At 57.8% G+C, this 57671-nt stretch carries 42 protein-coding genes (1 of these 42 only partly in view); 24 read left to right on the top strand and 18 right to left on the bottom strand.

The features are described 5' to 3' along the window. Window positions 1–47: 47 nt before the first annotated feature. The 9 genes from JFU47_RS04880 to JFU47_RS04840 form a co-directional block, all read right to left on the bottom strand. Window positions 48–878 carry a carbohydrate ABC transporter permease gene (locus tag JFU47_RS04880; protein WP_111450004.1) on the bottom strand — a complete coding sequence of 277 codons (831 nt, stop codon included), beginning with the start codon at window positions 876–878 and terminating at the stop codon, window positions 48–50. 10 nt (window positions 879–888) lie between these two features. Continuing rightward, complete coding sequence (locus JFU47_RS04875; protein ID WP_024164558.1) at window positions 889–1815, bottom strand: carbohydrate ABC transporter permease; 927 nt, start codon at window positions 1813–1815, stop codon at window positions 889–891. Window positions 1816–1967: 152 nt separating this feature from the next. Beyond that, window positions 1968–3278 carry an ABC transporter substrate-binding protein gene (locus tag JFU47_RS04870; RefSeq protein WP_201181467.1) on the bottom strand — a complete coding sequence of 437 codons (1311 nt, stop codon included), beginning with the start codon at window positions 3276–3278 and terminating at the stop codon, window positions 1968–1970. A gap of 228 nt (window positions 3279–3506) precedes the next feature. Continuing rightward, window positions 3507–4412 (bottom strand): AraC family transcriptional regulator, encoded by a 906-nt coding sequence (locus tag JFU47_RS04865; RefSeq protein WP_201181458.1) that lies wholly within the window; start codon window positions 4410–4412, stop codon window positions 3507–3509. A 126-nt stretch (window positions 4413–4538) separates the two neighbouring features. Continuing rightward, window positions 4539–5402 carry a phospholipase gene (locus JFU47_RS04860; protein WP_201181456.1) on the bottom strand — a complete coding sequence of 288 codons (864 nt, stop codon included), beginning with the start codon at window positions 5400–5402 and terminating at the stop codon, window positions 4539–4541. A gap of 148 nt (window positions 5403–5550) precedes the next feature. Next, entirely contained in the window at window positions 5551–6846 is a 1296-nt protein-coding gene (locus tag JFU47_RS04855; protein WP_201181454.1) for a glycosyltransferase, read from the bottom strand. 108 nt (window positions 6847–6954) lie between these two features. Continuing rightward, window positions 6955–10728 carry a hypothetical protein gene (locus JFU47_RS04850; RefSeq protein WP_201181452.1) on the bottom strand — a complete coding sequence of 1258 codons (3774 nt, stop codon included), beginning with the start codon at window positions 10726–10728 and terminating at the stop codon, window positions 6955–6957. A gap of 338 nt (window positions 10729–11066) precedes the next feature. Next, window positions 11067–12572 carry a PhoPQ-activated protein PqaA family protein gene (locus tag JFU47_RS04845; protein ID WP_201181450.1) on the bottom strand — a complete coding sequence of 502 codons (1506 nt, stop codon included), beginning with the start codon at window positions 12570–12572 and terminating at the stop codon, window positions 11067–11069. A 165-nt stretch (window positions 12573–12737) separates the two neighbouring features. Then, window positions 12738–13097 carry a response regulator gene (locus tag JFU47_RS04840; RefSeq protein ID WP_201181448.1) on the bottom strand — a complete coding sequence of 120 codons (360 nt, stop codon included), beginning with the start codon at window positions 13095–13097 and terminating at the stop codon, window positions 12738–12740. A gap of 261 nt (window positions 13098–13358) precedes the next feature. Here JFU47_RS04840 and JFU47_RS04835 point away from each other — a divergent pair, with 261 nt between their 5' ends. The 5 genes from JFU47_RS04835 to JFU47_RS04815 all read left to right on the top strand — a co-directional run bounded on the left by JFU47_RS04835 (window position 13359) and on the right by JFU47_RS04815 (window position 19903). Further along, on the top strand, window positions 13359–16850 hold the full coding sequence (locus JFU47_RS04835) for a response regulator (RefSeq protein ID WP_201181447.1): 3492 nt from the start codon (window positions 13359–13361) through the stop codon (window positions 16848–16850). Next, window positions 16850–17683: a CheR family methyltransferase gene (locus tag JFU47_RS04830; protein ID WP_201181444.1), complete on the top strand. Its 834-nt coding sequence runs from the start codon at window positions 16850–16852 to the stop codon at window positions 17681–17683. Before JFU47_RS04835 ends, JFU47_RS04830 begins: the two co-directional genes overlap by 1 nt. Then, a complete protein-coding gene (locus JFU47_RS04825; RefSeq protein ID WP_140683944.1) occupies window positions 17680–18273 on the top strand; it encodes a chemotaxis protein CheB in 594 nt (197 codons plus the stop codon). The genes JFU47_RS04830 and JFU47_RS04825 overlap by 4 nt, the downstream gene beginning before the upstream one ends. Continuing rightward, on the top strand, window positions 18267–19448 hold the full coding sequence (locus JFU47_RS04820; RefSeq protein WP_201181442.1) for a hybrid sensor histidine kinase/response regulator: 1182 nt from the start codon (window positions 18267–18269) through the stop codon (window positions 19446–19448). The genes JFU47_RS04825 and JFU47_RS04820 overlap by 7 nt, the downstream gene beginning before the upstream one ends. Window positions 19449–19525: 77 nt before the next feature. Continuing rightward, window positions 19526–19903 carry a response regulator gene (locus JFU47_RS04815; protein ID WP_008146959.1) on the top strand — a complete coding sequence of 126 codons (378 nt, stop codon included), beginning with the start codon at window positions 19526–19528 and terminating at the stop codon, window positions 19901–19903. A 146-nt stretch (window positions 19904–20049) separates the two neighbouring features. Here the strand turns inward: JFU47_RS04815 and JFU47_RS04810 are convergent, their stop codons facing one another. The 3 genes from JFU47_RS04810 to JFU47_RS04800 form a co-directional block, all read right to left on the bottom strand. Beyond that, on the bottom strand, window positions 20050–21702 hold the full coding sequence (locus tag JFU47_RS04810; RefSeq protein WP_207202866.1) for an ATP-binding protein: 1653 nt from the start codon (window positions 21700–21702) through the stop codon (window positions 20050–20052). A gap of 14 nt (window positions 21703–21716) precedes the next feature. Then, a complete protein-coding gene (locus JFU47_RS04805; RefSeq protein WP_201181439.1) occupies window positions 21717–23219 on the bottom strand; it encodes an ATPase domain-containing protein in 1503 nt (500 codons plus the stop codon). A gap of 115 nt (window positions 23220–23334) precedes the next feature. Further along, on the bottom strand, window positions 23335–24390 hold the full coding sequence (locus JFU47_RS04800; protein ID WP_201181437.1) for a tetratricopeptide repeat protein: 1056 nt from the start codon (window positions 24388–24390) through the stop codon (window positions 23335–23337). 204 nt (window positions 24391–24594) lie between these two features. Here JFU47_RS04800 and JFU47_RS04795 point away from each other — a divergent pair, with 204 nt between their 5' ends. Genes JFU47_RS04795 through JFU47_RS04785 form a run of 3 tightly spaced genes read left to right on the top strand, consistent with a single transcriptional unit; the run spans window position 24595 to window position 27902 of the window. Beyond that, window positions 24595–26742 (top strand): FUSC family protein, encoded by a 2148-nt coding sequence (locus tag JFU47_RS04795; protein WP_201181435.1) that lies wholly within the window; start codon window positions 24595–24597, stop codon window positions 26740–26742. Next, window positions 26732–26932 carry a DUF1656 domain-containing protein gene (locus tag JFU47_RS04790; protein WP_201181433.1) on the top strand — a complete coding sequence of 67 codons (201 nt, stop codon included), beginning with the start codon at window positions 26732–26734 and terminating at the stop codon, window positions 26930–26932. The genes JFU47_RS04795 and JFU47_RS04790 overlap by 11 nt, the downstream gene beginning before the upstream one ends. A gap of 4 nt (window positions 26933–26936) precedes the next feature. Beyond that, window positions 26937–27902 carry an HlyD family efflux transporter periplasmic adaptor subunit gene (locus JFU47_RS04785; RefSeq protein ID WP_201181431.1) on the top strand — a complete coding sequence of 322 codons (966 nt, stop codon included), beginning with the start codon at window positions 26937–26939 and terminating at the stop codon, window positions 27900–27902. Window positions 27903–28046: 144 nt separating this feature from the next. On the opposite strand, the gene JFU47_RS04780 is transcribed toward JFU47_RS04785, so the two are convergent. The 4 genes from JFU47_RS04780 to JFU47_RS04765 form a co-directional block, all read right to left on the bottom strand. Continuing rightward, window positions 28047–29468 carry an efflux transporter outer membrane subunit gene (locus JFU47_RS04780; RefSeq protein ID WP_129444247.1) on the bottom strand — a complete coding sequence of 474 codons (1422 nt, stop codon included), beginning with the start codon at window positions 29466–29468 and terminating at the stop codon, window positions 28047–28049. After that, a complete protein-coding gene (locus JFU47_RS04775) occupies window positions 29465–32647 on the bottom strand; it encodes an efflux RND transporter permease subunit (protein WP_201181429.1) in 3183 nt (1060 codons plus the stop codon). The genes JFU47_RS04780 and JFU47_RS04775 overlap by 4 nt, the downstream gene beginning before the upstream one ends. A gap of 12 nt (window positions 32648–32659) precedes the next feature. Next, window positions 32660–33913 (bottom strand): multidrug efflux RND transporter periplasmic adaptor subunit MexE, encoded by a 1254-nt coding sequence (mexE, locus tag JFU47_RS04770; protein ID WP_033054979.1) that lies wholly within the window; start codon window positions 33911–33913, stop codon window positions 32660–32662. A 311-nt stretch (window positions 33914–34224) separates the two neighbouring features. Further along, window positions 34225–35142 (bottom strand): LysR family transcriptional regulator, encoded by a 918-nt coding sequence (locus tag JFU47_RS04765; protein WP_008156370.1) that lies wholly within the window; start codon window positions 35140–35142, stop codon window positions 34225–34227. 267 nt (window positions 35143–35409) lie between these two features. On the opposite strand from JFU47_RS04765, the gene JFU47_RS04760 reads away from it, so the two are divergent. The 4 genes from JFU47_RS04760 (at window position 35410) to pgm (ending at window position 41725) form a co-directional block, all read left to right on the top strand. Then, complete coding sequence (locus JFU47_RS04760; RefSeq protein WP_201181427.1) at window positions 35410–36432, top strand: zinc-dependent alcohol dehydrogenase family protein; 1023 nt, start codon at window positions 35410–35412, stop codon at window positions 36430–36432. Window positions 36433–37008: 576 nt separating this feature from the next. Further along, on the top strand, window positions 37009–38499 hold the full coding sequence (locus JFU47_RS04755; protein ID WP_201181425.1) for a hypothetical protein: 1491 nt from the start codon (window positions 37009–37011) through the stop codon (window positions 38497–38499). Between the two features lie 67 nt (window positions 38500–38566). Further along, window positions 38567–39967, top strand: coding sequence for an aminotransferase-like domain-containing protein (locus JFU47_RS04750; protein ID WP_201181423.1), 1401 nt, complete (start codon window positions 38567–38569; stop codon window positions 39965–39967). Between the two features lie 111 nt (window positions 39968–40078). Next, window positions 40079–41725, top strand: a complete 1647-nt coding sequence (gene pgm / locus JFU47_RS04745; RefSeq protein ID WP_140682763.1) for a phosphoglucomutase (alpha-D-glucose-1,6-bisphosphate-dependent) — start codon at window positions 40079–40081, stop codon at window positions 41723–41725. A gap of 63 nt (window positions 41726–41788) precedes the next feature. Here the strand turns inward: pgm and JFU47_RS04740 are convergent, their stop codons facing one another. Then, window positions 41789–42484: a pirin family protein gene (locus JFU47_RS04740; protein WP_123364433.1), complete on the bottom strand. Its 696-nt coding sequence runs from the start codon at window positions 42482–42484 to the stop codon at window positions 41789–41791. A 280-nt stretch (window positions 42485–42764) separates the two neighbouring features. Here JFU47_RS04740 and JFU47_RS04735 point away from each other — a divergent pair, with 280 nt between their 5' ends. Beyond that, entirely contained in the window at window positions 42765–45239 is a 2475-nt protein-coding gene (locus JFU47_RS04735; RefSeq protein ID WP_201181421.1) for a UvrD-helicase domain-containing protein, read from the top strand. Between the two features lie 56 nt (window positions 45240–45295). Here JFU47_RS04735 and JFU47_RS04730 read toward each other — a convergent pair whose 3' ends face one another. Continuing rightward, entirely contained in the window at window positions 45296–45568 is a 273-nt protein-coding gene (locus JFU47_RS04730) for a DUF1652 domain-containing protein (protein WP_201181411.1), read from the bottom strand. 263 nt (window positions 45569–45831) lie between these two features. On the opposite strand from JFU47_RS04730, the gene JFU47_RS04725 reads away from it, so the two are divergent. The 11 genes from JFU47_RS04725 to eprS all read left to right on the top strand — a co-directional run. Further along, window positions 45832–46647 (top strand): helix-turn-helix domain-containing protein, encoded by an 816-nt coding sequence (locus JFU47_RS04725; RefSeq protein WP_201181409.1) that lies wholly within the window; start codon window positions 45832–45834, stop codon window positions 46645–46647. 50 nt (window positions 46648–46697) lie between these two features. Then, a complete protein-coding gene (locus JFU47_RS04720; RefSeq protein WP_201181408.1) occupies window positions 46698–48101 on the top strand; it encodes an NAD(P)/FAD-dependent oxidoreductase in 1404 nt (467 codons plus the stop codon). Window positions 48102–48144: 43 nt separating this feature from the next. Next, complete coding sequence (locus JFU47_RS04715) at window positions 48145–48486, top strand: cupin domain-containing protein (protein ID WP_140893940.1); 342 nt, start codon at window positions 48145–48147, stop codon at window positions 48484–48486. A gap of 47 nt (window positions 48487–48533) precedes the next feature. Further along, entirely contained in the window at window positions 48534–49619 is a 1086-nt protein-coding gene (locus JFU47_RS04710; RefSeq protein WP_201181406.1) for a polyamine ABC transporter substrate-binding protein, read from the top strand. 91 nt (window positions 49620–49710) lie between these two features. Next, a complete protein-coding gene (locus JFU47_RS04705) occupies window positions 49711–50169 on the top strand; it encodes an REP-associated tyrosine transposase (protein WP_201181404.1) in 459 nt (152 codons plus the stop codon). A 477-nt stretch (window positions 50170–50646) separates the two neighbouring features. After that, complete coding sequence (locus JFU47_RS04700) at window positions 50647–52104, top strand: serralysin family metalloprotease (RefSeq protein WP_201181395.1); 1458 nt, start codon at window positions 50647–50649, stop codon at window positions 52102–52104. A 67-nt stretch (window positions 52105–52171) separates the two neighbouring features. Then, window positions 52172–52597, top strand: a complete 426-nt coding sequence (locus tag JFU47_RS04695; protein WP_201181393.1) for an AprI/Inh family metalloprotease inhibitor — start codon at window positions 52172–52174, stop codon at window positions 52595–52597. A gap of 187 nt (window positions 52598–52784) precedes the next feature. Further along, window positions 52785–54560: a type I secretion system permease/ATPase gene (locus tag JFU47_RS04690; RefSeq protein WP_201181391.1), complete on the top strand. Its 1776-nt coding sequence runs from the start codon at window positions 52785–52787 to the stop codon at window positions 54558–54560. Continuing rightward, window positions 54557–55891 carry an HlyD family type I secretion periplasmic adaptor subunit gene (locus JFU47_RS04685; protein ID WP_201181389.1) on the top strand — a complete coding sequence of 445 codons (1335 nt, stop codon included), beginning with the start codon at window positions 54557–54559 and terminating at the stop codon, window positions 55889–55891. The genes JFU47_RS04690 and JFU47_RS04685 overlap by 4 nt, the downstream gene beginning before the upstream one ends. A 2-nt stretch (window positions 55892–55893) precedes the next feature. Then, on the top strand, window positions 55894–57258 hold the full coding sequence (locus JFU47_RS04680; RefSeq protein ID WP_201181387.1) for a TolC family outer membrane protein: 1365 nt from the start codon (window positions 55894–55896) through the stop codon (window positions 57256–57258). Between the two features lie 134 nt (window positions 57259–57392). Then, on the top strand, window positions 57393–57671 hold the 5' portion of the coding sequence (eprS, locus tag JFU47_RS04675) for an autotransporter serine peptidase EprS (RefSeq protein ID WP_201181385.1). It continues 2679 nt past the right edge of the window; 279 of the gene's 2958 nt are visible here — the first part of the coding sequence; the start codon lies at window positions 57393–57395; its stop codon lies beyond the right edge, outside the window.

Here is a 57671-nt window from a genome sequence, read left to right as displayed (position 1 = left end):
CGCGAGCAGGCTCGCTCCCACAGTGGATCGCGTTGAGTCGGCGATCTTCATTTCACGGCGCCGAACGACAGGCCGCGGACCAACTGTTTCTGGCTGATCCAGCCGAAGATCAGGATGGGCGCGCAGGCCAGCGTCGACACCGCCGATAACTTGGCCCAGAACAGACCTTCGGGACTGGAGTAGGAGGCGATCAACGCGGTCAACGGCGCGGCTTTCGACGAAGTCAGGTTCAAAGACCAGAACGCCTCGTTCCAGCACAGGATCAGCGACAACAGCACCGTGGACGCCAGGCCGCCCTTGGCGATCGGCAGCAGCACCCGGACCATTTCCTGCCACAGCGTGGCACCGTCGAGGCGCGCGGCTTCGAGGATGTCCTTGGGGATGTCTTTGAAGTAGGTGTAAATCATCCAGACCACGATCGGCAGGTTGATCAGCGTGTAGATCACGATCAGCGCGATGCGCGTGTCCAGCAGGCCGAAACTCTTGGCCAGCAGGTAGATCGGCATCAGTACGCCCACCGGCGGCAGCATCTTGGTCGAGAGCATCCACAGCAGCGTGCCTTTGGTGCGCTTGGTTTCGTAGAACGCCATCGAGTAGGCCGCCGGCACCGCGATGAGCAGGCACAGGGCCGTGGCGCTGAACGAAATCACCACCGAGTTCCAGGCGAAACTGAAGTAATCGCTGCGCTCGTTGATGTGCAGGTAGTTCTCCAGCGTCGGCGTGAAGAGGAACTGTGGCGGCGTGGCGAAGGCGTCGATTTCGGTTTTGAAACTGGTCATCACCATCCAGAAGATCGGGAAGAAGATCAGGATTGCGATGGCCCAGGCCAGGGTGCCGAGCAGCAGGCTTTGCAGACGGCGGGATTGTTGAAGGGTCATGGCGCAGGCCTCAGGCTTTGTCTGTCAGGTTTTTGCCGATCATGCGCACCAGCACGATGGCCGCGATGTTGGCGATCACCACCGCGATCAAACCACCGGCGGACGCCATGCCGACGTCGAACTGCACCAGCGCCTGGTTGTAGATCAGGTAGGCAAGGTTGGTCGAGGCGTAGCCGGGGCCGCCGTTGGTGGTGGTGAAGATTTCGGCGAACACCGAAAGCAGGAAGATGGTTTCGATCATCACCACGACGGCAATCGGCCGTGCCAGGTGCGGCAAGGTCAGGTGCCAGAAAATCGCGATCGGCCCGGCACCGTCGAGGCGCGCGGCTTCTTTCTGTTCCTGGTCGAGGGACTGCATGGCGGTCATCAGGATCAGGATGGCGAACGGCAGCCATTGCCAGGACACAATGATGATGATCGACAGCAGCGGGTAGTGCGCCAGCCAGTCCACCGGCTGCGCGCCGAACAGCTTCCAGACGTAGGCGAGAATCCCCGACACCGGGTGGAAAATCAGGTTCTTCCAGATCAGCGCACCGACGGTAGGCATGATGAAAAACGGCGAGATCAGCATCACCCGCACGATACCGCGACCGAGAAACTCACTGGCCTCCAGCAGCGCACTGATCAACACGCCGAACACCACGCTGATCAGCAGCACGCTGCCAACCAGCAACAAGGTGTTGGTGGCGCCGGGCAGGAAACCCGAGTCGCTGAGGAAGTAGCTGAAGTTCTCCAGCCCCACGAACGCGTTCTCGCCGGGGTAGAGCAGGTTGTAGCGGATCAGCGAGAAGTACACGGTCATGCCCAGCGGTACGATCATCCACAGCAGCAACAACGCCACCGAGGGGCTGACCAGAAACCAGCCGGGGTTGGCCAACCGGCTTTTACGCACCGGTTGGGGAATGTCCATGTGAGCTTTGGCAGTTGAAATATTCATGGCGATAGAACCGATTCATGCAGACCAATGAAGATCTAATGTGGGAGCGAGCCTGCTCGCGATGGCGGTGTATCAGTCACCCGCAATGTCGAATGGGAGGTCGTCATCGCGAGCAGGCTCGCTCCCACAGAAGGCGGGAGCAGGTTGCGGGGTTACTTGGGGTAACCGGCGCGCTTCATTTCACGTTCGGTGGTTGACTGAGCAGCGGTCAGGGCCTGGTCGACCGTGGTCTGGCCGATCAGTGCTGCCGAGAACAGCTTGCCGACCTGGGTACCCACGGCCTGGAACTCAGGAATGGTCACCAGCTGGATGCCGATATAGGGCACGGGTTTGAGGGTCGGCTTGCTCGGGTCCGCGGCTTTCAGCGACTCGAGGGTCACCTTGGCGAACGGCGCAGCTTTCATGTACTCATCGCTGTACGTCGAGGCGCGGGTACCTGGCGGCACGTTGGCAATGCCGTCTTTCTCTGCAACCAAAGCACCGTATTCCTTGGAAGTAGCCCAGGCGCTGAAGGTTTTCGCGGCGTCCTTGGCCTTGGAACTGGTCGGAATCGCCAGCGCCCAGGAATACAACCAGGCCGAGCCCTTGTCGGTGGTCTCGTGCGGTGCGTAGGTGAAGCCGACGTGGTCGCTGACCTTGCTTTGGGTCTTGTCGGTGACGAACGAGCCGGCAACACTGGCATCGACCCAGATCGCGCATTTGCCGCTGTTGAACAGCGCGAGGTTTTCGTTGAAACCGTTACTCGACGCGCCAGGCGGGCCGGATTTCTTCATGGTATCAACGTAGAAGTTGAGCGCGTTTTTCCACTCGGGGCCGGTGAATTCCGGCTTCCACTGCTCATCGAACCAGCGCGCACCGTAGGCGTTGGCGACGGTGGTGATCAGCGCCATGTTCTCGCCCCAGCCGGCCTTGCCGCGCAGGCAGATGCCGTACTGTTCTTTATCCTTATTCGTGAGTTTGCTGGCGAATTCGCTGATCTGGGTCCAGGTCGGGCGCTCGGGCATGGTCAGCCCGGCTTCCTTGAACAGATCGGTGCGGTAATAGGTGATGGAGCTTTCGGCATAGAACGGCAGGGCATACAGCGAACCCTTGACCGACAAGCCTTCACGCACCGATGGGAACACGTCGTCGAGGGCGTAACTGGCCGGCAAGTCCTTCATCGGCTCCAGCCAACCTTTGGCGCCCCAGAGTGCGGCTTCGTACATGCCGATGGTCAACACATCGAACTGCCCGCCCTGAGTAGCGATGTCGGTGGTCAGGCGTTGGCGCAGCACATTTTCTTCCAGCACCACCCAATTGAGCTTGATGTCCGGATGCTCGGCCTCGAAGGTTTTCGAGAGTTTTTGCATGCGGATCATGTCGCTGTTGTTGACGGTGGCGATGGTCAGGGTCTGGGCGCCGAGGCTGACGCAGCTGAGGGTCATGCAGGTGAGGGCAAGCAGAGCTTTTACAGAAGGTTGCATCGTGCACTCCTTTTCTGCACCCGGCGGGTTACAGAAGGACAGTTATTGTTTTTGTGTCTTCCGACGGCAGGAAGAATGTGCACTGATTACAGCCTTCTATTGATGACGTGACAAATCATCCATCGCACTTAGATCGATACTATTTTGCACTGGTGTTTGGAGGGAGAGGTGCAGGGAACGGCTTTTTAGCGGTTAGACCCTATAGATTCTGTACAGGTTTTCAGGCGTTTAACCGGGATTTTGCTCAGTTAACCGTTGCACGGCCAACCGACGGTAATGCGACGGCGTCATGCCCTTGAGTTGCTGAAAGCGCCGATTGAAATTGGAAATATTGTTGAAACCCGATTCGAAACACACATCGGTTACCGGTTTGTCACCGTCGGCCAACAGCTCACAGGATTTGCTGATGCGCAGCCGATTGACGAACTCGATGAAGCACCGGCCGGTGGCTTGCTTGAACACTCGGCTGAAATAGGTCGGCTTCATGCCCAAGTGCTCGGCGACTTCTTCCAGCGGCAGTTCCCGAGCGTAATGCGCGAAGATGTAATCCACCGCCCGGTTAGTGCGATCGATATTGTGCTCGTCGGCCAATTGCGGCGTCGTGGCCCCAGACAGCAACTGAAAGTCGTCAGAGGCGGCCAGCAACTCCAGCAGAATGAAAAAGTGCCCGAGGCGTGTCACACCTTTGGTGTCGGCGATGCGCTGCATCAAGGTCATGGCCTGGCGGATGGTGCGCTTGCAGCGAAACTCGATGCCGTACTGGGCGCGCTCCAACAGCGGTGCCAGCGTTTTGAGCTCGGCAAACACCAAGTGGCCGCTGTCGAATAACTCATCCGTGAAGTTGACCAGCATGTCGCGCTTGGGCACCACTTCGTCTTCGGCCACCTGGCTGATCCAGTTGTGGGGCAGGTTGGGGCCGGTGAGGAACAGCGATTCCGGATAGAAGTTACCGATGTAGTCGCCGATGAACACTTTGCCGGAGCTGGCGACGATCAGGTGCAGTTCGTATTCCTTGTGAAAATGCCAACGCACCAAAGGGCAGGGAAATCCGTGCTGGCGATAGATGATGGACAACCCGTTATGGTCGTCCATCAGTTCGTAGGAGGGGTCTGTCACGCGGGCTGTTCGGGTCATGTCAGGGTGCTTTTCTTGTTATCGCTATTCGATCATGCCTCTTTTGGCGCCTGCTGTGCCAGCCTGCCACGACTTTCGCTTAGGCCTGCTCGTGCAGCCTGTCTCCGTAAACGGGCGCGAAAATTGTTAATTTCGCTTGCTCGCTTTCGTCAGGTTTACAGTTCGGCAATAAGAGACAATGTTGGACTCTTCAATAAAATCGACGTTGATGATGTTGCACTTTGACGCCCAGTCGCTTTTCTTCGGATCGAACCAGGAATTAAGCTTGTCATGAATATCCACGGGGCCACCGAGAGCGCTGTAACTGGTGGCGGAAAGCGACCACGGCGTCCATGTGCCCGGCGGGTATTTCAGCACATTAATAATGTGCTTTTCCAAGTTCGCGGTACTGGTAATACCGCTGCCAGACCATTTGTGCCCGATCTGCTCGTGAAATACATTTCGATCAAGCGCACTGTGCCATGGGGCCGCGACCAAAATTCTTTGTTCAGAGCTAATTTGTTTGAGTTGACGAAGACTCAGAGACCGGTTTTGGGTAGGGATTATGCGATGGCCGAGAAAGTGCATCATCATTCTGTTGAAGTAAGCGAAATCAAACTGATCCCCCTTCAGGTCATGAAAGTCCAGGATGATGAATTCGTTGGGGTTCTCCTGAAGAAAGTCTTCCACGTCGGTTACAAGGTGCCCCAAGGTACGACCATTGCGGTAACTGTTGTGATGAATGCAGAATTTCCCGAGTCCCGGCGCGCCAGCGTCATACATTAAACGGATATCGAGTGCTCGAGAGCCGTGCTTCAGCTGGGCATAAAACGATTGGTGCTGACAGGCGAGCCAGTGGGCGCCTGGAATCAGCGGCCAGGATGCTTTCCAGTCGCTGCCCGCGTTATGGGTGCCTGGCAGCGTCAATTCGCTGAGCGACAATGTATCAATTGCCGGAGTAGCGGCCATCCAGTTGTTAAGTGTGTGGTTGTTCTGAACAAAGTTGTCCATTTGATGCGTCCTTGCATTGATTTATTATAGTAGGTCGTTGTGCCGAACTTAACTAAACAAGTTAAAGTTCGGTCGGGTATTTATAGGAGGGGTATTAAGCTTGGTCAATAATAGTGGTAATGCAAAATGTTTGTTGTTGGAGTAAGAGCTATGACGGATTTCGATTCTTTGCCTCAATCCATTGCGCCATGTATTGCGTACTTTTGTGATGGTGATGACGCAACATGCTACCCGTAAAATTATCACTTCTAAGTTGCGTCAGGTGTTGTTGGCAGTACACCAGCTTTTCGATCAATGCCGGGCCATGTTCGGACTGCCGATAACGATCGGCCAGCAATGTCTTCCCTTGGGATTGGGCGTTCGTCCACAGAGCCTCGTCCTTGTACAGCTGAACCGCGCAATCGGCGAACGCCTGTGCTGTTCGGGTCACAGCCCCCGGCCAGAGATGTTCGCCATGCATCGCTTCTGCGCCGATTGGTGTTGTGATCGTGGGCGTGCCACACAACATGGCGTCGACAATCTTGCCTTTGATGCCGGCACCGAAGCGTAAAGGTGCCAGGCAAATCCGTGCACCAGACATGACTTCTAACGCGTCTTCCGCCCAGTTCATCACATGAAAACCCTGGCTGGCGTTGTGCAGCGCAGTCGCCTTGGGCGGCGTGTAAGCACCGTAAATGTGCAATTGAGCCTTTGGCAGTTGTTGGCGGATCAGCGGCCAGATCGTGGTTTTCATCCAGAGCACCGCATCCCAGTTGGGCGCATGACGGAAGTTGCCGATGCTGAGAAAGTGCGCGCGGTCTTCAAAAGAAACCGGTGGCACGCTCGGTAGATCGACCATCAGCGGGCACCAGTGCAGCAAGTGGCGCGGCATCTTGAATTGCTCGACCAGCAACTCGATCTCTATTTCGGAAATCATCAGATTCAAGTCGCAACGATAAATCGCTGCGATTTCCCGTTTGGCCAGATCGGTCTCGGCCATGAGCTCAAACTCTTCACGTAACGCCGGCGCGAACAGTTCATTGAAGTCATTGGCGTCGTCACTAGCCTTCAAACGCTCCTTGAGGCGTTGATGGCGGGCATCTCGCAGGCTTTGCAGGTCGGAGGTCTCAAGCACGCGCAAGGCATCGGGGCAGTGTTTCTCGACGCGCCAGCCGAACTGTTCTTCCATCATGAACCGATCGAACAGAACGATATCCGGGTCCAGTTCGCTGATGAACGTGTCGAAACTGCTGTTGTTCAATTCGATCGGGACTTCGCGAATGCCCAAGACCGTCAGGTCTGCCCGGTGTTCGCCGGTGCCGGCCGGGCTACTGAACGTAATGTCCCAGCCTTGCTGCAAGAAGGTCTCGAGAATTTGCATCATGTGCCCACCGGCCGCTGAAGAGCGGGGCTCGGGCCAGACATAACCAATGACCAGGACTTTGGTTGCGTGGGGCTGGGTCATGAACAGTGATCCTTTGCAGCAAGCGAGGGGGCAAAAAAGGGCGCAATTAAACCACAGTACAGTAGTGGTCGCATGCGCCTGGTTTCAGTAACTCGGTATGTCTGGAACTCAGAGAATGTTGATTTTTACCAGTGTCTGCCCACTGATGTATCCATGGTTGGCATTTTTGAGTGCCGCTTTCATGGTCGCTATATTCTGCTGATACGCTTGCTTGTTGGTCTTTAATTGGCTTAGCAGCGATGTCGTCAATGCAAACGAGTCGGCATTTTTAAACGCCGTGCCGCGGTTGTAGTTAGTATTTGGAAAACTCGGCAGGCCCATGGATGTCTTGCCGTTGGCGAGATTCAGGAGTGGACTTACGTCCAATTGCTGAGAACCACGCTGAAATATTCCGCTGTCTTCAGCGTAGGCGAAATCTTTGGTTTTCGGCGTGCCGTGGAAAATTTCATGAACGAAAGTATCGGCAGTGACGCCCGGGTTGAAATGATCCCTGCGATAAGCCTCGTTGAAGTTGTTGCTGTGGACCCGGAAGAATTCGTTATTGGCATTTTGCGCCTTGTTGCCGGTCTTCCAATCGTTGTAGAGCCCCCAATGCAGCTCGGCTACTGCGTCGCTTTCTTTACCGCTGTCGAAGATGAAGTTGCCGGGTTTGATAGTTGAAAGATCCTCTTTGACTGCAATCAGGTAGTCGCGGTAAGTACTTCGGGCAGCAGAAGAGTCATTCGCAAGCAGAAGGTCAAGAGCCGCATTCGATTCCTGAACCAGCGTTGGGTCATTCAATACGTTGATGGCATCGTCTACTTTTCTGCTGGCGAGTGGTAAACCTTCTTTGATCACTGTACGAGCGTAGCTATTAGGCATGACTTTATGCCAGCGTGGGGTGGGCAGTTTAAGTTTGAAATCAAAACCCTTCAGTTTGGCACCCCAAGGTTCGCCAAATCGGTTCAGAGCGTACCATTCGTCATTGTGGCGTATACCCCATACCTGGAAGGTATCCAGGGAAGTTTGCGCGGGGCGCCAGGTTCCCAGACGAATGATGTCTGGATCGACGGCTTTGGCCAATTGCTTGAATGGAGGCTGACCCGTCAACTGGCGAAGATCGGAAATGGCGTTTTCCAAGGCCGCAACACTCCCGTTAAAACCTTTGCGCAACAGTTTTGCGCCACCTATAAGCAAATCCGTGACGCCATCCAGCGGATTTAGCAAGCTGCTCACCAGGCCCAGGCCAGTCTTGGCCATGGCGCTGGCTTTCGTTGCAAGGGTCATGCTCCTGACGGCAAGACTGGCTACCTTAGCGATGACCCCGACCACCAACAGAAGTGTCATCGCCGCTTCCAGGGTGCAGGCAGCTACTCCTTGGAACTGTCGATCCGGATCGTCTGAACTGATGTCTTCAATGCATGATTTGAACGGTACGATAATATTGAGAAACGTGTTCAACCCTTGTTCGCGTTCTGCGCGCAATGCTTCCAGCCGGGTTTGTCCCCAACATTCTTTTACCAACTCATCGTAGATTGCGATTGGCCGGTGCTTGAGCACGAAGTTCACGAGCGGGTCGAATTCACTTGAATAGAAACTTTGGTAATAGCCTTTGCTTTCAATGTTCGAAGGCAGGGGTGTCGCTGATAGCTCACCGATTTTTTCAATAACGCCACGACTGGTATTGACGAGGCCAGGTGTAACTCCATGGGTGTAGCACTCGATGTCCGTGGGCAGTTGATGCACCGGTGCCGGGTGGAAGTGGTTTTCTTTAATGGTGCGGGGGCTTGTATGTAACAGGTTCTCCCTTTCGATCAGCTCAGTCAGTTTCGTGTTTTCACGGCAGACTCCGTGCAAGGTGAACAGCTCATAACAACTCAGTCGTCCTTCGAATAAGGTACACATCACCACACCGTAACGACCGGTGGCCTGCTCTTTGTCTTTCTGACTCTCCATGGGAACCCGATTCGGCACTTTCAGTATGACATCAAGGGTTGACGATATTGGATTCATGGGGGGGCGGGTGATTGGATGAAGAGTGGCGACTGAAGGCCTTATAGAGAATATCGTCACCTGTCCGTGCAGCAGCCGAGCCCGATCAGGAAGTGGCAAGGATGTAAGGGCCAGTTTCAAATGCGTGCTCATGGCCTGTGTATGCGGCACATAGTTTCGATTGAATTGGCGGTAAAACTCTCCATCCGGAGAAATCAGATTGGGGAGCATCTTTGGAAACGCTTTATAAATACTCTCTCCATGCTTCAAGTCCCAATCACCTGTCTGCAGGTCGTTGGACATGAGCAGGTCTACAGGGGATATGAGGAACGGTTTGGCATAGGCGTCTTCCAGCGTTCGATTGCGCTTTTGGTGAAGGACGTCATCTTCAAGATAGGTGCATCCCTTGGCGACTTGCTGGAGGATGTCCAGGGCGACGCTCTTGCGGGTCGGCAAGGGGCGAGACAACGTTTCAGCCGTTTCAGCAAAGGTTTTCGCATGGCGGGCGTAAGCGGCCACTGCCACTTCAAGCGAATCCTTGACCGACCGGTTCACTTCATCATGGGTGACGATACCGTTGAGCAACGCCCAGTCGATCACTGGATCTACAGCAGCCAAGGCATTGAGTGCCTGTTGCGACTCGGTGACTGGGTCGGACTTCATCAGGTGTTGTATTTGCGCATGGGTCATTGAGCGCGACGATCCCGGTGAAATGATTTCCTGCACCGCGATGGTCCGGCAGTAATCAACCCATTGCGGGGTGCCTAATAGCAGAGTAGGCGGCAAGTCCTCGACCAGGAACTCCGGCGCGGTGCCGGCCAGCAATAAATGCGAGGCCAGTGCCGCGTTATGTTCAGTGATCCCGTGGTTATCGATCAGGTGTCTTTCGAATTCCGTTTGAACACTGGCGAAAGACTTCTCTATGTGTTGGGCTGCATAGAGATCGAAACCGGCCACTTGATTGCGCGGCTCTTGCTCCCCGACCATCGGATGGAGGTCCAACAGTAGCGCGGTCAAAAGTATTTGCTGGAGAGACTCATCCGATAAGGACTGATGATCTTGCGCACCATACCAATCCAGGTCCCGTACAAAACTTTTTGCCCAGATTAGAGCAATGGAGCTGGAAACAAGTGTTTTCAGATAATACTCCGCACCCGCTCGTTTGAAGGGAGTGGATCGTCCACCCAGAATAGTGTCTGACAGATGCTCCAGTAATGACTTGCCTTTGGTGTGTTCCTTGATAAGTGCTCGAAGTCGGCTGCACTGTGCTGATGACATAGTGAGCGAATTGTTTTCCCCGACCTGTATCATTTCCCAATAGTTACCGAATGGCGGACTGACGGGATGTTGCTGTTCCAGGAATGCAATCAGGTTCTGGGCATCGATGAGCGTCCGAGGGAGGAGGTAACGATGGAATCTCAACCATTGTGTCATGCTGACTTGATCATCAAGGGTGACGACGCCACCGGTCAATTGCGCCATTTCAACCAATACAACAAAGTCATCGTTCAGATCCGGAGCCAGTTTGAATGCACTCTCGAAACTCAGGGTTCTGCCTGCGTAGTGTGCCTGAACCTGACCATTAGCGGTGACTTCAATCAGTGAATGTTCAGACAGCTGGAGTTTCATCAAAAGATTTTTGAAAGAGGATTTTTCGACCATGTTTCGCAACATGACTCTTGCGGGCTGGAGAGCTTCTTCTAGCGATGAACCAGACTCCAGGGAGATGGAAGCACCCTCCAGACTGACTTCCTTGGAATCACTGTAGTCTTGCGCGCGACGCTTTAATTTGCTGAGAAGCTCCAGGCGTTCGATATTGTCTTTTTGACTGTTGTGATCTTGTGGCGGGATATAAGATGAAGGTCGTGATAAGTGTCGTTGAAAGGTATTGGTTGTGTTTCTATTGGTCATGGTAAATCCATTTATCTCTGGGTGGTATGTTTGAGGCATCCTCTTTTAATGTTTGAGTGATGGCAAGTTGGCGTATGTAAGTGTGTGTTGCATTTGTCTGAAAATAATTATGGCTTTAGTTGGTTTTCATGTTGTCAGTGTGCAAAATTTTTCGCTGTAACTGGCAATAGCTCAGGTGATTTTAAATAATGCTTTCCACTTTATTCCGCAGTGATCAATGGAAAACGGCTTGCCGATCACGTGCATGCCGTCAGGCGCAAGAAAATGGATGACCGAGAACAGTCTAGGAAACACGACAACCCCACAGAGCAAAAGGGTTGAGATTGTCGTGTCTTGATTTACTGACCCGGGGTGGCAGGTAGCGTTCTGCAAAACGCCTCATCGGCGGGTGGTGCCTGATTCGGATACGTATCCGGAAGAACCTTGACCATCGTCGTTTCGACAACGCCGTCCGCGTACTCAGCTTCGAAGAACTCTGCGCTCCAACCCACCTTCGGAGCACGGAGAGTCGTCTGGACGTCCGTTGAGGCCGGCAATTGTGCTGCGGTGTAGCGCACGCCGCAGTTGTACCGGAAGTCCCGAGCCTTCGGGTTGTGGGCTGTCCACCGGGTCATCCTGATCGGTATTTCGGACAAGGTCAGGTGCAACTGGGTCGATGCGGCGTCCAGGCGCTGTTCCTGTGTCTTTAACCTTGGTGCGGTATTGCCGGTCTGCCGCCGCTTGATATAAGGAATCAGGTTCGCTTCAACAAACGCCCGCACATCGTGGGCGGAATTGGGAATGACCCGAAGTGTATTGTCACCCGGCAGGTCCACAAGATACTGGCGTGAAGCATCCGGGATGAAGAAGTCATCGCCACTGGCGTTGACGATGTATTTCGGGATCTTCAAGCGGTCGGTGTAGCCGGACAGATTCCGATAGGTCATCGGATCTTCGACCTGCATCAGCTTCTTGAACGGCTCGGTCTCGCGTTGGGCGATCACACCTTGCATGTAGTAGTCGATGTACGCCAGTGGCCAGTTACGGCCGTAGGCCAGAAACGTCTGCTCGAACACTTTTTCCGTGTTCAAGACGTCGATGACAAACGGCACGATGCTATCGACGCGTGAGTCCGCAAGGGCGGACAGCCATACCGCCCAACCGCGTTTCGACGCGCCGGTGGCCAGAAAACTCACCACCTGGCCTGGCTGCGTTTCCTTTTGCGTCAGGTCCATGGCCTTGACCAGCGCTTCCATCATCGGCACATGCAGCGACATAAAGGGCTGTTGTTCCGGGGCCTGCATGAACAGTTTCCAGCTGTGGGCAACACTGCCATCTTCTGTGCGCGGCACGCCGTCATCGCTGTAGGTCAAATACTGGTTAGGGACATTGCTGACAGCCACGACGATCAAACCGGTTTGCCGGGCAATGTTGAGCAGTGTTTGCTGTGAAAAGTTGTTGGGTGCTCCTGGAGACTCTCCGGGCAAAGGATTGTTGACGCCGTCGTTGGCGACCAGCACAGCGCGCGTCCCCTTGACGTTGTCGGGAATGTACAGGTCGACGCCATGAATCCAGTCTGCGGGGGCGACTTGACCGCCCTGGCCCCAGGACTGTGACGTCAGCTCGAAGCGTCGGATGTTGACGCCGGGCTGTTGCTCTTGTCCTTTACTGATGTAGCGCAGCGGTTGCGTCGCTTCGGCTTTGCGATAGCAGCTCAATACCTCGCTGAACGCCTGTCCGCTCTGTTCAAAGCAGTGCTGGGGATTGTCGGAAGAGGCTGACTGGCAACCATATCCGGCGACGAGCATCAGCAATAATCCGCTGATTTTCAAATAACGTGCGTAGCGTTCGGTTCGATTCGGCATGGACTCGGTTCCTTATGAGTGGGATCACCGGTCCAATCAAACGCGAGGCGGGCGGCCTTTTCTACTGTCAGAGTTGACAGGTCAGCGCCCAAAAACGCCGAAAAATGCAGCCTTACGTCGGTTTATGCAGAAACGTGGAGGGGCCAGGAGCCCCAGCAAGCTGCCTCAGGTCAGCATGCCTTTGACCTTGTCGCGCAACTGATCAATGGAAAACGGTTTACCAATCACGTGCATACCTTCGGGCACATCAATACTTTCGGCATAACCGCTAGCAAACAGGATGGGCAGCTCGGGGCGCAGCATCCGGGCCTGGGTGGCCAGTTCACGGCCGTCCATCACCGGCAGCCCCACATCGGTCATCATCAAGTCGATGTACTGATCTTCATCGTTGAGAAACTCCAGCGCCTGTTCGCTGCCATCAGCCTCGAGCACCTTGAACTCGAGTTCCTCCAGCACATCGACAATCAGCATGCGCACGATGGCGTCGTCTTCGACGACAAGGATGATGGACGCGGTGGCGGACATAGTGGGGTTCTCAGAGGTTGAGTTCGCGGTTGTCGGTCGATCGAAATCGCCGGGCTCTTGCTTGAGTAAGTGACGGAACGCGACAAGTTCCCACGCGGTAGAAAAAAGAATAGCCGCACAAGTGCTGGCAAGGATAACCGCTCCTTTGCGGTGGAGCAGTGGAATGTAGGATTTTGCGCGAAAAGGTTTCAGAAAAATGGATCAAACCGGCGCTTTTGGGGCAAACTCCTTGGTTTTCAACAGTTCGACAAGGTTTCCCCCATGACCTCCGCGTCTTCGGTTGATGAGCAACGATTTCGTAAACTCCTGAGCCGCAACGTTAGCCTGCCGTTGGGTGTCGGCATACTCAGTGCAGTGTTCTTTGTCTTGCTGATCACTTACCTGCTGTCGGTGATCCAGTGGGTCGAGCACACCGACCGGGTGATCAATAACGCCAATGAATCGATCAAGCTGACTATCGATCTGGAAACCGGTATGCGCGGCTTCCTGCTCACTGGCGACGAGCACTTCCTTGAACCCTACGAAACGGCCAAGCCGCGAATCGCTGTCGCCCTCAATACCTTGCTCGAACTGACTGCGGACAACCCGGTGCAGACCGACCGCCTGCACCGGCTCCAGGCCTTGCAGAATGAGTGGACCACTTACGCGCAGACAATGATCGATTTGCAGCGCGCCAGCGGCGATTACCGCAGCGCGGTCAAGGCCGGGCGCGGCAAGCGGCTGACCGATGAGATCCGCAAGCAATTCGAAGACGTGATCGACATGGAGCAACAGTTGCGCACCACGCGCAACGAGCAAGTGCGCCGCACCACGATCTGGAGCATCAGCCTTTATCTGTTGTTCATCGCCGGGATCAGCGCCTTGCTGGCCTACATTGGCCGTCGGGACTTGCTCAACCTTTCACAAAGTTACAGCGCCAACCTCGCCAAGCAACAGGCCAGCGCCCAGCGTCTGGAACAGCAGGCCTGGCTGCGCAATGGCCAGACCGAACTGGCCGAGCAAGTGCTGGGGCAACTGTCGCTTAACCTGCTGGGGCGCAACATTCTGCAGTTCTGTGCGCAGTACCTGGGCACCGCCGTAGCAGCCATTTATGTCCGTGAAGAGCACGGTGGACTCAAGCGCATTGCCACTTATGGTTTCTCCCGCGAGCAGGAAGCGCGCGAACAACAGATTTACAGCGATGAAGGTATCGTCGGCCAGGTGGCGAACCAGGCTCGCTTGATTCGTCTCGATGACGTACCGAGCGATTACTTCAAAGTCAGCTCCGGCCTGGGCGAAGGCCTGCCGCATAGCGTGCTGGTCGTGCCGACCAGTGACGATGATAGGGTCAACGGTGTGATCGAACTGGGCTTCCTGCGCCCGCTGACGGACCGCGATGTCGAATTGCTTGAACTGATTGCCGGCAACATTGGCACGTCCATCGAGGCTGCTCGCTATCGCCACCGTCTGCAGGAAGTGCTGGCCGAAACCCAGCAGCTCAATGAAGAGCTGCAAGTCCAGCAGGAAGAACTCAAGACCGCCAACGAAGAGCTGGAAGAGCAGTCGCGGATTCTCAAGGAATCTCAGGCGCATCTGGAGACCCAGCAGGTCGAGCTTGAACAAACCAATGAGCAGCTCGCCGAACAGGCGCAGATCCTGGCCGAGCAGCGCGACGCCTTGGACCTGAAGAACACCGAGCTCAATCAGGCCCAGACCCAGCTCGAAGAACGCGCCGAAGAGTTGCAGCGCTCGAGCAAGTACAAGTCTGAATTCCTTGCCAACATGTCCCACGAGTTGCGCACGCCGCTGAACAGCTCGCTGATCCTGGCCAAGTTGCTGGCGGAAAACCCTCAGGAAAACCTCAGCGCCGAGCAGGTCAAGTTTGCCGAGTCAATCTACTCTGCCGGCAATGATTTGCTTAACTTGATCAACGACATTCTCGACATTTCCAAGGTCGAGGCCGGCAAGCTTGAGATGCGACCGGAGAACACCAGCGTCGCGCGTCTGGTGGATGGCTTGCGCGGGATCTTCCAGCCCTTGGCGACTGACAAGAAACTGGATTTCCAGGTCGAGGTGCAGGCCGGTGCGCCGATGATGATCTTCACCGACCGCCAGCGTCTGGAGCAGGTGATCAAGAACCTGCTGTCCAATGCGGTGAAATTCACCGAGAAAGGCACGGTCAGCCTGACGGTCGCCAGCCAGCCAGGCGACGGTATCGCCTTTATCATTCGCGATTCGGGGATTGGCATTGCCGCGGATCAGCAGGAAAGCATTTTCGAAGCCTTCCGCCAGGCCGATGGCACCACCAATCGCCGTTACGGCGGAACCGGCCTGGGCTTGTCGATTTCCCGTGATCTGGCGGCCTTGCTCGGCGGTTCCATCAGTGTCACCAGCGAGCCGGGGCAGGGCAGTGTGTTCACCCTGGTTTTACCGCAGCAATACGTTGAACCAGGCGAAGAGCCTGTCGAACCGATGAGAGCCACGCCAGTCGCCATTACACCGAGAGTGACGACCGCCCCGCTGGTGCCGTTGATTGCCGAAGTCGATATTCCGCGTTTCGACGACGATCGCACCAAGGTGCCATTCGCCACTCGCTGCATTCTGGTGGTAGAAGACGAACCCAACTTCGCCAATATCCTTTACGACCTGGCGCATGAACTGGGTTATCAGTGCCTGGTGGCGCACGGGGCGGACGAGGGTTACGACCTGGCCAGGGAGTTCATCCCGGACGCCATTCTGCTGGACATGCGTCTGCCGGATCATTCCGGGCTGACCGTGTTGCAACGTCTGAAAGAGCACGCTGGAACCCGGCACATTCCGGTTCATGTGATCTCCGTCGAAGACCGGGTAGAAGCCGCGATGCACATGGGCGCGATTGGTTACGCGGTCAAACCGACCACCCGCGAAGAGCTGAAGGACGTGTTTGCCCGACTTGAAGCCAAGCTGACCCAGAAGGTCAAACGCGTGCTTCTGGTCGAAGACGACGATGTGCAGCGCGACAGCATTGCCCGATTGATCGGCGATGATGACATTGAAATCACTGCCGTTGGCCTGGCGCAGGATGCGCTGGATCTGCTGCGCACGACGATTTTCGACTGCATGATCATCGACCTGAAGCTGCCGGACATGCTCGGCAACGACCTGCTCAAGCGCATGTCCACGGAAGATATCTGCTCGTTCCCGCCAGTGATCGTCTACACCGGGCGCAACCTGACCCGGGACGAAGAGGCCGAGCTGCGCAAGTATTCGCGCTCGATCATCATCAAGGGCGCGCGCTCGCCAGAGCGTTTGCTGGATGAGGTGACACTCTTTTTGCACAAAGTCGAATCCAGGTTGTCCCATGAACGCCAGAGGATGCTCAAGACCGCGCGCAGTCGCGACAAGGTTTTCGAGGGTCGCAAAGTGCTGCTGGTGGACGACGATGTACGCAATATCTTCGCCCTCACCAGTGCCCTGGAGCAAAAGGGGGCAGTCGTGGTCATCGGCCGGAACGGCCGTGAAGCGATTGAAAGACTGAATGAAGTCGAGGACATCGATCTGGTGTTGATGGACGTGATGATGCCGGAGATGGACGGTTACGAAGCCACTATCGAGATCCGCAAGGACCCGCGCTGGCGCAAGCTGCCGATCATTGCGGTGACGGCCAAGGCCATGAAGGACGATCAGGAGCGCTGCTTGCAAGCCGGTTCCAATGATTACCTGGCCAAGCCCATCGACCTGGATCGCCTGTTCTCGTTGATTCGCGTGTGGTTACCGAAAATGGAACGCATTTAGTGGAACGCAATTTTTCAGTGGAGCGAAATAGCGAAATCGAAATTCGCTTGTTGATCGAAGCGATCTACCTCAAATACAGCTATGACTTTCGCGACTACTCCGGCGCTTCGATCAAGCGCCGGGTCAATCACGCGTTGAGCCAGTTCGAGTGCACGACCATTTCAGCGTTGCAGGAAAAGGTCCTGCACGACCCGACGGCGTTCATGCAGTTGCTGCAACTGCTGACGATCCCGGTCAGCGAAATGTTCCGCGACCCTTCGCATTTCCTGGCGATCCGCAAGGAAGTGGTGCCGCTGCTCAAGACTTACCCCTCGATCAAGATCTGGATCGCCGGTTGCAGCACCGGTGAAGAGGTCTATTCGATGGCCATTCTGCTGCGCGAAGAAGGCTTGCTCGATCGCACCATCATCTACGCCACCGACATCAATCCGCGCTCGCTGGACAAGGCCAAGCAAGGGATTTTCTCCATGGAGAATGTCCGCGCCTACACTCATAACTACCAGCAGGCAGGTGGCCAGCGTTCGTTCGCCGACTACTACACGGCGGCCTACGGTTACGCCATTTTCGACAAAACGCTGTGTGAGAACGTGACCTTCGCCGATCACAGTCTGGCGACTGACAGTGTCTTTTCAGAAACTCAATTAATTTCGTGTCGTAATGTTTTGATTTACTTCAATAAAAAGCTTCAGGATCGTGCTTTCGGTTTGTTCCATGAATCCCTTTGTCATCGAGGATTTCTGGTGCTGGGCAGCAAGGAAACCCTGGATTTTTCGGCGTACGGCAACCAGTTCGAACCGTTGGTCAAACAAGAACGGATTTACCGCAAATCATGAACAGTGCAGCGGATTTGCCTTCTATAGAGGCTATCGTGATCGGCGCCTCGGCCGGCGGTGTGGAGGCGTTGCTGAATATCCTCAGCCCATTGCGAGAAGGCTTCAAACTGCCGATCATCGTGGTTTTGCATTTGCCGGACGAACGTCGCAGTCTTCTGGCCGAGGTGTTCGCACGGCGAGTAGCCATGCCTGTACTGGAAGCACGCGACAAGACGCTGGTTCAAGCGGGAACGCTGTATTTCGCGACTCCGGGTTATCACTTGTCGGTGGAGCAGGACCGCAGTTTTTCCTTGAGCCTGGAAGCCCGCGTGAATTATTCGCGACCGGCCATCGACTACCTGTTCGAGTCGGCCGCCGATGCCTACGGTTGCGCCCTGGCCGCGGTGTTGTTGACCGGCGCCAACCGTGATGGCGCCCGCGGCCTGGCCCAGGTCAAGCGCCGTGGTGGCATGACCATCGTTCAGGACCCGGACGAAGCCCAGGTCGCGACCATGCCTCAGGCGGCGCTTGATATACACCAGCCGGACCATATTCTCCCTATTCGCGGCATCGGCCGTCTGCTTGTCGAGCTGGAACGAATCGCATGCTAAGTACTATCCAGGCCAAATTGCTGATCGTCGACGATCTACCGGAGAACTTGTTGGCGCTCGAAGCGTTGATCAGGCGCGAAGACCGTATCGTCTACAAAGCCTTGTCCGCCGACGAAGCCTTGTCGCTGTTGCTGCAACACGAGTTCGCCATGGCCATTCTCGACGTGCAGATGCCCGGCATGAACGGCTTCGAACTGGCCGAGCTGATGCGCGGCACGGAAAAGACCAAGAACATTCCGATCGTGTTCGTCAGTGCGGCCGGTCGTGAGCTGAACTACGCGTTCAAGGGCTATGAAAGCGGCGCGGTGGACTTCCTCTACAAGCCGCTGGATATCCACGCGGTCAAGAGCAAGGTCAACGTGTTTGTCGAACTGTATCGCCAACGCAAGGCGATGAAACAGCAGGTCGAAGAGCTGGAGCAGAGTCGCCGTGAGCAGGAAGCGCTACTCAAGCAGTTACAGAGTACCCAGCTGGAACTGGAGCAAGCGGTGCGCATGCGCGATGACTTCATGTCCATCGTTGCCCATGAAGTCCGCACGCCGCTCAATGGCCTGATCCTCGAAACACAGTTGCGCAAGATGCACCTGGCCCGGGACAACGCTGCGGCGTTCACCCTGGACAAAATGCACGCGATGGTCGATCGCGACGAGCGGCAGATCAAAAGCCTGATCCGACTGATCGAAGACATGCTGGATGTGTCGCGCATTCGCACCGGCAAGTTGTCGATCCGAACAACGCGCTTTGATCTGTCGGCGCTGGTTCGCGGTTTGTTGCAGAACTTTGCACCGCAGATCGATGCTGCCGAGTCCTCGGTCACCCTGGAGGCCGAGCAACCGGTGGTGGGCAGCTGGGACGAATTTCGTATTGAGCAGGTGATTTCCAATCTGCTGACCAATGCTTTGCGCTACGGCGCCAAGAGTCCGATCACCGTTAAGGTGTACAGTGAGAGCGGTCAGGCTCGGGTGGAAGTGCGCGATCTAGGGATTGGCATCAGCGAGGAGAACCAGAGGCGTATTTTTCAGCAGTTCGAACGCGTCACGGCCAAACACGCTGTCGCGGGGTTGGGCCTGGGATTGTTTATTTCCGAGCAGATTGTGGCCGCCCATGGCGGTTCCATTACCGTCGAAAGCCGGATTGGCGAAGGCGCCTTGTTTCGCGTTTGTCTGCCGCTGTAGGAAAATAGCCAGATAAACGCAACCTCTGATCGACCCCACGGTCGTATCAGCAGCTATTGACCGAACAAAGGCTTCCCATGAGTGAAGATGCACAAGACGTCGTATTGATCGTCGAAGATGACCCCTCGATTTTGATGGTGCTGTCGGCCTATCTGTCGGGTGAGGGCTACCGGGTGCTGCAGGCCGAAAACGGCGAGCAGGCCTTCGAAATTCTGTCGAGCAAGCCTCACCTAGATATGATGATCACCGATTTCCGTCTGCCGGGCGGGATCTCTGGTGTCCAGATCGCCGAACCTGCGGTGAAGCTGCGACCGGAACTCAAAGTGATCTTTATCAGCGGTTATCCGCAGGAGATCCGCGAGACGGACAGCCCGATCACCCGTAAAGCACCGATTCTGGCCAAGCCGTTTGATCTGGATGTACTGCAAGAGCTTATGCAGGAAATGCTCTCCTGAAAGCCACAAGTTCTGTGTAGCAGCTGCCGAAGGCTCGGGCCGCGTTCGGACGTTCGAGGACGAAGTCCTCGCCAAGGGATTGTGTTGCCCCCATAAGCGGCCGCTGCGCGCCCGAACGCAGCCTTCGGCAGCTGCTACAGGGGACGTCAGATCCTGATCATCTCCCGCACCTTCGCCGTCAACAGGTCGAAGGTAAACGGTTTGGTGATCATCTGCATGCCAGGATCAAGGAAGCCACCGCGCACCGCCGCGTGTTCGGCATAGCCGGTGATGAACAACACCTTCAGATCAGGCCGGTATTGCCGGCCGATTTCCGCCAGTTGCCGGCCATTCATGCCGGGCAATCCCACGTCGCTGATCAATAGATCGATACGCTGCCCGGAATCGAGAATCGGCACTGCGCTGTCCGCATCGCCAGCCTCGACGTAGGCATAACCCAGATCACTCAACACCGTACTGACCAACACCCGTACCGCCGGATCGTCCTCGACGATCAGTACCGTTTCGCCATTTTGCGCGAACGGAGCGTGCTGGACGTCCACCGGACTGTCCTGAGGCACGTCACCGGCGAATCGCGGGAGAAACAGACTCACCGTGGTGCCTTTGCCCACTTCACTGTGAATGGCGACGTGGCCGTGTGATTGTTTGCTGAAACCATAAATCATTGACAGTCCAAGGCCTGTGCCTTGGCCGATGGGTTTGGTGGTAAAGAACGGATCAAAGGCCCGGTTGATGATGCTTTGCGGCATCCCACACCCGGTGTCGGTGACGCTCAGCACCACGTAATCACCCGGTTGAAGGTTGCTTTGGGCTTCGGTTAAGCCAATGTCCAGATGCTGATTGCTGGTTTTCACCACCAGTCTGCCGCCATCGGGCATCGCATCCCGAGCATTGATCACCAGATTGAGCAGGGCGCTTTCCAGTTGATTGGGATCGGCCTCGGCCACCCAGAGTTGCTCGTTCAGCTGCATGTCCAGCTGAATGGTTTCGTTGATGCTGCGCTGAAGCAATTCGCCCATGGAGACCACCAGGGTATTCATCTCCACGGGTTTGGAGTCCAGCGACTGACGCCGGGAGAACGCCAGCAGGCGGTGGGTCAGGCCTGCCGCGCGGTTGGCTGAGGTCACGCCCAGGTCGATAAGGCTGTCCAGGTCGTCGGTGCGTCCACGGGCCAGACGTCGGCGCAGCAGCTCCAGGCTGCCGATGATGCCGGTCAGCATGTTGTTGAAGTCGTGGGCAATACCGCCGGTGAGCTGGCCGACCGCTTCCATCTTCTGCGATTGGCGCAGGGCTTCTTCATTGTGTCGCAGCTGGGCGGTGCGTTCCTCGACCTGTTGTTCGAGGGTTTCGAGGGTGTTTTGCAACCGCAGTTCGCTTTGACTCAGATCGATCAGCCGGTCCCTGGCTTCGTACTGTCGTCGACGGCCGCGCAACGCGGTGGTCACCAGGCTGATCAACGTGACAGGGTGAAAAGGACGCTCAAGGAAGGTCACGTTCCCCAGCTGTGGACCGTAGCGCGACGCCGGGTTTTGTTCCGGGCCGCCATGGTAGGTCATCAATACAATCGGAAGGTCCGACCAGGCCGGTTGTTGCTCGATCAGATCGAGCAGCGGTTCAAGATCACCGCCCAACAAAGCCTCGGAAGAGATCAGCAGCAATCCTGCCCCTTGCTGCAGTTCGCTGCACAACGCCACCAGGTCCCGCGTAATCACCCCGTCGTAACCCGCTTCATTGAGCATCATCAACGCAATCTGGCTGTCGCGACCCAGCGGCGCGAGAATGATCGCGCGCTCGGACATCGCTTCCTGGGCAATCACGGGCTTTCTTCCTCAAGCAAGGGGGTGCTGGCACCCAGATAGGTCGGGACGCCGCGCAATACACCTTGAAATGCATCCAGCGGTTCACCAATGGTCATGCCCTGAGCGCTGATGCGGTACTCACGAATGGTTGACTCATGGCTGCCCGTGCGTTTCTTGATGATCGAGATTGCCCGGCGCACCTTGCCCACTGCCTCGAAGTAGCGCAGCAGAATGACTGTATCGGCCAGATAAGTGATGTCCACGGGGGCCTGCATGTCACCGACCAGTCCATGCTGGGCGACGGTCATGAAGGTCGCAGCCCCCTGGCGATTGAGGTACAGCAGCAACTCGTGCATGTGCAGTACCAGCGCGTTCTCCTCGGGCATCGCCGCTTGATAGCCGTTGATGCTGTCGATCACCACGGTCTTGATATTGCCCTCATCGACACAGCGACGAACCCGGTAGGAAAACTCTCCGGGAGACAACTCGGCCGCGTCCACTTGCTCGATCAGCAGGTTGCCGGTGTCTTGCAGCGCCTTGAGGTCGATGCCGATGTTCTTCATGCGCTCGAACAGCAACCCGAGCTCTTCATCGAAAATGAACAGCGCGGCTTTTTCGCCACGGGCCACGGCGGCAGCGGCGAAGATCATCGAGATCAGCGATTTGCCGGTACCGGCCGGGCCGAGGATCAACGTGCTGGACCCGGTCTCGATCCCGCCACCGAGCAAGGCGTCCATAGCCTTGATGCCGCTGGACAGTTGCTGACGGATATAGCGACCGCGATGCTCGGCGGCCACCAGGCGCGGAAACACATGAACGCCATCGCCCATGATGGTGAAGTCGTGAAAACCGCCTCGGTACTTCTGGCCACGGTATTTCACCACACGGATCCGCCGACGCTCTGCGCCATAGTTGGGGGTCAGCTCCTCAAGGCGAATGACGCCGTGGGCCACACTGTGCACGGTTTTGTCGAGGGATTCGGTGGTCAGGTCGTCCAGCAACACTACCGTGGCGTCATAGCGCACGAAGTAATGTTTGATCGCGAGGATCTGGCGACGGTAGCGCAATGAGCTTTGGGCCAGCAGACGGATCTCGGAAAGACTGTCGAGCACCACGCGGGTCGGCTTTACCCGTTCGACCACTTCGAAAATCTGCTTGGTGGCTTCGCCCAGTTCAAGGTCCGAGGAATATAACAAGCTCTGCTGATGCTCGGCATTGAGCAGGCTTTCCGGGGGCGTCAGCTCGAAGATGTGGATGTTCTCATCCAGTTCCCAGCCGTGGGACAACGCTCCCTGTCGCAACTCTCGCTCGGTTTCCGACAGCGTGATGTACAACGAGCGCTCGCCGGCTCGGGCGCCGGCCAACAGGAAATGCAAAGCGACGGTGGTTTTGCCAGTACCGGGTTCACCCTCCAGTAAAAACACATGCCCGCGGGACAATCCACCGGCCAGGATGTCATCCAGACCTTCGATGCCGGTGGCGGCTTTTGCACTGATCAACTCGTTAGATGTAGACAAAAAATGCCCTCTCTTGACTAGGGGAACGAGGCAGCAGGCCGTAAGTGCCTGAATGGACTGCCTGTTCTCTTGACCCTTGGCCGAGACGACGAGTTCAACGAAATTTTTACTGTTGTTAAAGCCCTTGCTGCAAGGCAGGGTCGTCGGGATTGAGTTGTTCAAGTTGCGCCAACAGAATCTGTACGTTCTGCAACTGGCCGCTTTCTTTCCAGTAGTTGATCAACAATACCCGGGCTCTTCGGTCAGCCGGGTGGCGCTGGACGATCTCCTGCAACTGTTTCTGCGCCGCTTCCAGCTCCTGCTCATCGTGAAGTGTGGTGGCCAGGTCGTAGCGGTAATCCTTGTTGTCCGGCTCCAGCTCCACGGCTTTGGAAAGGCCGAGCAGGGCGAACTCACTTTGCCCGTGATGCAGCAGCCAGAGTCCCAGGGCATGTTGCAGGTAGGCCGAGTCGGGCTGAGCCTTCAGCTGCTTGGCCAACAGTTGCCGGGCAGCATCGTTTTGGCCCAGGCGATCCAGCACGTCGATTTGCATCACCAGCGCGGGCAGGTTGCCGGGCGCAAGACGCAAAGTGTTCTCCAACGCCTGCTGCGCCTGTTTCAATTCGGCGTTGTGCAGATGCAGTCGAGCGAGTTGATATTGGTTGTCGGCGCTTTCCGGTTGACTCTTCAGGTCCTGTTCCCAGGCATCGATGGCTTGCTCCAGAGGCCCAAAGTACAAACCGAGATCGTCCGGCGATAGCCCCAGCAAGGCGTTCACGGCGGTATAGCGAACGCGCTGTTCGCTGTCATCGAGCAACGGGCCCAGCAGCAGGCTGCGCTGACCGTTGGGCACCAGACCGCTGATGCTTTTGATCGCCGCGATGCGCACGTCTGGCGATTCATGCTGCAAGTCCGCATCCGCCAGTTTCAGGGCCACGGAGCTGGGGTAGTTGGGCAGTTCGGCATGCAGCCAGACGCGGCGTTTGGCCGATATATCAGAGCGGCCCAGTTGCTGGTAGAGGACCCGCGCCGCGCCCGGTTGGCCTGCGCGAGCCTGGTTCAGCGCTTCGCTGTAGCCGCGCTTGATCGCCTCCGGCACGGCAGGGGTTGTACTGCGCAGGAAAAGCCAGGCAACGCCGATGGCAAACAGGACGCAGAGGCTGATGAGCAGGAAGCGGCGGGACTGGGGCATGCAGGAATCCGGGAGCTGGCAAGCTGTTGCAAAGCTGCCAGCTTCGGTCAGGCAAGGCTGTGAGTCAAACCCAGAGTCAGTTCAATTCGTTAGTCAGTCAATTCGAGGCAGGCTGGCCTTTCAATGATTTTGCCTACAGGTTGCGTCGACATTGAAACCCATCGAGGCGCCGTAGCAGTGACTACGCTTGCTGGAGATGACTCGATGAGCGCTCCCATGCAACCGCTGCTTCAGTACTTCAAAGCGATACTCAACCCCGGGCCCGGAGTGGCGTTGTTCGCCCTGCGGACTATCACGGCCGGGCTGCTGACGTTGTATCTGGCGTTCCTGTTCGACCTTGAGCAGCCCAAGTGGTCGATCATGGCGGTGGTCATCGTCAGCCAGCCATTGGGCGGCATGGCCCTGGCCCGGAGTTTCGGCCAGGTCATCGGCACCACGCTCGGGGCGGTCGTGGCAGTGTTGATCATGGCGATATTTCCCCAGGCGCCCCTGCCTTTCATCCTCACCCTGGCCTTGTGGCTGGCGCTGTGTACCGCCGGCGGCACCTTGTTGCGCTACACCAGTTCCCAGGCGTTTGTTTTGAGCGGGTACACGGCGGTGGTCGTGGCACTGCTGGCGGTGCCCGATCAGGACGGCACGTTCCTTCTCGCCGTCACCCGCGTGACCGAGACGCTATTGGCGGTGGCTTGCGTGTGCGTGGTCAGCCTGCTCACCGCGCGACCGGAAGCTGTGGCCCGGGATTACTTCACCAAGATCGATCAGGTCATCAAGCTGCTCGCGACCCACGCTGCTGCCGTCATTCGAACCGAGGAAAGCGAGGCCGATTTCCATCGGCGGCAGATGCAACTGCTCGGCGCGATCAGCGCCCTGGAAGGCGTAAGGCGGCATTTGTATTTCGATGCACCCCGGTTGCGCAGCGCCAATGGTTTGGTGCAATTGCTGGGCAATCAGCTGGTGCTGCTGACCTCGCGGCTGACGGCGCTACGCCACCAGCGGCAACTGCTGGCCGAGCGCTGGAAAGGAGCGTTGCCTGAAGAGATACAACGTTTGCGTGGCGAAGAACTGGCGTTTCTCGATGAATTGGCCCTGCAAGGGCGCTCACTGTCGACCGAAGCGCGGCACCATTTTGTGGCGCTGCAACAGCGTTTCGATGATCAAGCCTATAAGGCAGAACAACTGACGGAGACGATGCCTGCCACGCTGCGTTCACTGGCCTGGGCACTGCGCTGGGAGCAGGCTCGGATGCTGGAGCAACTGGGGCAGATTCTGGAACTGAGCGATGCGATCCAGGAAGGCCGTGAAGCCAGTTGCGTGTTCCGCGGCCAGGACAATCCGCTCCATCTGGATTTCACGTTGGCGGCAATGAACGCGATCCGCGCATTTACCGCGTTGCTGGTGGCCGGTCTGATCTGGATCGAGACCGGTTGGGACGGGGCGCGTGGCGGGATGATCGTGGCGGGGATTCTCTGTTCGCTGATGGCGACTTTTCCCCGACCGTTGCTGGCCAGCCAAAGCTTTGCCAGGGGGCTGGGTCTGGCTTTGGTGGTATCGGCGCTGTATCTGTTCCTGCTGATTCCGATGATCAGTGACTTCGAGTTGCTCGCCTTGTTGTTAACCCCATTGCTATATGCCGTCGCGGTGGGGTTGTCCAGTCCGCCAACCACGGGCACAGGCATTGGTCTTGGACTAACGACAATGCTGTTGTTGGGCCCGCAAAACACGGAAATCGGCCAAAACAGTGCCATTCAGTGGTTCGAGTTTGCCGGTTCCTATATCTGCGCAGCCGCGCTGGCGCTCAGTGTCTACGCCTTGATCTTCCCATTCAGGCCCGTTTTGCGAATACGCCGGCTGTTCAATGAAAACTGTGAGCAGGTCTACGCTTTGCTGAAGACACCGGCCACCGATGAGCAGCAATTTGCGTTTGAAAGCCGCATGGTCGATCGCCTGACCATGATGTTGGGATTGTTGCCGGCTACCAACGACAAGCAATCCAGCGAGCTGTTCGAAGTCAGTCTCGGGTGCATGGCACTGGGTGTGGCGTTGAACCAGCTCAGGCAACAGGGGCAAAGCAACACGCTGCTCAGTACTGAACAGCAAAACCGTTTGCTCGCTGCTGTCCGTCAGACAGGACGATTGATCGCAGGGCGGCCCGGAATTGACCTTGAGCAGCTACTAGGAGACTTGCGTGTCTTGGGCGATGAAATGGACGACCTCCATCTAGACGTTCATGAACACCTGTGGTCGGTCTTCAGGATGCGCGTGGCGCTGTTGATCGTGGTGTCGTTTCTGGAGCGACATCGCAAACACTTTCAACCCGCAGAAACGGAAGGAGTGCAGGCCCTTGCCCATTGATTTTGAATTGGGTGGCGTCTACTTGCCGCCGATTGCCCAGGCGTTACTGTTGGCGCTACCGATTTACCTGTTGCTGGACTGGGTCTTGCGCCGCGTTGGCGTGCTGCGGTTCGTCTGGCATGAAGCCTTGTTCGAAGGTGCGCTGTACGCCTGCGTTTGCGCAACGCTGATTCTGGTGATGGGAGCTTGATGCTTTGAAGAAGATCCTTGCCCGACTTGCGACGGTGGCGGTGGTGTTGCTGGCCTTTGTTCTCGGCTGGTTTGCCTGGGAACATTACACTCGCGCTCCCTGGACCCGCGATGCACGGGTGCGTGCCGACGTGGTGACTTTGTCCGCCGATGTCTCGGGGCGCATCGTTGGGCTGGGCGTGCAGGACAACCAGCATGTGGAGAAAGGCCAGTTGCTGCTGGAGATCGACCCGGCGCGCTATGTCCTGGCAGTTGAGCATGCCAAGCGCTCGGTGGAAGTGGCGAAAGCCACCCTTGGTCAGTCCGAGGCAACGATTGTCGCCAGTGAAGCGCTGCTTCATCAGCGTCAGAGTGAAGAGCGCCGACGGCGCACGCTCAAGCAGCGGCTCGCCATTTCTGGCGAAGAATGGGAAAAGTCCAGTACGGAAGTGGCGGTGGCGCAGGCCGAGTTGCTGCGCAACCAGGCCAACCTCGGTTTGGCCCAGGCCAACGTGCAATTGGCCATCGCCGCATTGACCCAGGCCGAACTGGACTTGCAACGCACGCGGGTCGAAGCGCCCGTCAGTGGTTACGTCACCAACCTGTTGACCCGTCAGGGTGACTATGCCGCGGCCGGTGGCGCGCTGTTGGCGCTGGTGGACAGCGACTCGTTTTATGTCAGCGGCTACTTTGAAGAAACCAAGCTGCCGCGAATCGAGGAGGGCGACCGGGTCAGGATCGAATTGATGAGCGGCGAAACCTTCGGCGGCACGGTGCAAAGCATTGCCTTCGCCATTTCCGACCGGGAGAACCTGCCCGGCGGTCGCCTGCTGGCCAACATCAACCCCAGTTACACCTGGGTCAAACTGGCGCAGCGGGTGCCGGTGCGGATACAGATCGACGCCGATTACGCGGCCAAAAACCGACTGCGTGCCGGGACTACAGCCACCGTAACCATCATGGAAACCCGCGAGACTCAAGAACACCGCTAACCCCTTGTGGGAGCGGCGGTGCGGCGATCCCACAAGGGGATATGCGTTGAACTCGGGATCGGCAAAAAAAAGCCCCGCGACCGAATGAGGCGCAGGGCAAAGGAATTGGTTGGTTGCGGCCAACCAAAGGAGCTCGTTAAAACTTTACTTGCTGGCGACCGTCTCTGGTTGCCAGCCACCGCCCAGGGCTTTGTAAATCGCGACAATGCCGCGATACAGATCGACTTCGGCCTGGGCCTGAGTGTCTTCGGCCGCCAGGCGCTCACGTTGGGCGTCGAGCAGGACGAGGAAGTCCGCAGTGCCTTCTCGGTAGCGAATTTGGGCGAGGTCGGCCGCGGCGCGGCTGGATTCGCTCTGACGGATCAGCGAGATCAAGCGTTGTTGACGTTTGCCGTAGTCGCTAAAGGCGTTTTCCGATTCTTCCAACGCCAACAGTACTTGCTGCTCGTAGGTCGCCAGGGCGCCTTCGGCATCAGCATCGGCACCACGTAGACGGGCGCGCACGCTGCCAAGGTCGAACGCCGCCCAGGTAATGCTTGGACCCAGTGCCCAGGCGTTGGCCGCCGAGGAACCGATTTGCGAACCGCGCCCGGCGGTGAAGCCAAGGAACCCGCTGAGGCTGACCCGTGGGAACAAATCAGCCTTGGCCACGCCGATACGGGCGGTGGCGGAGGCCAGTTTGCGCTCCGCGCTGAGAATGTCCGGGCGACGTTGCAGCAGTTCACCCGGATCGCCGATCGGCAGGGCCTTGGCGATCGCCGGCAAGTCTTTTGGACTCAGGTCGACGGTCAGCTTATCCGGCCGCTCACCCAACAGGGTGGCGATGCGGTTTTTCTGCCGAACCTGTTCGGCCTGCAATTGCGGCACGCTGGCTTCGACAGATGCCAGGCGCGCATCGGCACGGACCACATCGAGCTGATCGCCGACGCCGGCATCACGCAGGCTGACGGTGATCTTGCTCGATTCCTGCTGGTTGTTCAGGTTGGCCAGGGCGATCTTTTCCCGCAGCTGCGCACCGCGCAGTTGACCGTAGGCATCTACCAGTTCAGCAATCATCGAGACTTGCAGTTGGTACAGATCGGCTTCAAGCGCTTGCTGTTCGGCGTCGGCGGACTCCAGGTTGCGCTGGATACGGCCAAACAGGTCGATCTCCCACGCCATGTCCAGGCCCAGGTCGTAGCGTTCGCTATTGACTCGCTTGGTGGTCTGGCCCGGGATCTGACCCTTGGCCAGGTCACTGCTGACCCGGCTGGTGATGGTTGGCATGGCGTCATTGCTGACGTCATCGCGAATTGCCCGGGCTGCTTTCCAGCGAGCGAAAGCTACGCGCAAATCACGGTTGCCTTGCAGCGATTGAGTCACCAACTGGTTGAGGGTCGGGTCTTCGAACTGCTGCCACCAGATGCCTTCGAAACGCGAGCGGTCGTAGTTTTTCTGACCGGCGCTGCCATCGGTGGCGGTGGTGATGTTGGCCGGCTCAGTGGCTGGGGTCTTGTAGTCCGGGCCGACGGCACAGGCACTCAGGGCCAGTACCAGAAGGCTCGGCAGGAAGGCTTTCAGGCTCATTGTTGCGCCTCCAGTTTCAGGGCCTTGGCCGCTTTGCGCTTTTCACCGCGCTCCACAAAGTTACGAATCAATACGTAGAACACTGGTGTTAGCAACAGACCGAAGAAGGTCACCCCGAGCATCCCCGAGAACACCGCCACACCCATGGCATGACGCATTTCGGCACCAGCACCGCTGGAGAAGACCAGAGGCACAACACCCATGATGAACGCGAAGGAGGTCATCAGGATCGGCCGCAGACGCAGGCGGCAGGCTTCCAGTACCGCGGCGAGCGGGCTGAGGCCTTCGTCCTGCTGTTTGTCCTTGGCGAACTCGACGATCAGGATCGCGTTCTTACACGCAAGCCCCACCAGTACGATCAGACCGATCTGGGTGAAGATGTTGTTGTCGCCGCCCGAAGCAATCACACCGGTAATAGCCGACAGCAAGGTCATCGGTACGATCAGGATCACCGCCAGTGGCAGGCTCCAGCTTTCGTATTGAGCCGCGAGTACCAGGAACGCCAGCAGTACGCAGAGCGGGAACACGAACAGTGCGGTGTTACCGGACAGAATCTGCTGGTAGGTCAGGTCGGTCCACTCGTAGGTCATGCCGTTCGGAAGTTCTTCCTTGAGCAGTTTCTCGATGGCTTTTTCGGCCTGGCCGGAGCTGTAGCCGGGGGCTGCTGCACCGTTGATTTCCGCAGTGATGAAGCCGTTGTAGTGCATCACGCGGTCCGGGCCCGAGGTGTCGCTGACCTTGATGAAGGTCGCCAGCGGGATCATCTCGCCTTTGTTGTTACGCACTTTCAGCTGACCGATCTGGTCCGGTTCAAGACGGAACTGCTGCTCAGCCTGAACGTTGACCTGATAGGTACGACCGAAGCGGTTGAAGTCGTTGGCATACAGCGAACCCAGGTAGATCTGCAGGGTGTCGAAGATGTCGCTGACGGCCACGCCGTGAGTCTTGGCTTTTTCCCGGTCGATAGCCGCATCGACCTGTGGCACGTTCACGGTGTAGCTGGTGAACAGGGCGGCCAGTTCCGGCACGTTGTGGCTTTTGTTGATGATGTTCATGGTTTCTTTGTACAGCTCGTCGTAGCCCAGGTTGCCCCGGTCTTCGATCTGCAGGCGGAAACCACCAATGGTGCCCAGGCCTTGTACCGGCGGCGGCGGGAAGATCGCCATGTAGGCTTCTTGAATCCCGGCGAACTGGCCGTTCAACGCCCCGGCAATCGCACCGGCGGACATGCTTGGGTCTTTACGTTCGTCGAACGGTTTCAGGGTCACGAACACGATGCCGGCGTTGGGGCTGTTGGTGAAACCGTTGATCGACAGGCCCGGGAAGGCCACGGCACTTTCCACGCCTGGCTGTTTCAGGGCCAGGTCGGACATGCGTTTGATTACGTCTTCGGTACGGTCCAGGCTCGAGGCATCCGGCAGTTGCGCGAAGGCCACCAGGTATTGCTTGTCCTGGCCGGGTACGAAACCGGTCGGGGTGTTGGCGAAACCGAAGAAGGTCAGCACCATCAGGCCTGCGTACAGCAGCAGGGCGATGCCGCTGCTGCGGATAACCCGGCCTACCGTGCCGACATAACCATGACTGGCCTTGTCGAAGAAGCGGTTGAACGGACGGAACAGCCAGCCACCAAAGATCTTGTCGAGGACCTTGGAGAAACGGTCCTTCGGTGCGTCATGGCTTTTGAGCAACACCGCAGCCAGGGCGGGCGACAGCGTCAGCGAGTTGAACGCCGAGATCACGGTCGAGATCGCAATGGTCAGGGCGAATTGCTTGTAGAACTGTCCGGTCAAGCCGGAGATGAAGGCCGCCGGGATAAACACCGCACACAGCACCAGCGCTGTCGCGATGATCGGACCGGTCACTTCACGCATCGCACGTTTGGTTGCTTCGACCGGTGTGAGCCCCAGTCCGATATTTCGTTCGACGTTCTCCACCACCACAATGGCGTCGTCCACCACGATACCGATGGCCAATACCAGGCCGAACAGTGACAGGGCGTTCAGCGAGAAGCCGAACAGGTGCATCACGGCAAACGTACCGATCAGCGAAACCGGCACCGCCACCAATGGAATGATCGAGGCGCGCCAGGTTTGCAGGAACAGGATCACCACCAGAACAACGAGGATCAGCGCTTCAAAGAGGGTGTGAACCACCGCCTCGATGGAGCCGCGCACGAAGATCGTCGGGTCATAGACGATGCTGAAGTCCATGCCTTCCGGGAAGCTCTTTTTCAGCTCCGCCATCTTGTCGCGCACTTCGTTGGAGATTTCGATTGCGTTGGAACCAGGGCGCTGGAAGATCGGGATCGCCACTGCCGGCTGGTTGTTCAGCAGCGAACGCAAAGCATATTGGCTGGAACCCAACTCAATGCGAGCGATGTCTTTCAGGCGAGTGATTTCACCGTTTTCGCCGGAGCGAATGATGATGTTCTCGAACTCTTCTTCAGAAACCAGACGACCTTGGGTGTTGACCGACAGCTGGAACGCGGTGGCATTCGGCGCGGGTGGCGCACCCAGTGCACCGGCAGCCACCTGACGGTTCTGTTCACGGATTGCAGTCACGACGTCAGTGGCGGTCAGGTTACGCGAAGCGGTCTTGTTCGGATCGAGCCAGACCCGCAGCGAGTAGTCGCCCATACCGAACAGTTGCACGTCACCGACACCGCCCAGACGCGCCAGCTCATCCTTGATGTTGAGCAAGGCGTAGTTGGACAGGTAGAGCATGTCGTAGCGTTTGTCCGGCGAGGTCAAGTGCACAACCATGGTCAGGTCGGGCGAAGCCTTGTCCACGGTGATACCGATGCGCGTCACTTCCTCGGGAAGTTTTGGCTCGGTCCGGGTCACGCGGTTCTGCACCTGTACCTGTGCGTTGTCCAGGTCAGTGCCCAGCGCGAAGGTGATGGTCAGGGTGATCTTGCCGTCAGCGGTGGACTGCGAGGACATGTACAGCATGTTCTCGACGCCGGTGATGGCTTGCTCCAATGGAGCGGCCACGGTTTCACCGATGACTTTAGGGTTGGCACCCGGGAAGTTGGCGCGGACCACAACAGTCGGCGGAACCACTTCCGGGTATTCGCTGATCGGCAACTGGAACAGCGAGATGGCGCCGGCGATCAGGATCAGCAGCGAAAGTACCGCTGCAAAGATCGGCCGTGAAATGAAGAATTGGGAAAAATTCATTGTAGAGATCCCTTAACCGCGTGGTGTCGCAGCAGCCAGTTTCACAACCGAACCCGGCGCGACCTTGGCAGGTGCGACTTGGGGCAGGTTGCTGGCTTCCAGCGCTTGTCGTTGTTGTGCGAGTGCCGCGAGGGTTTGTTCACTGGCCATCGGGATCACTTCAGGGGTGACCGGCGAGCCAGGGCGAACCCGTTGCAGCCCCTTGACGATGACGGTGTCGTCCTTGCTCAGGCCGCTGCGCACGATGCGCAGACCTTCGATCTTCGGACCCAGCTCGACCGAGCGGTAAACCGTTTTGTTGTCGGCATCCATCACCAGCACAAACTTTTTACCCAGATCGGTACCGACCGCTTCGTCGTTGATCAGCACGGCGGAATAGGTGCCGCTGCCGACCAGTTTCAGACGGGCATACAAGCCTGGGGTGTAGGCGCCGTCGCTGTTGTCGAACACGGCACGACCGCGGATGGTGCCGGTTTTCGGGTTGACCTGGTTGTCGACGAAGTTCATCACGCCCTGGTGTGGGTTGCCGTCTTCGTTGGAGAGGCCGAGGTAAACCGGCGTGGTAGCACCGCGTTTGCCCTGGCGAGCGAGCTGGGTGTATTTGAGGAACACACGCTCGTCAGCGTCGAAGTAGGCGTAGACCTTGTCGGTGGACACCACACTGGTCAGCGCGGTGGTATCGGCGGTCACCAGGTTGCCGGCGGTGATTTCTGCGCGGCTGACGCGACCACTGATTGGGGCGGTGACGCGGGTGAAGCTCAGGTTCAGTTTGGCCAGGTCCAGTTGCGCCTGGAGGGCACCGACGGCGGCGCGGGCTTCTTGAGCAGCGCTGGTACGCGAATCGGCCAGCTCGGCGGAAATCGCGTTGCTGGTGCGCAGACGCTCACCGCGTTGGGATTCGTTTTCGCTGCGGGTGGCGTTGGCGCGGGACTGGGCAACCAGGGCTTCGAGGCGGCGGACCTCGGCCTGGAATGGACGCGGATCGATCTGGAACAACAGGTCGCCTTTCTTGACCAAAGCGCCTTCAGTGAAGGCCACTTCATCGATCTGACCAGAGACCCGTGGACGAATTTCTACAGTTTCCGGCGCTTCGAGGCGCCCGGTGAATTCGTCCCACTCGTTAACCGGTTGTTCCAGCACCTTGGCCACGCTGACCTTGGCTGCGGGCATAGTGGCGGCCGTGTCCGGAGTCTTGCCACAGGCGCTCATCACCAGTACGGCCAACAGAGCCAACGGGAAGCGTAAATGTTTGAGTGATTGTTCCATGGATGCATCCGCCAATGTATTGAGAATGGACGGATGATGCTCGGCGAGGTTGTATCGCACGAATCGAATGAGGCAAAGGTAACTATCATTCGGAATGATATAAGCGCCAGCCAAGCTCTCTAGCATGCACCTTTCGTTAGGCGGCTATCAATTGGATTGATGACAATTCTGTGTTGCGGGGAATGCAAAAGTAAACCGAGTCACGGCCTTCGCGAGCAGGCTCGCTCCCACAGGATTTGTGAATCCCGCAAACCAATGTGGGAGCGAGCCTGCTCGCGAAGAGGCCATCAGTGCCGATACAACAATCAGGGTCAAGCGAGACTATCCGGATCCCCAAAGAACATCTGGATCCTGGACCGCAACCAACGTTCGCCCGGATCATTATCCTGCGACCCGCGCCAGGCCATGTGCAATTCAAAACTGCGCACCGGCAACGGCGGGTCTTCAGCCCGCACACCACCGGCCGCCGTCAACGCTTCAGCCGTGTAATCGGGCACGGTCGCGACAATATCGGTCCCGCTGATGAGTGTGCTGAGTCCGTTGAACTGCGGCACCGCGAGCACCACATGTCGTTTGCGCCCGAGCTTTTCCAGTTCTTCATCTATAAAGCCGCTCAGGTCACCGGCGAACGACACCAGCGCATGAGGCCGTGCGCAGAAATCATCCAGGCTCAACGGCCCCGGCACCGTGTCGGCCCGCAACAGCTTCGGCATGCTGCGGCGCAGTACTTTGCGCTTGGCGTTGGCCGGCAGGTCGGCGGTGTAGCTGACGCCGATGGAAATTTCGCCCGAGGCCAGCAGGCTCGGCATCAGGATGTAGTTGGCCCGACGCACCACCAGCACGATCCCCGGTGATTCGGCGCGCAGGCGCTTGAGCAGCATCGGCAGCAGCGCGAACTCGACATCGTCCGATAGACCGATGCGAAACACCGCGGTGCTGGTCGCCGGGTCGAATTCCGCCGCACGGCTGACTGCGGTGGAAATCGAATCAAGTGCAGGCGAGAGCAGGGCGAAAATCTCCACCGCCCGGGCGGACGGTTCCATGCTGCGGCCGGTACGCACGAACAACGGATCATCGAACAGCCCACGCAGGCGCGAGAGCGCCGCACTGATGGCCGGCTGGCCGAGGAACAGTTTCTCTGCAGCGCGGGTCACGCTGCGTTCGTGCATCAATGTTTCGAAAACGATCAACAGGTTCAGGTCGACACGACGCAGGTCATTACGATTCATCTGGAGTCCTGGCAGAGTCATCAAGCTTGACGAGAGCGACCATATGAGAACAATGGCCGGCATGAATATTAAGGGGAAAGGCTGCTACTCTGCACCGAGTAATTCAGTTTTCCTGAAATGGCTGCTTCGGTTTTACGGCATTTGATGATGTCACCGGCGCTGCGGAATCAATGACAGGCATGTCGACTATTAATAGCCACTGATAGTCTTGGGTAGAAAGCCCAGATAGAGTTCAGGGCATTAGAGGTTTCTTTGACGAGGTTTGCGATGTCCCGCACGATCCGTTTTCACAAGTTTGGTCCAGCCGAGGTGCTCAAATGCGAAGAGCATGCGGCCGCTCTCCCTGCTCCGGGCGAAGTGCAGGTGCGCGTCGAGGCGATTGGCATCAGCTGGTACGACATTCTCTGGCGCCAGAACCTGGCCTCGTCCCACGCTCGTCTGCCTTCAGGCCTTGGCCATGAAATGTCCGGCGTCGTGACGGCTGTTGGCGAGGGCGTCGATGATCTGGCAGTCGGCGACAAGGTCGCCAGCTTCCCGGCTGAAAGCCCCAACGATTATCCGGTCTACGGCGAGCAGATCGTTCTGCCGCGTACGGCACTCACCCGTTACCCGGACGTGCTCAGCCCGATCGAAGCCAGCGTGCATTACACTCCGCTGCTGATCGCTTACTTCGCTTATGTCGATCTGGCACGGGTCAAACCCGGGCAATTCGCCCTGGTGACCGACGCCAGTCACTGTGCCGGTCCGTCCTTTGTACAGCTGGGCAAGGCTCTGGGTATCCGGGTCATTGCCGCAACCAAGACCGCGGAAGAGCGTGAGAATCTGCTGTCCCTGGGTGCCGAGAAAGTCATCGTCACCGAAGAACAGGATCTGCTGATGCAGATCAACAAGATCACCGACAACCGTGGCGTGGACGTTGTGTTCGACGGTCTCGGCGGTCCACAGATGTCGTTGCTTGGCGATGTGCTTGCACCTCGCGGCAGCCTGGTGCTGTACGGTCTGCAAGGTGGCAACCAGACGCCATTCCCGGCCTGCGCAGCGTTCCAGAAGAACATCCAGTTCTTTGTGCACTGCATCGGAAACTTCACCGGCAAGCCTGAACTGGGCATCATCCAGGACCAGGTCGCACTGCAACGCGCCTTGCGCGACATCAACCAGATGACCGCCGACCGCGTGCTGCTGCCGCTCAAGACTCGGGTCTTCCCGTTTGCCGAGTTTGTAGAAGCACACCGCTACATGGACGAATGCCCATGCCGCGAACGGGTCGCCCTCCAGGTCGAGCCTGCATAAGCCCTTCAAATAAGCCCCCTCTGCAAGAGTCCGTGCCCACGGACTCTTCTGTTTTCAGCACCTGCCAAAATGAGACGTCCCATTGCCCCGTCAATGGGTCAGTTCAGCAACTGAACTGGTTTTTGCTCTCAATCTGTATCTTCTAATCATCATATAAGCCTTGATAATTGAATGATTACTTTCATCTCAAGGAATGAGTCATGGCTGGGTATCGGCTTGATACTTTTCAATACACACTGTTAATACATATCCGACCAATAGTTCGTCGTTGCGCAGTTGCCAAAAAAACATGGGTGACTTCTTTCTCTATTTCTTGTGCTAATTGTCTGTGGGACGCTGTCGGACGTTTCCTAGGATGTCGCTCGCAGCCGCAAGAGGCCAGCTCTACAGGGGTTCGCAGCCACCTGTCTCTGACGGGGGCAGGGGAGACTTCTAGTTATTTCAAATAATTACTAAAAGCTTAAGTGCTAGCATTTGGCAATAACGTCCAGTACTTCAATCGTGGCAAGCAACCCATTGCGCAATGCATGTCGTTGTTGGCGCGATATCGAACTTACAAGCATCAGGTAAATGAAGATGACCAATATCCATGACCAAGCGATGAACTATGTCTATCAGCAAGTGCTGCAGCGATTGCTGAGTTTCTTCTCGCGCGCCGAACGCACGGCATTGCAGCTGATGATTCAGCGACTGGTGGTGGCCGCCGGGGGCATGGAGCGTATTGGCGAATACAAGGTACTGGCGATTCAGTCCGGGTCCCGCGACAGTTGTTACACCCTGGCGCTGCTGCGCGCTGCACAGCTGAGTATCGCCGGCCGGGCGCCAGCGACATTCCAGTTGCGAGTGGCATCCTTGCGCTTGAACGGCGCAAGCCCGACGGCCCTGGAAAACATCCATCGCAGCTACAGCGCCTTGTTCCTCTACGACGATCCTCGGGTCGAATTGTTGATGGTTGATAACCGGGAAGTCCTGCCGTTCAACCACCTGGCGCCGATTTCCGAAGGCGGCCGTGAGTCGAGTCGGCTCAATCTTTTGATGGTTGGCCATTGTCGCGCCTGGAACGGGCCGCTTGATCTATGGGACGACGGGTATCTGGCCACCGGTGAGTTCTATGGGCAAATAGCTCGTTGGGACAGCGGTGTCGATGCATTGATCAGCAGCGACTCACCTCGTCAGCAGAAGCAGTTTCTCGACGGGTTGAAACGTGCTGCCGCCAAGGCCGGGCTCAAGACCTCGAATCACCACGAAACCGGCTACGAGGCGCTTTTCGCGCTGCTCGATGAACTGGGCAGCGACTGCTACCGCGCTTTTTATGCTGAGCATAGGCAGGTTGCGTGGCGTCCGGCCGAACGATTTGAGGCCTGTCGTCGCGCCACGTACATCGACATTCACGACTTGCTGGTCAGCAATCTGGAAGAGCGCTGGCCGCTGCTCACACAGTTTCTCGGTTTTCAACCTGACGAACTGGCGGCACAGCTCAGCGACAACGAGTACGTCAGCCTTTCTATCTCTGCACACATGCGGGGTTTGCAATCGTGCTTCATGCACGGCCGCGGCTACGAGACGGGTGTCGCCGAATACCTGCAACGGGCATTGGTGATGATGCGGCGCAAACAACTGGCGGAACGGTTGTGCGAGCAAGCGGTAGAGGCGTTCGGCAATCCGGCGACATTGGCCGAGCAGCGCGTGCTGGCAACGGCCGAGGCTCAAAAAAACCTTGGCCTGAGCGAGGCTCAACTGGTGTGCCTGCTCTTTTCACCTTTCGTCGAAAATGGCGCGGCGCTTGAGCGCTTTCTGCGCGAGTGCCACCCCGGCATGCTCGTGGCGATGCCTGATTTGCACCGGGCAATGCAAGGCAATCCGGTGTCGGAGCAGGTTCTGCAATGGATGACCGACGTCAGCGGGTTGCCTGTCAGTTTGATCGGCAAGCTTTACCGCATGGGCCCGGTGTCTGCGGATGAGGGTAGGGCAGGCGCCCCGGAACTCGGCGGCGCAGGTTTGCAAGCCGAAGCAGCCGACTATGACGACGACACGGCGGTGGCGGATGAATGGTCAGCGGGGCGCTGAAAGTGCGCGGCTTGACAGATTCCTTGACGATGCATGATGACGTTCACACGGCATTCGGCCCTCACCCATGAAAGGGCCACGAGAAACTGACTTCGCGTATCAGGCGGTGTACCGATATCTGACTAACCTGATCAACGAACCGGTCAGTGACACGCGAGTCCGTCTGCCTTCGTTGCGACAGTTGGCGGAGCGTCTGAGCGTGTCGATCTCGACCATTCAGTACGCTTATTCGCTGCTGGAGAAGGAAGGGCGCGTTTATTCGGTGGCCAAGTCCGGATATTACGCGTTACCGGTGTCCTCCATCAGCACGCTCAGCAGCGGCAACGACCTGCTCGAAACCGTTTATGTCAACGCCAGACGCCCCGGAATGCTGGTCTTGAGCGCCGATGAACCGGCGTTGTTGCAACCCCTCGACAGTCCGTTGTTACTGCTGGAACGAGAACTGCTGCGCCAGTATCCGCGTCAGCCGCAACCGTCATCGCAACCTTGCGGCGAGCTGGAGTTGCGCATTGCCCTGGCAGCGCGCTACACCACCTCGCCGCTGCGCTGCTGGCATGCCGACGATGTCTATATTGGCGCCGACCTGCGTGGCGTGCTGGAAATGCTGATCGCTGTGTTGAATCTCAAGGACGCCACGGTGTTGGTCGAGTCGCCGTGCGACTGGGCGATTCTGCGATTGCTCCAGGCTGCGCAGGTGCGAGTGATCGAGTTGGCGGTGCAATCCAGCGGTGGCCTGGACGTCGAATGGCTCAAGGAGCTGCTGGAGACCGAGCCGGTGCGGCTGGTGATGGTTTCATCCGGGCTGAACATGCCGCGAGGCAGCCTGGCACCCGACGACAACCGACAAGTCGTCGCGCAGTTGCTGGAGCGACATGGCAGTTGGGTGTTGGAAAACGACTGCTACGGCGAACTCGGATTCGAACCGGACGGCCAGCGGTTTCGCGACTTGCTGGACCCCGATCGGCTGATCGTGTTTTCCACCTTCGAGAAAGTCATCGGACCGGAGGCGCCATACGGCTATCTGCTGACGCGGCATTTCAGTGCTGAACTGCAACGGTACTTTCTGCTGCGTTCGTTCCGCTTGTCACCGATTCGCCAGAAAGCCATCGCTCGCTTGTATGGCAATGGACGTGTCGATCAGCACCTTCAGGTATTACGGCGGATGCTCAAGGACCGCAAGGTGCAGATGACGCAGCTGTTGCAGGAGCGTCTGGGAGATGCCTTGCACTTTGTCGAACCCCAGGGCGGTGCAACCATCTGGGTTCGTTCGCTGCGCCAGGTCGATGTACGTCGGGTGTTCCAGCGCCTGCTCAAGCACCAGGTGGTGATCGCACCGGGAGAGCTGTTCAGTCTCCAGGGCTTGCATGCGCAACACTTGCGCCTGAGTCACACCTTCGGCGGTGATCACGATCTTGCCGCGGCAATGGGCTTGTTAGGGGACGCCTTGCGTCTGGAGTCGATCGATTGAACGGGGTCACACACCCTGTGTGACACTCATGGATCGATCCCATCGCACTGCGGTCAAACTGCCAGTAAACTGCGTTCCTATTCCTGAACCACTAGACTTCAGAGGTTTTGCATGACACTCAGTCCTTTTGCGGGCAAACCGGCACCGGTAGAACTGTTGGTCGACATCCCGCGACTGGTAACGGCCTATTACACCGGTCAGCCCGATGCCGCCATCTCGACCCAGCGCGTCGCTTTTGGTACGTCCGGGCATCGAGGGTGCTCGTTCGATTTGAGTTTCAACGAATGGCACGTTCTGGCGATCAGCCAGGCAATCTGCCTGTACCGCGAAGCCCAAGGCATTGACGGCCCGCTGTTCGTCGGCATCGATACCCATGCGTTGTCCACCCCGGCCGGTGCCAGTGCCCTTGAAGTGCTGGCCGCCAACGGCGTGACGGTAATGATCGCCGAAGGTGACGAATACACCCCGACACCGGCCATTTCCCACGCCATTCTTTGTTACAACCGCGGGCGCACGTCGGGCCTGGCGGACGGCATCGTCATCACGCCGTCGCACAATCCGCCGCAAAGCGGTGGCTACAAATACAACCCTACCAACGGTGGCCCGGCCGATACCCACATCACCAAGTGGATCGAAGCCAAGGCCAACGAACTGCTGAGCAACAAGCTCGCCGGCGTCAAGCGCATCAGCTACGAGCAGGCGCTGAAGGCCAGCACGACCCATCGTCACGATTACCTCAATACCTACGTCGCCGACCTGATCAACGTGATCGACTTCGACGCCATCCGTGATGCCAAGCTGCGTCTGGGTGTCGATCCGCTGGGTGGAGCAGGGGTGCGCTACTGGTCGGCGATTGCCGAGCATTACCGTCTGGATCTGGAAGTGGTCAACAAACAGGTCGATCCGACCTTCCGCTTCATGACGGTCGACTGGGATGGCCAGATCCGCATGGACCCATCGTCCACCCACGCCATGCAGGGCCTTATCGGTCTGAAAGAGCGTTTCGACGTAGCATTCGCGTGCGACCCGGACCACGATCGCCATGGCATCGTGACCCCGTCCGGTGGTTTGCTTGCGCCGAACAACTACCTCGCCGTATCGATCGATTACCTGTTCCAGAACCGTCCGCAATGGCGCGCCGATGCGGCCGTGGGTAAAACCGTGGTCAGCAGCGGCTTGATCGATCGCGTGGCAAAACGTTTGGGTCGTCGCCTGTACGAAGTGCCGGTCGGCTTCAAGTGGTTTGCTGACGGCCTGTTCGACGGCTCTCTGGGCTTTGGCGGCGAAGAAAGTGCCGGTGCTTCGTTCCTGCGCAAGGACGGCAGCGTCTGGTGCACCGACAAGGACGGCTTGATCCCGGCACTGCTGGCCGCAGAAATGACCGCCCGCACCGGCCGCGACCCAAGTCAGGCCTATCGCGCCTTGACCGATGAACTGGGCGAACCGTTCTCGGTGCGCGTCGATGCCAAGGCCAACCCTGAACAGAAGGCACTACTGAGCAAACTGTCGCCGGACCAGGTCACCTCGACCCAACTGGCGGGCGAAGCAATCCAGAGCATCCTCAGTCACGCACCGGGTAACGACCAGGCGATCGGTGGTCTGAAAGTCATGACCGAGAATGGCTGGTTCGCGGCGCGTCCGTCGGGCACCGAAGACATCTACAAGATCTACGCTGAAAGCTTCGTCAGTGACGAACACCTCAAGCAATTGGTGGCAGAAGCGCAAACACTGGTGGACGGCGCGATCTCTGCGAAGTAATCCAGAATGTAAAAAGGGGCGGCCATGACGGTCGCCCCTTTTTTTGTCCCGCTGTTTACAAGATCAAGCCAGGTCCACCAGGACGATTTCACTGTCTTCGATTGCGGTCACCCGCAACACCTGCTCATCGGCAACCGCAATGCCGTCTCGAGCTTGTGCACGCAAGCCATTGACTTCAATGATGCCGGTGGCCGGTACCAGATAGGCGCGACGGCCATTGTCCAGGCGATACTCGGCGGATTCACCGGCCTTCAGGTTCGCGGCCACCAATCGTGCATCGGCTCGAATCCGCAGGCTTTGATCGTCGCCGGCCTTACCGCTCGCCAGCGTTACGAAACCTTCGCGCTGACCTTTTGGAAAAGGCTTGGCGCCCCAGGACGGTGCCAAACCGGTTTCGTTCGGGATGATCCAGATCTGGAAGATTCTGGTCTCGGTCGCCTCCAGGTTGTATTCACTGTGGGCGATCCCGGTGCCGGCGCTCATGACCTGAACGTCGCCCGCTTCGGTACGACCCTTGTTGCCCAGATTGTCTTCGTGAGTGATTGCGCCTTCACGGACATAAGTGATGATTTCCATGTCCCGGTGCGGGTGTTTCGGGAACCCGGTGCCAGAGGCAATCACGTCGTCGTTCCACACCCGCAGGTTGCCCCAGTTCATGCGTTTTGGGTCATGGTATTCGGCGAACGAAAAGTGGTGATGAGCATCCAACCAGCCATGGTTAGCGCCGCCCAGGGATTTGAAAGGTCTGAGTTCAAGCATGATCGTCTCCTGAAAAGGTTCGTCATGGGGCAGAGCGCCTGAGCCACGAAACGCGAACCGGTGGTTGATGGCGAGCATCATCTATCAGGTACTGATCGATAAAAAGCGTAAAAAATGCCTCAATACAATCGAATAATTTGATATCAAATAACCTCGAAAGACTCTCACCCAACCTTCACTTCATCGCATAAGCCAATGACCTGTAAGCATTTCACTAGAACTGAACGGCAAATGCAGACACCATAGCCCTCAACAGCCTCACACCCTGGAGTCAGCCCGCGTGCCGCAACACACCCCCGATCTTCCTCCTGAACTTCGTCCCCTGGCCGAGATGCCGCTGCTCAAGCGTCTGGCCGCCCGGTTCTTTGGTCACGGCCTGACGCGTCTGCGCGCACAACACAGGGCATCCTGGCTGCACGGCCAGGCCGACGGCTTTCGCAGCGGGCACAGCGCCGGGGTGGATTACGGCTATAAGGAAGGCAAACTTGAAGGGTTGGAGGAAGGCCGGCAGGTATTGTTGATCCGCGACTCGCGCTCGACCGAACACCGGCCGCCCAACGTTGACGAGAATCTGTTCGACGATTGGCGTCTGCCGTTGAGCGCTGAGTTGAAGAAGCGCATGAAGACGGATGTCGCTCGACTGCTGCCAGCACACGCCCAGCCCAGTGCCGCGCAGTGGAAAATGATCTTCAGCGATACACCCTCGACCTCGGTGATTGCTGGCGCGGGCGCGGGCAAGTCGACCACGTTGGTGTTGCGAATTTTGCTGTTGACCCACTATCTGGGATTCGAGCTGAGTTCGATGACGGTGGTGACCTTTACCCGTGAGTCGCGCAAAGACTTCATCAACAAACTGATCGAGCTGTTTGCACTCTGGGGCCGGTCGCTCAGTTTCAAAGAGGCGCGTGAACTGGTGCGCACCTTCCATTCGCGAATCCTGCCGATGGTTCGCAGTCTGCCGGGCTTCGAGCGGCTGCAAGCCTTCGAAAACCTCAGTCACCGTGCGCAAAACGGCGATGAGGAGGTCGACAGCAATCCTTTCGACCTGCGCATCAACGACGCCCAGCGCCAGCAACTCAACGCTTGTTATCACAGCCTGCACACTCGCAATGAGCGCTTTCGCGAATTGATCAAGCCGTTGTCCCGTCACGCGCTGCAACTCAAGGAGCTGGAGCGCGATCACCCGGACGTGCAGAAACGCATGGCCGTGACCGAACTGGCCGCCAAGCGTGACGAAGAGCTCTGCGACGCTATTGAAGATTTGTGGTTTCGCGCGGGTGCCTGGCCAATCAAAGGCATCGAGCCGAAGCGCCACACGTTCGATATCAACGGCTCAACATTTCATTGTCATGGCTATATTCCGAGCCTGGATGCTTGGGTGGTGCTGGGATTCGATCCCCGGGAAAACCCGCAGGTCAGCCGCCCTAATGCCAAATTGAGCGTGCGCGCGGAATGGGCGGTAAAACGCACCCTGTTTCAAGCTTTCTGTCGTAAACCATTGATATGGCTGGATAGTTACGAGTCATCAAAGCGTGTATTGGCGTCCCTTGGAGGCGATGCCAGTGCCGGGCCGGGCTTCGATTACAAGGTCAAGGGCGAGCTCAGCTCTGCGCCGTTACTGGACTGTTTTGTCGCTGCCGCCGGATTTATCGAGAATCTTGGCCTGGATGTACCCAATGCCGTGGGCCAGATGAGTTTTGCCAAGGACGACCCCGACCGGTTTTTCTTCGAGGCCTTGAGCCTGTACTGGCGAGCGCTGGAAGATCATCTGCTTGATCAGAAGCCTCCGGTGATGACCTACAACCGGATGTTCGCCTTGTTCAGCGAACATTCGCCGGAAAACCTGAAACTGCTGAGCGATGAGCTGCTCAGGCCGATGTCGCACTTGATGATCGACGAATTTCAGGACGTATCGCCGCAGATCGTTTCCTGGATTCGCGCGAGTCTCACGGAAATCCGTAGTCGTGGCCCGGCCATGCACGTGGGGCGCGGCGCACAACGTTCGTCGTTGCTCTGTGTCGGCGATGACTGGCAGTCCATCTACGGCTGGCGGGGCAGTTCGCCGACGTACTTCATGGAATTCAACAAGGAGTTCCCTTCGCCCAGCACGACCAAAGTCATGCTGAGCGACAACTACCGCAGTCACCAGCACATCATCGATGCCGCCGAACATATCGTTCGTGCGGCGCCGGCGATCGCTGGCAAGAAGGCCAAGGCCAGTGGCGAGCCGAAGGCATTGCTGCCGGTTAACGTTCTCGATCGTGACGATCAAGGCATGGCCCAGCGCCTGATGGAGCACTACAGAAAGGGCGATTCCATCTTGATGCTTTATCGAAAAAGCAGCGATAAGTTATTGATAGAAGAGCATATTCAGTCTGTAGTTAATGTGGATTCTAGCTTGCCGTACGAAGCGCGAAGGCTCAAGCAGCTGACTTATCACAGCGCGAAGGGACTTCAGGCTGACGCCGTGTTCCTGCTGGGTGATTGTCAGCACCTGACCAGTTCTCCGTACAAGAACCAGGTCTACCGCATGGCGGGTCTTGGCAAGACAGGCGACAGCGAAGCGTATGACAGCGCACAGAAAGACGAGATCCTGCGGCTGGCTTACGTCGGCATCACTCGGGCGGTGAGTCATTGCTATTGGTATGTCGATGGGCAAGACACCCAGGCAGCCAATATGCCTAAAGCTTCCGATCGGATCGGCAAAGGCAAAGTGTTCTTTGCCGATCACCGACTGGGCAAGACATCGGCGTGAATCGTCGCGCACAAAAAAGCCCACTTAACGTGGGCTTGTTGTTGAGTGTTCGGCCTTCAGGCATAGCTCCTGAGGGCGGCGGACGGAATGAAAGCCTCAAGCTCGTCTTCCACCGCTTCGATTATTCGTTCTACATCCGCAGCATTCATTACCGTCGCGCAAGGAATGCCGGCGATGGCGATCATGGTCTCGCCACTGGCACGGTCAAATAGACGGGCGATCATACTGCCCGGCGCATCCATGTTCGCCTCGAAACCCATGGGATGAAAATGCCAGCGCATCAGCTGGCAGGCGTTTGGAAAGGTGACTTTACTGAACCCTCTATTCATATGTAGCCCGCCTTATTCATCGAGCGCTTCCTTTAGCTCATGTTAGGAGGGAAGAACCTTCAATGGCTCAACCGGTGACTGCCTTTAAAAGTAGCAGCCAAATGTGAAAACAATGTGGTTTTTTCAGGCCGTTTAGCGATTGGTTCAGTTTTTTTGATGCAGGTCATGGGAATGGTCGGTGTTCGGCCGTTGGCCACCACTGGTTGGTCATTGAAGCTGAGACGGAATTTCGGCAAGCTCGGCTTTTTCTCGCCGAGTCCTTTATGCACGCCGATGATGATGGTCCGCTGCAAACCCAGGCCACGGGTGACACGGTGATGCGTTATCACTTGCGTTGGAAACACCGGGACCTGGACGGGGTGATGGCGCTCTATCACCCAGAGATTCAGTACAGCGATTTTTTCCAGAACCGTGTGATGGGGCTGTCCGAATTACGTAAATACGTGCGCAGCAGCATGCCCCGCGATCCCGATGAGGCCCTGGAGCACTCGGACCGCATTCGCCTGGACGGCAACACGGCGTTTATTCAGTACCGTATAACCCTTCGCGGCGGTGAAGGTCTGGTGTCATTCCGGGCCAGCGAGGCGATTACCGTACGTGACGGACTGATCTGGCGGGTCAACGAATACGCCTCGCTGGTGCATGAACAGCCCGTCAGCAAAGCCGCCAGCAGCCAACGCCCGGCGGTCAGTCGACTCGGGCTGTCTGCACGCCAGCTGAGTTTCATGGCTGAAGACTTGCAGCAATATTTTCAGCGCCAACAACCTTATCTCGATCCCGAACTCGACCTGCAACGGGTGGCGAAGGAGTGCGGGTACAGCCGCAATCAAATTTCCTACTTGCTGAATCAGGTGCTTGGCCAGAGCTTCTATCGATACGTCAACCAGGCGCGCCTGCAGCATTTGCTCGCGGCACTGGATAACGCCACACCGCCACTGCGTATCGACGAACTGGCGTTTGCCGCCGGGTTCAATTCGCTGTCGGCGTTTTACAGCTGCTTCCGTCAGCACACCGGCCAGTCGCCGAAGGCCTACGTAAAACAAATTTCTTTGCGTGCACGCGCGCAAGACAGCCTCTAAGTCCACGCACTAGGATCGACGCCATCGAAGTTTGAGTGGCGGAGTCTTGCATGTCGGCGTGGCGCACTATCAGTTTGTGGATGGATCAACTCGACGAGCCATTATTGGCGCGTCCGGCGCTGGAACAGGATCTGGACGTCGACGTCGCCATCATTGGCGCGGGATATACCGGGCTCTGGACTGCGTACTACCTCAAGCGCCAGGCGCCCGACCTGAGCATTGCCATCGTTGAAGCGCAAACTGCCGGTTTTGGCGCCTCGGGGCGTAACGGCGGCTGGTTGATGGGCAATGTGCTGGGCGAAGACCGCTTGCTCGCCGACTTGCCGCCCGAACAGCGCCGGGCTTCTTTCGATTTGCTGCACGGCATTCCGGATGAAGTCGGTAGGGTCCTCGCGCGTGAAGACATCGACTGCGATTACCGCAAAGGCGGGGCGCTGTATTGCGCTGCCCGCTATCCGGAACAGGAAGCCAGCCTTCGGCACTATCTCGACACGCTCTATAGCCAGGGATTGACCGAAAGCGACTACTGCTGGCTTAGCCCCGAGCAGTTGGCGCAACAGATCAGAGTCGCCAAACCTTATGGCGGTATCTATGCACCGCACGTCGCGACCATTCACCCGGCAAAGTTGGTGCGAGGTCTGGCTCGGGCGGTGGAGAAAATGGGCGTCAGGATTTACGAGAACAGCCCGGTCACCCAATGGCGGTCCGGTGGCCTGCGTACTGCGAAAGCCTTGGTTCGCAGCCGCTGGATCGTGCCGGCGGTCGAAGGTTACTCGGTCACCTTGCCACCGTTGGGGCGTTATCAGCTGCCGGTGCAAAGCTTGATAGTGGCCACCGAGCCGCTATCCGCTGCCACGTGGGACGAAATCGGCCTGAGTCGCGGCCAGGCCTTCAGCGAAAGCAGCCGCCAGGTCACTTATGGTCAGCGCACGGCTGACAACCGGTTGGTATTCGGCGCACGGGGCGGTTATCAGTTTGCTGCCAAGTTGCGCCATGACTTCGACTTGACCACCAGCGAAGTGGAGCTGCGGCGATATCTGTTTGGCGAACTCTTCCCGCAGCTCAAGAACGTGCGGATTACCCATGCCTGGGGCGGCAATTTGGGGATGTCCCGGCGTTTCAAGCCGCACATGTTGTGCGATCAGGCCAGCGGCATCGCCTTGTCGGGTGGCTATGGCGGGGAGGGCGTCGGTGCCAGCAACCTGGGTGGCCGGACTCTGGCCGACCTGATTCTACAGCGCGACACCGAGCTGATTCGCCAACCGTGGGTCATCCAGGGAGGGCTCGACGCGCTCCGGGCCTGGGAGCCGGAGCCCTGCCGCTGGCTTGGCTACAACGCGATCATCCGCAGCTTCGCCCATGAAGACCAGACGCTGGCCAACCCGGCCACCGCACCATGGCGTCGCAAACTGGCCACCGGTATTGCCGGCTTCATGGAAGGTTTCATGCAGTAAACGGCGCGCTCTTCATCTATAGGCTCAATCGACAGGTACTCCCATGAGCATCACGCAATTCAAGAACACCGCAACCCTGAAGCTGGAAGGGTCGAAACCGGTCGCCGTACCACTGGGCATGCCCGTGGCAGTGGCTTCGACCACCAGCGTCGAACGCGACGATGGGGTCGAAACCGGCGTCTGGGAATGCACGCCCGGCCGCTGGCGGCGGCAGATCGTCGCCCAGGAGTTCTGTCACTTCATCCAGGGGCGCTGCACGTTTACCCCGGATGACGGTGAAACCCTGCACATAGAAGCCGGCGATGCACTGATGTTGCCAGCCAACAGCCTCGGTATCTGGGATATCCAGGAAACCGTGCGCAAGACCTACGTTTTGATTTTTTGATCCTCTGATTGCCTGCCAACAACAATAAACCCATCAGGAATCGACTCATGATCCGAAAGACACTGACTCTGGCTCCCCTTGCGCTTTTCGCGACCCTCGGCCACGCGGCCGAGACCGTTAAGATCTACAACTGGTCGGAATACATCGCCCCGGACACCACCAAAAACTTCCAGAAAGAAACCGGCATCGCGTTCAGTTACGACGTCTTCGACAGCAATGAAACCCTCGACGGCAAATTGATGACCGGCAAATCCGGCTACGACGTGGTGTTTCCGTCCAACCACTTCATGGCGCGGCAGATTCAAGGCGTGGCGCTGAAGAAACTCGACAAGAGCCAACTGCCGAACTGGAAAAACCTCAACCCGGCGCTGCTCAAGGCCTTGCAAACCAACGATCCGGGCAACGAACACGGCTTCCCGTACCTCTGGGGCAGCACCGGCATCGGTTACAACATCGCCAAGGTCAAGGCCGTGTTGGGTGATAACGCGCCCGTGGACTCCTGGGACCTGATTTTCAAACCCGAAAACATGCAAAAGCTGCAGAAGTGCGGCGTAGCAATCCTCGATAACGGCCCCGAGCTGCTGCCGGCGGCACTGAATTATCTGGGGTTGCCACATCACAGCAAAAACCCTGAAGACTACAAGAAAGCCGAAGCTCTGCTGATGAAAGTCCGCCCGTATGTCAGGTATTTCCACTCGTCCAAGTACACCAGCGACCTGGCCAACGGCGACATCTGCGTGGCCGTCGGCTTCTCCGGTGACATTCTGCAAGCCGAAAACCGCGCGAAAGAAGCCAAGAACGGCGTCGACATCGGCTATGCGATTCCCAAGGAAGGCGCCGCGATCTGGTTCGACATGGTTGCCATGCCGGTAGACGCCCCGGACGAAAAGGCCGGCTACGCCTTCATGAACTACCTGCTGCGCCCGGACGTCATGGCCAGCATCAGCAACTACGTGCACTACGCCAACGGTAACGAGCAGGCCGACAGTCTGATCGACCCGGCGATCAAGAACGACACCAAGGTCTACCCGAGCCCGGACATGATGGGGAAATTGTTTGCGCTGGAGGCGATGCCGCTGAACATTGACCGGGTTCGTACGCGGGTGTGGAACAAGATTCGGACCGGGAGTTAAGGCTTCATATCTTGTAGTCATTGCGGCCAGTCGGGCTGGCAGGTAACGCTGTAGATTCTTGGCCTCCTTTCAATGGTTAAGAGGCAATGGAATGCCTGTCTGCTTGAATGCTGGTCATCTGCGTATTGGTCGCTTCTCTGAGCCAGGGCGTATTTATTTGATAACGGCTGTCGTTGACCAACGGCAGCCGTTTTTTGTTGATTGGCGACTGGGGAGGTTGGTTGTTCAGGAGTTGCGTCAGGCGCAGGAGGAGGGTTGGGCCGACTTTTTGGCATGGGTTGTGATGCCGGATCACATGCACTGCCTGGTGCAGCTGCACGACAAGACACTGGCGGAGCTGATGTGCCGTATCAAATCCCGGAGCGGTTTGGCTGTTAATCAAGCGCTGGGGCGGCGAGGGCGGCTGTGGCAGAAGGGGTACCACGATCGTGCGGTTCGGCGGGAGGAAGATGTGAAGGCGCTTGCCCGGTATGTCGTGGCCAACCCAATACGAGCAGGACTAGTGACGCGCGCTCATGATTATCCGCTTTGGGATGCGTGTTGGTTGTGAGTGTCTGACGACTGCTGCGCAGCCGAACGCAGGCTGCGCCAGCTGCTACAGGTTTCGCGTACACCGCAATCCTTGTAGCAGCTGCCGAAGGCTGCGTTCGGCTGCGCAGCAGTCGCCAAAATCTCTAATCCAATGAAGATCCAACTGATATCAATGCGCTGGCACTCATATTAATAACTCACGCAAAGTGAGACCCCATCGACAAAAAGCAACTTACCTCTATTTAATAATTAAATAACAAATCGTCAGACAATTTGCGCAAACCGCCATCTAACAAACAATATTTCGACAGCACAGGCATTGTTTCCGGGTACTTGCTGGAACAACTCAATTTGACGTCAAAAAAAATGTAGACGTTTGATTTCGAATTGTGTCAGTTTTCTTTCGCCTTCATTGGGCGAGTGATAGGACGATCTCGCCAGAGATTGTTGCTGTCTGACAAAAAACTGTTCCATAGCTAAACAAGGAAGTGTGTTTATGTCGAAAGTAAAAGACAACGCTATTGATACCGCCGAACAGGCGTTCCAGCCACTGCACGCATTGGCTGCATCCAGTTCTGCGTTCAACCAGATCAATAGCTTCAGCCATCAGTATGATCGGGGCGGTAACCTCACGGTCAATGGCAAACCCTCCTTCTCCGTCGACCAGGCAGCTACCCAGTTGCTGCGCGATGGCGCTGCCTACCAGGACAAGGACGGCAGCGGCAAAATCGAACTCACCTACACGTTCCTGACCTCGGCGTCGTCGAGCACCATGAACAAGCACGGGATCACCGGGTTCAGCCAGTTCAGCGCTCAGCAGAAAGGCCAGGCCGTGCTGGCCATGCAATCCTGGGCCGACGTGGCCAATGTCACGTTCACCGATAAGGCCGCGGGCGGCGACGGTCACATGACCTTCGGTAACTACAGCGGCGGTCAGGATGGTGCGGCGGCTTTTGCCTATCTGCCTGGCACGGGCGCGGGTTACGACGGTACTTCCTGGTACCTGACCAACAGCAGCTACACGCCAAACAAGACGCCGGACCTGAACAATTACGGCCGGCAAACCCTGACCCACGAAATCGGTCACACCTTGGGCCTGGCCCATCCTGGCGACTACAACGCCGGCGAGGGCGCTCCGACCTACAACGACGCGTCCTACGGGCAGGACACCCGCGGTTACAGCGTCATGAGCTACTGGAGTGAAAGCAATACCAGCCAGAACTTCAGCAAGGGCGGCGTCGAAGCCTATTCGTCCGGTCCGCTGATGGACGATATCGCGGCCATCCAAAAGCTCTACGGCGCCAACACCACCACCCGTACTGGCGACACCACTTACGGCTTCAACTCCAACGCCGGGCGCGACTTCCTGAGCGCGACTTCGTCGTCGGACAAGGTTGTGTTTTCGGTTTGGGATGCGGGCGGCAAGGACACCCTGGACTTCTCCGGCTTTACCCAAAACCAGAAGATCAACCTCAATGAGGCCTCGTTCTCCGACGTTGGCGGCCTGGTGGGTAACGTGTCCATCGCCAAGGGCGTCACCGTCGAGAACGCTATCGGCGGTTCGGGCAACGACCTGCTGATCGGTAACAGTGTGTCCAACGAACTGAAGGGCGGTGCCGGCAACGACATCCTCTTCGGCGCGGGCGGCGCGGACAAACTGTGGGGGGGTGCCGGTTCGGATACCTTCGTGTTCGCCGCCAGCAGCGATTCCAAACCCGGTGCAGTCGACCAGATCCTCGATTTTGTCAGCGGCCTGGACAAGATCGACCTGACCGGTATCACCAACGGCGCGGGCCTGCATTTCGTGAACTCGTTCACCGGTGCGGCAGGCGATGCGGTGTTGACCTCTTCGGGCGGCAACAGCCTGTTGTCGGTGGACTTCTCCGGGCATGGCGTGGCTGATTTCCTGGTCAGCACTGTGGGCCAGGCGGCTTACTCCGACATCGCTGCATGATGTGAGGTGAAAAGGAGGGCGGCGCAGACGCGCTGCTCTCTGCCCCTTGAAATGAGTAAAGCGCCTTATGATCCATAACGGCTTCACTGACAGAGCAACCGCGTGGCTATTGGCGACGTTCATGATGATTTTTGGAGATGTAGCCATGGCGAGCAGCCTGAAATTAGCAGACCCCTCGGAACTGGCTGGCAAGTGGCAGGCGACCCTGATCGCCAAAGATGACTCGCCAGAGTCTCAGGCGTTGCAGGACAAACCGTCCAACGTCTGCGTCATCGACTTTCAACCGAAACAGACGCTGGGTGAGGGCGCCGATTGTCTCAGCGCCTGGCTGGACGGCGAATCTGCGATTGGCTGGTTCCCTGAGCCGGATGGCCTGGCGATCACCGGTAAAGAAGGTTCGAAGATTCTATTTCTCAGCCGCCAACGCGACGGATCGTATAAAGCCACATTGAAATCCGATCTGGTCATAACACTTGTGCGCCAGGTGCAATAACACGACTCGAATATAACGCTCGTCATTGCCGACATAAGCACTACGCAACTAATCGAAGCGCCCTGTTGTCCACGAAAAGTTGTTATTAGTTTGTAAACGTTCCCGCAAAGCCTATATCCGCCCCTGCGCGGACAGTTAATGGAAACTTCGCCCGACAGGGCGAGGAATAACACCTCAGGAATAATCCATGAAGATGGCAAAGAGCCCGGCCACCGCACCCTTATTCAAAGCGCTGGGCGACTACAAGAGCATCCTGATCAGCGTCGGTTGTTTTACCGCGTTAATTAACGTGCTGATGCTGGTTCCGTCGATTTACATGCTCCAGGTCTACGACCGCGTGCTGTCTTCGCAAAATGAAACCACCCTGGCGATGCTGTCGTTGATGGTGGTCGGGTTCTTTGCCTTCATCGGTTTGCTTGAGATCGTGCGTAGCTTCATCGTTATCCGCATCGGCAGCCAACTGGAGCGCCGCTTCAACCTGCGGGTTTATCAGGCCGCATTCGAGCGCAACCTGTTTCGGGGCGAGGGCAACGCCGGGCAAGCCTTGGGGGACCTGACGCAAATTCGCCAATTCGTCACCGGTCCTGCGCTGTTTGCCTTCTTCGATGCGCCGTGGTTTCCGGTCTATCTGTTCGTGATCTACCTGTTCAATGTCTGGCTCGGCGTGTTTGCGACGGTGGGCACGGTGCTGTTGATCGGCCTTGCTTGCCTCAACGAGTCAATGACCAAAAAGCCCTTGGGCGAAGCCGCAGGGTTTTCCCAGAAGTCCAGCCAACTGGCCACCAGTCATCTGCACAACGCCGAAACCATTCAGGCCATGGGCATGCTCGGGGCGTTGCGTACACGTTGGTTCCAGGTCCATTCACGTTTCCTCGGCTTGCAGAACCAGGCCAGCGACACCGGTTCCGTCATCAGCTCCCTGAGCAAAACCCTGCGCCTGTGCCTGCAATCGTTGGTGCTGGGGCTGGGTGCACTGCTGGTGATCAAGGGTGATATGACGGCCGGGATGATGATCGCCGGTTCCATCCTGATGGGGCGGGTCCTGAGCCCCATCGACCAATTGATCGCCGTGTGGAAACAGTGGAGCGGCGCCAAGCTCGCTTACCGTCGTCTTGATTCGTTGCTGCAAGCCTTTCCACCGAGTGACGAGGCCATGGCGCTGCCGGCGCCGAAAGGCCAGATCGCGTTCGAACAGGTCAGCGCCGCGCCGCCGGGGCAACGGGCAGCCACGTTGCACCTGGTCAATTTCAGCCTCGGTGCCGGGGAAGTGCTGGGCGTGCTCGGGGCTTCCGGTTCCGGCAAATCGACATTGGCCCGGGTGCTCGTTGGCGTCTGGCCGACGCTGGGCGGCACGGTGCGGCTCGACGGCGCGGACATTCATCGCTGGAACCGCGACGATCTCGGTCCCTACATCGGTTACCTGCCTCAGGATATCGAATTGTTCAGCGGCAGCATCGCCGAAAACATTGCCCGGTTCAGCGAGGCGGACCCGCAAAAAGTCGTTGAAGCCGCGCAGCAGGCCGGCGTTCATGAACTGATTCTGCGCATGCCGCAAGGCTACGACACCGTGCTCGGCGAGGACGGCAGCGGTTTGTCCGGGGGCCAGAAGCAGCGTGTGGCACTGGCGCGCGCGTTGTATGGCAACCCGCGCCTGGTGGTGCTGGATGAACCGAATTCCAACCTCGACACCGTGGGCGAAGCGGCACTGGCCAGCGCCATCGCGCAAATGAAAGCCCAAGGCACCAGCGTGATTCTGGTGACCCATCGCTCCTCGGCACTGGCCCAGGCCGACAAGCTGCTGGTGCTCAGCGAAGGGCGCTTGCAAGCCTTCGGTGCAAGCCAGGACGTGCTCAAGGCACTTTCCGGTGCCCACGAACAGCAGCGGGAAAAAACCGCGCAAGCGCCGGGTGGGCTCAGCATGAGCCGTCAGTATCAGCCCTCGACAAGGAATTCGGGCGTATGAGCAACATCAGCGAAGCCACCATGGAACACGACTACATCGCAGAACGCCCTGAGCGCGACGCGCGTTTCTTCGTCCGCATGGGCTGGATTCTGGCGATCGTCGGCGCCGGCAGTTTCTTCACCTGGGCCAGCCTCGCGCCGCTTGACCAAGGCATTCCCGTGCAAGGCACGGTCGTGGTGTCGGGCAAGCGCAAAGCCGTGCAATCGATGAGCAGTGGGGTGGTCAGCCAGATTCTGGTGCGTGAGGGTCAAGTGGTGAAGCAGGGCCAGCCATTGTTCCAGCTCGACCAGACACAAGTCGCCGCTGACGTGCAATCGCTGCAAGCGCAATACCGCATGGCCTGGGCCAGTCTGGCGCGGTGGCAGAGTGAACGGGACAACCTCAAGCAAGTGAGTTTCCCCACTGAACTGAGCAACAATCCTGACCCGCGTCTGGCCTTGGTGCTGGAAGGTCAACGGCAGTTGTTCAGCAGCCGCCGTGAAGCGTTTTCCCGCGAGCAGGCTGCCTTGCGCGCCAGCATCGAAGGCGCGAGCGCGCAACTGGCCGGCATGCGCCGCGCCCGCACGGACTTGACTGCTCAGGCCAGCTCTCTGCAACAACAGCTGAGCAACCTTCAGCCCTTGGCGGATAACGGCTACATCCCGCGCAATCGGTTGATGGAGTACCAGCGTCAACTGTCGCAAGTTCAGCAGCAATTGGCAGAAAACACCGGCGACAGCGGCCGTGTGGAGCAGGGCATCCTCGAATCGCGGCTGAAACTGCAACAGCACATCGAGGAATACCAGAAAGAGGTCCGCACCCAACTGGCCGATGCGCAATTGAAGAGCGTGACGCTGGAAGAGCAACTGACGTCCGCCGGGTTCGATCTGCAACACAGCGAGATCATCGCCACCGCCGATGGCATTGCGGTCAACCTCGGGGTTCACACCGTGGGCGCGGTGGTGCGTCAGGGCGAAACCTTGCTGGAGATCGTGCCTCAAGGGACGAGTCTGGAGGTGGAAGGGCACCTGCCGGTCAACCTCGTCGACAAAGTCGGCACGCACTTGCCGGTGGACATTTTGTTCACGGCGTTCAACCAGAGCCGCACGCCGCGCGTGCCCGGCGAAGTCAGCCTGATCTCCGCCGACCAGATGATCGACGAGAAAACCGGTGCGCCGTATTACGTACTGCGCAGCAGCGTCAGCGATCAGGCCATGGAAAAACTCAACGGTCTGGTGATCAAGCCTGGCATGCCGGCGGAAATGTTCGTGCGCACCGGTGAACGTTCACTCCTCAACTATTTGTTCAAACCGCTGCTCGACCGGGCAGGTTCCGCGTTGACCGAGGAATAAGGATGTTCCGCTGTATGAATAAGCTTTCCATGCTCGCAGCGACCCTGGCGTTGCTGACCTGCAACAGTGTGCTGGCGATGGGACCGTTCGACATCTACGAACAGGCATTGCGCAATGATCCGGTGTTTCTCGGCGCCATCAAGGAACGCGATGCTGGCCTTGAAAACCGCGCCATTGGCCGCGCCGGGCTGTTGCCCAGGATCGGTTACAACTACAACAAGGGGCGCAACTCCTCCAAGGTCACCTATCTCAATGAGCGCGGGCAAAACCAGAGCGATGACCGCAACTACAGCAGTTACGGCTCGACCCTGACCCTGCAACAACCGCTGCTCGACTACGAGGCTTACGCGTCGTACCGCAAAGGCGTGGCGCAATCGTTGTTTGCCGACGAAGCCTTTCGCGGCAAGAGCCAGGAATTACTCGTTCGGGTGCTGGAGAATTACACCCAGGCGCTGTTCGCTCAGGATCAGATCGACATCGCGCAGGCCAAGAAAAAGGCTTTCGAGCAACAGTTCCAGCAGAACGAACACATGTTCCGACAGGGCGAGGGCACGCGTACCGACATCCTTGAGGCCGAGTCCCGCTATGAACTGGCCACGGCCGAGGAAATCGAAGCCCGTGATGAGCAGGACGCGTCGTTACGAGAGCTGGGCGCGCTGATTGGCGTGCCGGCGATCAACATCGGGGATTTGGCGCCGCTGGATCAGAGTTTCCAGACGTTCACCCTGCAGCCGGCCAATTACGACACCTGGCACGAGATGGCCGTGGCCAACAACCCGAATCTGGCTTCGCAGCGCCATGCCGTGGAAGTCGCGCGTTATGAAGTCGAACGCAACCGCGCCGGACACCTGCCCAAAGTCAGTGCCTACGCCTCGGTGCGCCAGAACGAGTCGGAAAGCGGCAACACCTACAACCAGCGTTACGACACCAACACCATCGGCATCGAAGTCAACGTGCCGCTGTATGCGGGCGGCGGGGTCTCGGCCTCGACTCGCCAGGCCAGCCGCACCATGGAGCAGGCTGAGTACGAACTGGACGGCAAGACTCGGGAAACGTTGATTGAACTGCGTCGCCAGTTCAGCGCCTGCCTGTCGGGCGTGAACAAGTTGCGGGCTTATCAGAAAGCCCTGAAGTCTGCCGAAGCGCTGGTGGTTTCGACCAAGCAAAGCATTTTGGGCGGTGAGCGCGTCAACCTCGACGCATTGAACGCAGAACAACAACTATTTACCACCCGCCGCGATCTGGCACAGGCACGCTACGACTACTTGATGGCCTGGACCAAGTTGCATTACTACGCCGGGACGTTGAATGAGCAGGATTTGGCCAAGGTTGACGAGGCGTTCGGCCAAGGCCCAAGAACGCAATAAATGCCCTCTGTAGGAGCTGTCGAGTGAAACGAGGCTGCGATCTTTTGATCTTCAACGCTCTTAAGAACACTAAAAGATCGCAGCCTCGTTTCACTCGACAGCTCCACAAAAAACAAAAAAAGCGAGAAGTGAACATGGACGTACAGATCAAGCCGATGTCGGTCGGCACGCTATTACTCCTGGTGTCAGCAATGCCCGGCTCGGTGCAAGCCGCTTACCTGGAAACCGGCACACCCGGTGATGCCGCCAGCTGGCGTTCGACCGAGTTCCAGCGCGACTGGGGACTCGCCCGTATGCAAGCCGATCAAGCCTATGCCGCCGGGATCACCGGCAAAGGCGTGAAAATCGGCGAGCTCGATTCAGGCTTCGATGCTGCCCATCCCGAATTCGCCACCGACCGTTACCACGCGGTG

Origin of the sequence: Pseudomonas sp. TH39(2020) (assembly GCF_016650715.1) — a bacterium.
GTDB lineage: Bacteria > Pseudomonadota > Gammaproteobacteria > Pseudomonadales > Pseudomonadaceae > Aquipseudomonas > Aquipseudomonas mandelii_C.
This window is presented reverse-complemented; position numbering and strand designations above follow the sequence as displayed.

Bases quoted from the DNA above. Each gene is read 5' to 3' on its own strand.
- JFU47_RS04850 (WP_201181452.1), bottom strand. From the start codon at position 10,728: ATGACCAATAGAAACACAACCAATACCTTTCAACGACACTTATCACGA.
- JFU47_RS04840 (WP_201181448.1), bottom strand. From the start codon at position 13,097: ATGTCCGCCACCGCGTCCATCATCCTTGTCGTCGAAGACGACGCCATC.
- mexE (WP_033054979.1), bottom strand. From the start codon at position 33,913: ATGGAACAATCACTCAAACATTTACGCTTCCCGTTGGCTCTGTTGGCC.
- JFU47_RS04765 (WP_008156370.1), bottom strand. From the start codon at position 35,142: ATGAATCGTAATGACCTGCGTCGTGTCGACCTGAACCTGTTGATCGTT.
- JFU47_RS04815 (WP_008146959.1), top strand. From the start codon at position 19,526: ATGAGTGAAGATGCACAAGACGTCGTATTGATCGTCGAAGATGACCCC.
- JFU47_RS04705 (WP_201181404.1), top strand. From the start codon at position 49,711: ATGCCTGTCTGCTTGAATGCTGGTCATCTGCGTATTGGTCGCTTCTCT.
- JFU47_RS04715 (WP_140893940.1), top strand. From the start codon at position 48,145: ATGAGCATCACGCAATTCAAGAACACCGCAACCCTGAAGCTGGAAGGG.
- JFU47_RS04690 (WP_201181391.1), top strand. From the start codon at position 52,785: ATGAAGATGGCAAAGAGCCCGGCCACCGCACCCTTATTCAAAGCGCTG.
- JFU47_RS04835 (WP_201181447.1), top strand. From the start codon at position 13,359: ATGACCTCCGCGTCTTCGGTTGATGAGCAACGATTTCGTAAACTCCTG.
- JFU47_RS04880 (WP_111450004.1), bottom strand. From the start codon at position 878: ATGACCCTTCAACAATCCCGCCGTCTGCAAAGCCTGCTGCTCGGCACC.
- JFU47_RS04685 (WP_201181389.1), top strand. From the start codon at position 54,557: ATGAGCAACATCAGCGAAGCCACCATGGAACACGACTACATCGCAGAA.
- JFU47_RS04700 (WP_201181395.1), top strand. From the start codon at position 50,647: ATGTCGAAAGTAAAAGACAACGCTATTGATACCGCCGAACAGGCGTTC.
- JFU47_RS04845 (WP_201181450.1), bottom strand. From the start codon at position 12,572: ATGCCGAATCGAACCGAACGCTACGCACGTTATTTGAAAATCAGCGGA.
- JFU47_RS04695 (WP_201181393.1), top strand. From the start codon at position 52,172: ATGATCCATAACGGCTTCACTGACAGAGCAACCGCGTGGCTATTGGCG.
- JFU47_RS04860 (WP_201181456.1), bottom strand. From the start codon at position 5,402: ATGGACAACTTTGTTCAGAACAACCACACACTTAACAACTGGATGGCC.
- JFU47_RS04680 (WP_201181387.1), top strand. From the start codon at position 55,894: ATGTTCCGCTGTATGAATAAGCTTTCCATGCTCGCAGCGACCCTGGCG.
- JFU47_RS04855 (WP_201181454.1), bottom strand. From the start codon at position 6,846: ATGACCCAGCCCCACGCAACCAAAGTCCTGGTCATTGGTTATGTCTGG.
- JFU47_RS04875 (WP_024164558.1), bottom strand. From the start codon at position 1,815: ATGAATATTTCAACTGCCAAAGCTCACATGGACATTCCCCAACCGGTG.
- JFU47_RS04810 (WP_207202866.1), bottom strand. From the start codon at position 21,702: ATGTCCGAGCGCGCGATCATTCTCGCGCCGCTGGGTCGCGACAGCCAG.
- JFU47_RS04740 (WP_123364433.1), bottom strand. From the start codon at position 42,484: ATGCTTGAACTCAGACCTTTCAAATCCCTGGGCGGCGCTAACCATGGC.
- JFU47_RS04820 (WP_201181442.1), top strand. From the start codon at position 18,267: ATGCTAAGTACTATCCAGGCCAAATTGCTGATCGTCGACGATCTACCG.
- JFU47_RS04710 (WP_201181406.1), top strand. From the start codon at position 48,534: ATGATCCGAAAGACACTGACTCTGGCTCCCCTTGCGCTTTTCGCGACC.
- JFU47_RS04760 (WP_201181427.1), top strand. From the start codon at position 35,410: ATGTCCCGCACGATCCGTTTTCACAAGTTTGGTCCAGCCGAGGTGCTC.
- JFU47_RS04750 (WP_201181423.1), top strand. From the start codon at position 38,567: ATGAAAGGGCCACGAGAAACTGACTTCGCGTATCAGGCGGTGTACCGA.
- JFU47_RS04730 (WP_201181411.1), bottom strand. From the start codon at position 45,568: ATGAATAGAGGGTTCAGTAAAGTCACCTTTCCAAACGCCTGCCAGCTG.
- pgm (WP_140682763.1), top strand. From the start codon at position 40,079: ATGACACTCAGTCCTTTTGCGGGCAAACCGGCACCGGTAGAACTGTTG.
- JFU47_RS04780 (WP_129444247.1), bottom strand. From the start codon at position 29,468: ATGAGCCTGAAAGCCTTCCTGCCGAGCCTTCTGGTACTGGCCCTGAGT.
- JFU47_RS04795 (WP_201181435.1), top strand. From the start codon at position 24,595: ATGAGCGCTCCCATGCAACCGCTGCTTCAGTACTTCAAAGCGATACTC.
- JFU47_RS04800 (WP_201181437.1), bottom strand. From the start codon at position 24,390: ATGCCCCAGTCCCGCCGCTTCCTGCTCATCAGCCTCTGCGTCCTGTTT.
- JFU47_RS04725 (WP_201181409.1), top strand. From the start codon at position 45,832: ATGCACGCCGATGATGATGGTCCGCTGCAAACCCAGGCCACGGGTGAC.
- JFU47_RS04755 (WP_201181425.1), top strand. From the start codon at position 37,009: ATGACCAATATCCATGACCAAGCGATGAACTATGTCTATCAGCAAGTG.
- JFU47_RS04825 (WP_140683944.1), top strand. From the start codon at position 17,680: ATGAACAGTGCAGCGGATTTGCCTTCTATAGAGGCTATCGTGATCGGC.
- JFU47_RS04870 (WP_201181467.1), bottom strand. From the start codon at position 3,278: ATGCAACCTTCTGTAAAAGCTCTGCTTGCCCTCACCTGCATGACCCTC.
- JFU47_RS04720 (WP_201181408.1), top strand. From the start codon at position 46,698: ATGTCGGCGTGGCGCACTATCAGTTTGTGGATGGATCAACTCGACGAG.
- JFU47_RS04865 (WP_201181458.1), bottom strand. From the start codon at position 4,412: ATGACCCGAACAGCCCGCGTGACAGACCCCTCCTACGAACTGATGGAC.
- JFU47_RS04775 (WP_201181429.1), bottom strand. From the start codon at position 32,647: ATGAATTTTTCCCAATTCTTCATTTCACGGCCGATCTTTGCAGCGGTA.